General features: G+C 35.1%; 34 protein-coding genes, 1 riboswitch and 1 other annotated feature. Of the genes, 8 read left to right on the plus strand and 26 right to left on the minus strand.

Annotation, left to right across the window (positions count from 1 at the left end; genetic code table 11):
• Positions 1-290: 290 nt before the first annotated feature.
• The 3 genes from BK137_RS20490 to BK137_RS20500 all read right to left on the minus strand — a co-directional run bounded on the left by BK137_RS20490 (position 291) and on the right by BK137_RS20500 (position 2444).
• Complete coding sequence (locus BK137_RS20490; RefSeq protein ID WP_038179779.1) at positions 291-1517, minus strand: hypothetical protein; 1227 nt, start codon at positions 1515-1517, stop codon at positions 291-293.
• A 187-nt stretch (positions 1518-1704) separates the two neighbouring features.
• Entirely contained in the window at positions 1705-1995 is a 291-nt protein-coding gene (locus BK137_RS20495; RefSeq protein ID WP_038179781.1) for a DUF2653 family protein, read from the minus strand.
• Positions 1983-2444, minus strand: a complete 462-nt coding sequence (locus BK137_RS20500; protein ID WP_038179783.1) for a hypothetical protein — start codon at positions 2442-2444, stop codon at positions 1983-1985. The genes BK137_RS20495 and BK137_RS20500 overlap by 13 nt, the downstream gene beginning before the upstream one ends.
• Before the next feature lie 349 nt (positions 2445-2793).
• On the opposite strand from BK137_RS20500, the gene BK137_RS20505 reads away from it, so the two are divergent.
• Positions 2794-3111, plus strand: coding sequence for a YflT domain-containing protein (locus BK137_RS20505; protein WP_038179785.1), 318 nt, complete (start codon positions 2794-2796; stop codon positions 3109-3111).
• A 68-nt stretch (positions 3112-3179) separates the two neighbouring features.
• On the opposite strand, the gene BK137_RS22860 is transcribed toward BK137_RS20505, so the two are convergent.
• Both BK137_RS22860 and BK137_RS20515 read right to left on the minus strand, forming a co-directional pair.
• Positions 3180-4163, minus strand: coding sequence for a methyl-accepting chemotaxis protein (locus tag BK137_RS22860; protein ID WP_038179787.1), 984 nt, complete (start codon positions 4161-4163; stop codon positions 3180-3182).
• An 11-nt stretch (positions 4164-4174) separates the two neighbouring features.
• A complete protein-coding gene (locus tag BK137_RS20515) occupies positions 4175-5311 on the minus strand; it encodes an FIST signal transduction protein (protein ID WP_038179789.1) in 1137 nt (378 codons plus the stop codon).
• 210 nt (positions 5312-5521) lie between these two features.
• Here BK137_RS20515 and BK137_RS20520 point away from each other — a divergent pair, with 210 nt between their 5' ends.
• Positions 5522-6658, plus strand: a complete 1137-nt coding sequence (locus BK137_RS20520; protein ID WP_038179797.1) for an MFS transporter — start codon at positions 5522-5524, stop codon at positions 6656-6658.
• Between the two features lie 125 nt (positions 6659-6783).
• On the opposite strand, the gene BK137_RS20525 is transcribed toward BK137_RS20520, so the two are convergent.
• The 6 genes from BK137_RS20525 to BK137_RS22750 all read right to left on the minus strand — a co-directional run bounded on the left by BK137_RS20525 (position 6784) and on the right by BK137_RS22750 (position 12333).
• Positions 6784-7581 carry a TatD family hydrolase gene (locus BK137_RS20525; RefSeq protein ID WP_327192107.1) on the minus strand — a complete coding sequence of 266 codons (798 nt, stop codon included), beginning with the start codon at positions 7579-7581 and terminating at the stop codon, positions 6784-6786.
• Entirely contained in the window at positions 7578-8324 is a 747-nt protein-coding gene (locus BK137_RS20530) for an ABC transporter ATP-binding protein (RefSeq protein WP_038179799.1), read from the minus strand. The genes BK137_RS20525 and BK137_RS20530 overlap by 4 nt, the downstream gene beginning before the upstream one ends.
• Before the next feature lie 5 nt (positions 8325-8329).
• Positions 8330-9082 carry an ABC transporter permease gene (locus BK137_RS20535; RefSeq protein ID WP_038179801.1) on the minus strand — a complete coding sequence of 251 codons (753 nt, stop codon included), beginning with the start codon at positions 9080-9082 and terminating at the stop codon, positions 8330-8332.
• Complete coding sequence (locus BK137_RS20540; protein WP_038179803.1) at positions 9082-9372, minus strand: thiamine-binding protein; 291 nt, start codon at positions 9370-9372, stop codon at positions 9082-9084. Before BK137_RS20540 ends, BK137_RS20535 begins: the two co-directional genes overlap by 1 nt.
• A gap of 13 nt (positions 9373-9385) precedes the next feature.
• The gene (locus BK137_RS20545) at positions 9386-10378 is read right to left on the minus strand and encodes an ABC transporter substrate-binding protein (RefSeq protein ID WP_038179805.1); all 993 of its coding nucleotides are present in this window, start codon (positions 10376-10378) and stop codon (positions 9386-9388) included.
• Positions 10379-10482: 104 nt separating this feature from the next.
• Positions 10483-10592, minus strand: a riboswitch (TPP riboswitch).
• 277 nt (positions 10593-10869) lie between these two features.
• A complete protein-coding gene (locus BK137_RS22750; RefSeq protein WP_235175675.1) occupies positions 10870-12333 on the minus strand; it encodes a hypothetical protein in 1464 nt (487 codons plus the stop codon).
• Between the two features lie 163 nt (positions 12334-12496).
• Between BK137_RS22750 and BK137_RS22020 the strand changes: the two genes are divergently transcribed.
• The gene (locus BK137_RS22020; RefSeq protein ID WP_143691099.1) at positions 12497-12802 is read left to right on the plus strand and encodes a hypothetical protein; all 306 of its coding nucleotides are present in this window, start codon (positions 12497-12499) and stop codon (positions 12800-12802) included.
• Between the two features lie 178 nt (positions 12803-12980).
• On the opposite strand, the gene BK137_RS20560 is transcribed toward BK137_RS22020, so the two are convergent.
• Entirely contained in the window at positions 12981-17369 is a 4389-nt protein-coding gene (locus tag BK137_RS20560; protein ID WP_143691100.1) for a S8 family peptidase, read from the minus strand.
• 1725 nt (positions 17370-19094) lie between these two features.
• Between BK137_RS20560 and sda the strand changes: the two genes are divergently transcribed.
• Together sda and BK137_RS20570 are read left to right on the plus strand one after the other, a co-directional pair.
• A complete protein-coding gene (gene sda, locus BK137_RS23030) occupies positions 19095-19172 on the plus strand; it encodes a sporulation histidine kinase inhibitor Sda (protein WP_412104674.1) in 78 nt (25 codons plus the stop codon).
• Between the two features lie 1166 nt (positions 19173-20338).
• Positions 20339-21310 (plus strand): proline dehydrogenase family protein, encoded by a 972-nt coding sequence (locus BK137_RS20570; RefSeq protein WP_038179812.1) that lies wholly within the window; start codon positions 20339-20341, stop codon positions 21308-21310.
• Between the two features lie 29 nt (positions 21311-21339).
• Here BK137_RS20570 and BK137_RS20575 read toward each other — a convergent pair whose 3' ends face one another.
• The gene (locus BK137_RS20575; protein ID WP_038179815.1) at positions 21340-22662 is read right to left on the minus strand and encodes an AAA-type ATPase lid domain-containing protein; all 1323 of its coding nucleotides are present in this window, start codon (positions 22660-22662) and stop codon (positions 21340-21342) included.
• 139 nt (positions 22663-22801) lie between these two features.
• On the opposite strand from BK137_RS20575, the gene pruA reads away from it, so the two are divergent.
• A complete protein-coding gene (pruA, locus tag BK137_RS20580; protein ID WP_038179896.1) occupies positions 22802-24349 on the plus strand; it encodes an L-glutamate gamma-semialdehyde dehydrogenase in 1548 nt (515 codons plus the stop codon).
• 337 nt (positions 24350-24686) lie between these two features.
• Here pruA and BK137_RS20585 read toward each other — a convergent pair whose 3' ends face one another.
• Positions 24687-25274, minus strand: coding sequence for a restriction endonuclease (locus tag BK137_RS20585; RefSeq protein WP_038179818.1), 588 nt, complete (start codon positions 25272-25274; stop codon positions 24687-24689).
• 227 nt (positions 25275-25501) lie between these two features.
• Positions 25502-25753 (plus strand) — a binding site (T-box leader).
• Positions 25754-25821: 68 nt separating this feature from the next.
• Here BK137_RS20585 and brnQ point away from each other — a divergent pair.
• The gene (gene brnQ, locus BK137_RS20590; protein WP_038179820.1) at positions 25822-27147 is read left to right on the plus strand and encodes a branched-chain amino acid transport system II carrier protein; all 1326 of its coding nucleotides are present in this window, start codon (positions 25822-25824) and stop codon (positions 27145-27147) included.
• A 259-nt stretch (positions 27148-27406) separates the two neighbouring features.
• Here the strand turns inward: brnQ and BK137_RS20595 are convergent, their stop codons facing one another.
• From BK137_RS20595 to BK137_RS20635, 9 genes are all read right to left on the minus strand, one after another.
• Entirely contained in the window at positions 27407-28381 is a 975-nt protein-coding gene (locus BK137_RS20595) for a nuclease-related domain-containing protein (RefSeq protein WP_081730013.1), read from the minus strand.
• 515 nt (positions 28382-28896) lie between these two features.
• A complete protein-coding gene (locus BK137_RS20600; RefSeq protein WP_038179824.1) occupies positions 28897-29592 on the minus strand; it encodes a YqjF family protein in 696 nt (231 codons plus the stop codon).
• 137 nt (positions 29593-29729) lie between these two features.
• Positions 29730-30542 carry a ComEC/Rec2 family competence protein gene (locus tag BK137_RS20605; RefSeq protein WP_162148705.1) on the minus strand — a complete coding sequence of 271 codons (813 nt, stop codon included), beginning with the start codon at positions 30540-30542 and terminating at the stop codon, positions 29730-29732.
• A gap of 166 nt (positions 30543-30708) precedes the next feature.
• The gene (gene hpaB, locus BK137_RS20610) at positions 30709-32169 is read right to left on the minus strand and encodes a 4-hydroxyphenylacetate 3-monooxygenase, oxygenase component (RefSeq protein WP_038179826.1); all 1461 of its coding nucleotides are present in this window, start codon (positions 32167-32169) and stop codon (positions 30709-30711) included.
• 671 nt (positions 32170-32840) lie between these two features.
• The gene (locus BK137_RS20615) at positions 32841-33128 is read right to left on the minus strand and encodes a hypothetical protein (protein ID WP_038179828.1); all 288 of its coding nucleotides are present in this window, start codon (positions 33126-33128) and stop codon (positions 32841-32843) included.
• Between the two features lie 198 nt (positions 33129-33326).
• Complete coding sequence (locus BK137_RS20620; protein ID WP_051448568.1) at positions 33327-35762, minus strand: hypothetical protein; 2436 nt, start codon at positions 35760-35762, stop codon at positions 33327-33329.
• A 268-nt stretch (positions 35763-36030) separates the two neighbouring features.
• Entirely contained in the window at positions 36031-37833 is a 1803-nt protein-coding gene (locus BK137_RS20625; RefSeq protein ID WP_038179838.1) for an ABC transporter substrate-binding protein, read from the minus strand.
• A 26-nt stretch (positions 37834-37859) separates the two neighbouring features.
• Complete coding sequence (locus BK137_RS20630) at positions 37860-39350, minus strand: ABC transporter permease (RefSeq protein ID WP_038179840.1); 1491 nt, start codon at positions 39348-39350, stop codon at positions 37860-37862.
• A gap of 13 nt (positions 39351-39363) precedes the next feature.
• Complete coding sequence (locus BK137_RS20635) at positions 39364-40602, minus strand: ABC transporter permease (RefSeq protein WP_235175676.1); 1239 nt, start codon at positions 40600-40602, stop codon at positions 39364-39366.
• A gap of 307 nt (positions 40603-40909) precedes the next feature.
• Here BK137_RS20635 and BK137_RS20640 point away from each other — a divergent pair, with 307 nt between their 5' ends.
• A complete protein-coding gene (locus BK137_RS20640) occupies positions 40910-42637 on the plus strand; it encodes an ABC transporter ATP-binding protein (protein ID WP_038179846.1) in 1728 nt (575 codons plus the stop codon).
• Positions 42638-43364: 727 nt separating this feature from the next.
• Here the strand turns inward: BK137_RS20640 and BK137_RS20645 are convergent.
• From BK137_RS20645 to BK137_RS22450, 3 genes are all read right to left on the minus strand, one after another.
• On the minus strand, positions 43365-43565 hold the full coding sequence (locus BK137_RS20645; protein WP_038179848.1) for a hypothetical protein: 201 nt from the start codon (positions 43563-43565) through the stop codon (positions 43365-43367).
• Between the two features lie 79 nt (positions 43566-43644).
• Positions 43645-43875: a hypothetical protein gene (locus BK137_RS20650; protein ID WP_038179850.1), complete on the minus strand. Its 231-nt coding sequence runs from the start codon at positions 43873-43875 to the stop codon at positions 43645-43647.
• A 207-nt stretch (positions 43876-44082) separates the two neighbouring features.
• A partial coding sequence (locus BK137_RS22450; RefSeq protein WP_218642297.1) for a hypothetical protein occupies positions 44083-44895 on the minus strand: 813 nt, incomplete at its 5' end.

Genomic DNA, 44895 nt, shown 5'->3' on the forward strand with positions numbered 1-44895 from the left:
TTTATTGGAATGTTTAAATAATTTGAATATTCAGTTTTATTAGACTTTAATTATTACCTTTATTTGTATTTTTAGGTTATTTTTTATAACATTTTTGCGTATTATGTTAATAAAAAGGATTAGATATAAATATTTCCTTACGTTTATTTTTATCATAATTATTCCAAATAAAACTTTAATTGGTTTTTTTAGCATACTAACATATAGATTGATATTATATTATTTCAATATATTTACCCATAAAAAAGTAAAAACGCAGCCAGCAGTTTACTGACTACGTTTCATATACTTTAATCTTCTACCATTTCATAACCATAATTGGCATCTGCAATATGGAGAGCTGATTCACCCTCTACTCCAATTGAACCGAACAGTTTAATATTATCAATGCCTAAAATAGTAATGTTATATTTTCCTGCAGTGATGGGTCCTGAGAGATCAAAGGTTGATACCGTTTTGGCTTTGTTCCATTTAAATGCAGAGATAGTATATAGAACACCATTTTTTTCTACGTTAATTAAAGGCTTCTTATTATTAACTGCTTGGCTATATGTTACTTCTAGCGTTTTAGTATCAACAATACGAATAGATTTAATAGTTGTCGCGTTTCTAACTAATTCTCCATCTTCGTATAGATTTCCACCATATTTGCCATTTGCGATATCTGTATGATAATAATATTGACCATCAAATTTTGCAATTCCATAGTTTTCTTCTTTTCCATTGTAAAGTCGATCTTCAAATAATGTATATCCCATATTATATTCTGCATCGTTATATAAGATATCGTTATATAGGAAGTATCCTTCGTTTAAATACGATCCATCGTACAGTTTTTTATTATAGGTTGCATAACCGACATTCGGCTTTGCGTTCGTATATAATCTATCTTTATATACCGTTTTACTTTTTCTTAAATACGCTCCGTAGTAAAGTTCGCCATCAAAGATTCTATAGCCACTATTTATTTTTGCACCATAATATAATTTACTTTGATAAATAAGCGCACCTGTATTTAAATCTTCCCCATCGTAAAGTAAGCCATTATAAATTCTAAAACCTTCATTCGGCCAGCCATCTGGGGTATAAAGTTTGTTTTTATATACAACATATCTTCCAGGCTCTTTACCAGATTCGTAATAATAACCTTCTAAAAGACCCGTAAAAAGTTTACCGGATTTATAATATCGTTCATTGCCATCAACCGTGTATTGACCAGTTGCTTTTTTTGCATCTACATAGAGGACTCCCTGATAAAGCTTTTGCTTTTTATAGAGCTTGCTTCCTTTATACAGCTTGCCGTTTTTCACCTTATAGCTTTGAGAAACCTTTTTCTTAGTTTTTGTCGGCTTTTTTGTTGTTGTTTGAAAACCGACCTTTGCTTTTTGTAATTTAGTAGAATTAGCAGCTTGTGCGATGTCTGTTTTCGTTAATGTTATTATCGAAGGGATTAATAGTACGGAACAAAGTATAAGCCGTCTGAGAAGTTTGGTACGGGTTTTGTTAGTCTTCTGCATCGATTTTAAAGCTCCTTCACTTATATGTATTTAGTGTATTTAGTTCTTACACTCCATGTAACATACTTATTTTACCACATTTAAACCTATTTTTTTGTGAAATGCTGGTATTTATGTTTTATTATTAAAATAACACAAAAAAGCATCACTGATTTAATAGATCAGTGATGCTTTGTTTTATGTTTTATTAGTTTACTACCGCAATAATGCCTTCTTCATCATCTAGTACAAGTTCAATTCCTGAAGCGAATGGATCGCGGTTTAGGAATTCGGAAATCCATAGACGAACTGCCGCTATTAGACCTGCTTCGCTAATTGCTTCAACTTGACCTCTAATGAATGATTCTGCTGAAAAGCCTTCATCATCATCGTAAGCCAATTCAACTTCAACATCTTCTGGCATAACGTTTTTGTTGCGAGCTTGGAAAAGACATATTGCATTGATAATATCTTGTTCTGGAATAATTATCTGTTCCATGGGTTTGCTTCCTCTTTACGTTTCTTTGCTTTTAGCATTGTAAATACTTTACGAACTAATGCAATTAACACGATAATTGCAAGGATATTTACTGCGAATCCTAAAATAGAACCAAGTGCTCCCATGTTAGCAAATAGACCGCCGAATAATAGTCCTGCTAGTCCACCAAGCATAAGACCTTTCATAAGGCCGCCCTTCATGAAGCCCCCGCCAGATTTTGTAGCCGATGTTCCGTTAGTTGTTTTTGTATCTTGTTTATCTTTTTGAATATTTGAGTTAGTCGGTTGGTTGTTGTTATTTGTGTTGTAATTCTTGTTCGTATTGAAGCCTTTTTTACCTGATTTATACCCTTTTGCTTCAACTGTTGTTGCTTGGTCGTTGAACACAAAGCTTCCGACACTTGAGAATACAAGAGTGGCTGCAAATAAAGCTGCTACTAATTTTTTCAATGTATGACCCTCCGTCAATTTTGGTAGTTTTCTTTGGTGCTAACCCCACTGAACAGTGTATCACTCACTACTGAATATTTACACTGATATACGAGCGTTAGCCTATCTCATCACGGATAATTATCATGATTTACTTTATATACGTTCATAAGGGCAAAAAGTTTCAATAAAAATAAAGTAATTAATTTCTTTCTCACAAAGTACGTTACTTCCTATATATAGGAAGTCATTTAAAGTATAAGATTTTACTAATTGTATTATTTGAACGCTTGGTCTTTTTTAACTTATTGTTTAGATACTAATCCTACAGGGTAAAGATTATATGTAAAACAAAATCGGAGGGATTTAAATGACATTAAAATTAACAGTAGAAAACGCCGTACAAGCATTGGAAGAAATCAAAAAGTTAGAACTGCAAGGTCACTCACGAGATGATATCTATGTATTCGCACACTTTAAAGAAAGATCTGATGATATCAATAAGGCTCTAGATACTGCTGAAGTTGGAATCAAAGAACAAGGTATCTTAAATAGTATGAAGAATATGTTCACTTCACGTGGTGATGAACTACGCAATAAGATGGAAGCTGCTGGCTTAACAAAAGAAGAAGCTGCTAACGCGGAAGAGGAACTAGATCAAGGTAAATTGATTATTATAGCTAACTAATGAATATGTACTGAACCCCCAATCACGCTAGTAGTGATTGGGGGTTTTTTGAATTTATATTAGTTATATTAAAGTTGGTCGTTTTTCAGTGCTTCAACTAAGTATTTTACTTGAGAAATATAGGATGTCATATCTGTTGAAATGAAAAATTTATCTTGTGAGAATATGTACAGTTCATCTATTCTTTTAGTTGATTGTTCGGATAAATGGACAATCGCTTCAAGTTCTTGACGGAATGTGATTATTTCAGCCATTGTTTGATCTGTTGCGAGCTTAATACCTGACATACTTGTAAATAGCTTTTTTTCTGAAATTGCTATTTTCCCGAAGAATTCACTTGTCAAACGAGTCATTTCTTGCGTATGATCGAATTCTTTTGATTTTTCAACGATATCTGCTGATAGTACCGAGACTTGTCTGACAATTTCATTCACTTTTTTATTCACATTCACTAATGCATTTTTACTTTGTTCTGCTAATTTACGCACTTCTGCAGCTACCACTGCAAAACCTTTCCCATGTTCCCCTGCTCTTGCCGCTTCAATTGAGGCGTTTAATGCCAGTAAATTCGTTTGATCTGCTATCCCCGCTATTATATTGGTAATAGCTATAATGTCATTTGTTTCTTGCTGTACTTCCGCGATTGATTTTTCGAAATTAGTAAATACGTTTTTGACATAATCCATTTGAGAGTCGAGCTTGTCCATATTTTCATTGCCTTCATTTACTAATCCAATATTTTGCTCACCTTGTGCTTCCACTGCAGCTGTAATACTATGTATGTTTTGCGCTTCATCAAGGATTCTTTGGATATTATCACTCGAGGTGATTAAAGATGTTCTGCCCTCTTCCACAGTATTTTTCACCTCTGTAATACGCTCTATAAATACGCTGTCGCCTTTTGCGTTTTTTTCATTGGATGATTTTAATAGTGCGACTAAATCAAGTAAACCATCAATCATTGATTCTTTTTCATCGGGAGTTAATAAGTTGATTTCTTCTATTAAACTGTCAGAATGATTTTCTTTTTGTTTGAAAAAGGTTTTAAGCATGCTCAACGCTCCTATCTTTTCTTCCCTAAACCTAAAAGTACTAGTGTTTGATTAACAAGCGATTTGTTAAATTGTTCTCCATAACTGCAGAATCCACCTAAGTTTGGCAATTTCTCAAGTTCTCGATTTAATTCTTGGAATAGACCATGACTTTGAAATTGTAGTTTTCTTAGAATGCAGTTAAAGGCTAATACGCCCTCTAATTCAGTAAACTCGGACTTGAAAGTATGTAATGTTTGTTGTAAAGTTTCAACTGGGTTTTTTGGTTCTAAAATCTCAACAATCGAATCTTGGAAAACTTGGCAATAAAATTGGATTGCTCCATTCGGTAGTATTTGGAATGGTGATGCGATGAAAATTTCATTGTTAAATCTTCTGCCGAGTGGGTTTGTCATAAAATATTGATCTAGTTCATTTTCTTTTACGCCTAATCGATTTGCATAGATTGTTGTTGCCTTTTTTCCATCGAATTCATAGACAATGCGTTGCTCAGTATCAGCTTTAGTAATTTTCATCGATTTTCCTGTACTAGTGAAAATATTCTCCTTTAGCATGACAAAATCTACAGTCGGTTTCATAAAGATGACTACGCCACCTTTACTTGATACCTCTCCGTTTAAACTAATGAAGGTTTCAATGAATTTTGCATCATCTCCAGCAGTTGCGCCAAATACAGGGAACCCCTCATGTGGGAAGATTGAATTGACGATTGATAGCATCTTTTCTTCTGCAGCAATTAATCCATTCGGAAATACTAATGCTACCCCTTCTTTTTCAAGTGTTTGGCTGTTAAGATTAATACCTATATGTTTTGCTGAGGAAATTAGATCATTACGAGAAAATATAGGGTATTTCGAAATATCGTTCATCAAAACCGTACTTATTTGTCCAATACTTTTTGCAAAGCTCATTGCTACGAGGCCATTTTCTAAGAAGCCAGATGGCCCAATTTCACCTGTCGTCGTTAAGCCGACGACTTCACAATTTGGATATTGTGCATTAAATAGTGCTGTTACTTCTTGAAATGAATGTGTAGTACTTGTGAAAAATAATAGTAATGAAGGTTCGGTATGTAGTTTACTTGTAACTTCTTTAACTGCCTCTACGGTATTTTTTTGCTTCGTAGAATTGGAGCGTATTAATTCCATAGTAACACCTCTAGTTTATCTTGATAGTTAGTTTGAATTACTTTCAATTATTTAAAAAATGGTTCTTTTTTACAATCTATTATAGCATGTACAAGGATAATTTAATTACTTATTTTCCCTTTTATTTTTTCTCTAAATTCAAGAAAATTTGGGTGATTAGCTTTGATAGGCTATAATATATAAATAATTTAATTGTTGGAGAGGTTTTACATGAAAAAATTTATATATGTCATTGTGTTCTTTTCGTTCTTCGATTTGTTTACACAACTACCTGTCATGAGTACATTTGCTGAATCGCTTGGAGCATCGGCCTTTATAACAGGTTTGGCGGTTGGTATGTATTCATTGTCTAATACATTTGGTAACATCATTTCAGGGTTTTTAACGGATCGCAGAGGTCCATATAAAATCTTGATAGCGGGATTATTCACTACTGGTCTAGCTTTGTTGCTTTATACGTTCGCTGATGCACCGATCATGCTCTTAGTTGTTCGCTTTATCCACGGCTTAGTTGCGGGTTTAATCGTCCCAGCAGCATTTACTTTTTTAGCAAATGAAACTGAACAAGAAAAACGTGGTAAGAGTAGTGCTATATCAGGAGCATTTGTAGGTATTGCTGCCATTACTGGCCCTGCATTTAGTGGTATTTTAGCTAGTCGGACAAGCGTGCCATTTGTTTTTAACATTACTGCTGCATGCATGCTAGTGCTCGCTTTTCTATCCATCTTTATCTTAAAATCAACTCAAGTAAAAAAAGATTCATCGACTAGTACCCACGTTCCTATTCGGGCGTTCTTCAAAAATGCAGGCACACTTAAAGCCTTTATAGGCGCATTTTTCCTTATGTTTTCTCAAGGAGCTATCGCTTATTTATTACCTTTAAAGGTACAAGAATTAGGTTTTGATTCACGTTTGAGCGGAACTTTAATGAGTACATTTGGCATTGTTGCTGTTCTTGTATTCTTACTACCGACTAATAGAATTTTCGATAGAGTCAAGCCGATCAAAACATTAGCACTTGGTATTAGCTTGATGGGATTAAGCCAACTATTAATTAGCCAGGCAGATTCAAATACATTACTTTATATTGCAATGGCTTGTTATGGCTTTGGGTTTGCCTTCTTATTCCCTTCATTAAATTCGTTACTGATTGATTCGACAACAGTTGAAGTTCGAGGCAAGGCTTATGGTTACTTCTATGCGTTCTTCTCATTAGGAGTAGTTGCGGGATCTTCCCTTTTAGGTTGGTTGTCACTTGGAATCACAGGCGGCTTTATTTTTACAGGAATCCTATTACTGTGCTTTGCTGGTGTTACATTATTAGATCGGAAAACTGCTTTAGCTTGAGATTCAGCCAGAGATTTAAATATCTCTGGCTTTTTTTGTGGAAATTATTGCTGAATTTCTTATTAATCTCAATATCAAAAAACTCCCCTTTGCCCAAAGACAAAGAGGAGTTTATTTTGATTAAGTCAAACTTTTAGAAATGGACTTGAATACTTCAACCGGTAAAATTTCTGTGTATTTTCATATAGCTTAGTAGAAACTTCTTCAAATGGCAGCTGTTTAATCGAAGCAAGCTTCTCAATAGATGCTCTTATCATGATTGGGTGTGTCATCTTACCAGAGAAAGTCCCTTCAAACGGCCAGGGTCCATCTGTTTCTACCATCATTTGCTCTAATGGATAATGCTTTACGAGCTGCTGAATTTCCTTTTCATACAATACATCAGGTGTTATGGAGATAAAATATCCATTTTTAATCATCCGTTTGACTACTTGTGTATCCCCTTTAAACCAATGAAAATGTGCAGCAGTTACATTATATTTTTCTAATAAACCATAAACTATGTGCGCATCTTCATATACAGCATGCAAAATAATCGGCTTATCCATTTCTGCTGCAAGTGCTATGAACTTTTCTAGTAAGTCGATATATGGTTGATATAGGAGTTCTTTTTCTTGCTTTAAATAATAAGGAAGCCCTACTTCACCAATTGCAACCATTTCATCGTGATGCGCTCTTATCCATTCAAATAATTGAGCTTGCTCACTTTCTCCCAACATTACTTGTTCAGGGTGAAAGCCAAATGCAGGTAGAATGCGCTTATCATTTTGAGCTAATTTTAAATTGACCTTACTTGATGATAAGTCAGTAGATACTGCTATTAGGTGTGTCACATTAAATTGAGCCATTTCTTTTAAAATTATCTTTCGTTGTTCTTCATTGTATTGATCAAAATGGATATGAGCATCGATTATCAGCTTCACTCACCTACCTCAATTTCATCCTTCAACATATTAAAAAGTTTCTGTTTGAGTTGGAAGAATTCATTTGTATTTAAGAGACTTTCCTCTCTCGGTCTTGCAAAGGGAACTTTTATCTCTTCTTTTATAGTGGCTGGGCGCTTCGTTAGTATATAAATTCTATCTGCTAAAAAGATTGCCTCTTCAATGCTATGCGTGACGAATAGCACTGACTTTCGATTTTCTTCCCATACTGATAGAAGCCATTTTTGCATTTCAATTCTAGTAAATTCATCTAACGCTGAAAATGGCTCATCTAGGCATAATAAATTTTGTTTACTGAGTAACGCTCTTATAAAAGCTACGCGTTGCTTCATACCACCTGATAATTCAATTGGGAAGGATTTCTTAAATTCTCGTAACCCTACTTTTTCTAGCCATTCACTAGCTTCTTCATAATTTGGTTTACCTGATAATTCTTGCATCAGTACGACATTTTCAATGACGGTTCTCCATGGGAAAAGAGATGGTTGCTGAGGCATATAGCCGATTAAGCCTTTTTGTCCATGAATGATTTTGTCATTCAAAGAAATAGTTCCTTCATCTGGCGTAGCCATTCCACCTATTAAATTGAAAATGGTGCTCTTCCCACTCCCTGAAGGCCCCAGTAATGCAACAAATTCTCCTTCTTCTACATGTATAGAAATATCATGCAAAACCTGTGTTGTACCAAAAGACTTTTCGATATGATCCATTTTAAGTAACATTGTATTCACCTCTCCAGTTTGCCTTTAATTACTAATCTTTCAACCACACGTAGCAAACCAAATACGATGACACTTAATAGCATGATGGTGAAAATAGCTACAAACACACGATCTGTACGGAACGAGGATTGAGATAATGTCATGTATACGCCAATCCCTTTTTTTGCACCTAGCCATTCCGAAATGACTGCCCCCATGACACTATAAGTCGCAGAGATTTTCAATCCCGAAAATAAGGATGGAAGTGAATGTGGCAATTCTAGTTTCCAAAATAATTGGCTTTTCGATGCTCCCGCCATTTCCATATAGTACTTGAGCTCAGGAGCGGTATTTTTAAAGCCATCTAATGCAGCTACAACGATTGGGAAAAAGCAGACTAAACCTATAATGATTAGTTTTGGTAATAATCCAAAGCCAAACCAAATAATTAACAGCGGTGCTAAAACAATGATTGGAATATTTTGAGATAGAATTAGTAACGGATAAACAAGTTTCTGAACTTTCGGCATCATATGTAGGGAGACCGCTATGATAAACCCAACTAAGCTTCCAATTGTAAGTCCTAATATTGCTAACTGAGTTGTTGATAAAATATCGGTTGAAAAAGTAGGAATTGCTTTAATCGCTTCTGAAAAAATAGCTGTAGGTGCAGGTAATAACCAACCCGGTACTTCTTTTAATTGAACAATCAATTCCCAACTACATAAAATGAAAAGGAGCAAAAAAATCGCTCCTCCTTTTTCACGTATCCATTTCATTATCTGTATTTCTCCGTTAATGTACCTAGTTCGATACCAGATGGTTGGTAAAGCATTTTCACTTGAGTGATGACGTTAACGCTACCTAGTTCAATCATCTTTTCATTCATCACACGAATGATGTCTAGCAGTTCAGAAAGTTCACCTTCCATTGTTGTTTCAAGCGGATGCACTTCATAGTTCACACCAGCATCGTCGATAATTTTGATAGCTGCATCTACAAAAGGAATAACATCCTCGTATGTTTTTGTTTTTGGAATGATTTGTACACTGATTAATGAGTTAGCCATTTATTTCTCCTCCTTATTGTGGTAAAAATTCGTTTGTGAACGCATTTTCAGGTTCGAATTTACCTTCTAATACGTTATTTTCACTCATCCAATTTGCATAGTTTTCCCAAACTTCAAGTTTCTGCTCTCCCCATTGTTTTGCATCATCTTGATATTTGTCAGCTAGCCATTGTTGGCTTTTCTTAACTAACTCTGCATCTAATTCTGGGGCAGCTTTTAGTAAAATATCTGCAGCAGTTTCTGGATCTTTTATAGCGAATTCATATCCTTGTGAAGTTGCTTTAGTAAATGCCTTCACTGTATCTGGATTACTTTGGATCATTTTTTCGTTAGTTGTAAGAACTGGAGTATAGTAATCTAGTTTGTCACTATAGTCTGTTAAATAGAGCATATTTATTTTTTCTCCACGCAGTTCCGCTTCGACACCTGTCCATGCATAGTAAATCCATGCAAAATCTACATCTTTTTTGACCATTGTAAAGAAGTCTGCATCTCCAGCGTTGATAATGTCTAGCTTCTTACTATCTGCATTCTCGATTTTCATAAGAGAATCAAGTACAGCTTTTTCGATTGGAGAACCCCAACCACCATAAGTCTTACCTTCGAAATCTTTTGGTGATCTAATATTTTTATCTATTGGGGAAGCAAAGCCCGATGTATTGTGTTGAATAATAGCTGCAATTGAGACTAGTGGAACTCCTTGGACTCTTGCTTGCGTAATCGATTCTTGCGCTGTAATACCGAATTCGGCTTTTCCTGAAGCGACTAGTTGATCTGCTCCTGTTTCACCTGGTTGAATGATTTCTACATCCAAGCCTTGATCTTTAAAAAAACCTTTTTCTTTTGCTACATACAAACCAGAATGATTTGTATTTGGTGTCCAATCTAAAACGACAGTTACTTTTGTTAATTCGTTTTTTGAGTCGTTGTCACTTCCTTTTGACTCATTTGATTGGCAACCTACTAAAGCGAATAATGCTACAAGGAGCAGCATACATTTTTTCATTTCCCTTGCCTCCATCTATATTATTTTGACAAGTTCCATGCAAAAAGAAAAACGCCCGGAACTATTCCGGACGTTAACATACACTCTAAAATTCAATGATACTCGAGATTTTAGCTGATGTTCCCTCCGCTGGTGTTAACCAGATCAGGTTCTAAGGGTCAGCATCTATCGGATACATTCTCAGCTGGCAACACCAGCCCCCCCACATTCTTGCACATATGAACTTTTCTCATCTATTATATCAAAAAAACAAAAGATTCCAATATTTATTTGGAAACGATTGTTTTTGGGTTTTGGAATTTGGTGGTTTCTCTTGGGATTGTTGTGTGTAGTTGGTGGTTTGTTGCTCTGTCTTGGGCGTTTATTGCGCTAACTCTGATGTTTGTTGCACTAACTCTGGTGTTTGTTGCGCTAACTCCAGTGTTTGTTATTTAGCAGAATATTCACGTCCTAAGTACTCTCTAATTGCTAACTACAATTTTATTAATAGATTATTTCGTTGGCAAATCTGCACCGAAAATCGAAACAGTTTGGCGATCTGGAACGAATCCATGTCCATTCCATTTTAATATTGTTTCTACATAACCCAAACCATCTGCATGGTATCTACCTGCGATTTTTTGGTACGCCAAAAATTCATAGTTGCCGTCCCTTGCGTAATCTATAGGATAGAATCCGCTAATTGGATCGACCCACCCTTGTATCGGTTCTTTAAGTGTACCGTCTGTATTATAAATTTCAGATAAGTATACTTTTCCTTTATATGTTAGATCTAAGATATATTTTTTCGCTGGATAGGAGCTAGTTACACTTGCTTTGTAATTATCGAGATAATTAACTTCATATTTTGAAAGTTCATTGTATGCTTCTGAGTCAAATACTTGGCGCATTTCCCCATTCACATATGTAAATATATATGCGAATATAATGCCGCCACTACCCCCTGAATCAATGACAACTAAAATGTCATCTACATGATTTCCTGTGTAATCCCCAAGCGATATAGTGGGGTTATAACCTGCATTTTCTTTTAACGGGATTTGTTCATAAAAATTCGTTCTTTCATTAAAAACAACTAAAGTAATGTTCTTTAAATACGGACTTCCTTCGGTTTTCTCACCAGTTAGAAGAATTGTATCAATTAAGCCATCTCCTGTGACATCACCTCTTTTTTTAACGATGACGGTTTGAGCGACCACTTGATGTTGCTTCAACTGATTTAAAATTTGTCTTCTTTTTTCTAGTAGGGTTTCTTTAGATGGATATGGTGAATTAAATGACAACGTTTTATCAATTGATGTAAGTGCCTGATCTAAATCTCCCGACTTCATCTGAGCATCTGATAAATAGTACCAATAAAAGGGATAATCATTATTCTTTAATAGATTCTTATAGTATGCTTCTACTTTTTTGAAATAATATGGGTAAACATCTTTTGCCTTTACAAATCCCTTACCATTAAAACGATAGACAGCTATTTTATAGGCCTCACCCGTATCATGAACCCAGAGAGCTAGCTCATATTTACCATCCGAACCTTCCGTACTTGGCATATCCTCTACTTGCAATTTACTATAGACCATATTATTAGTTGGTATATGGACAATACCTTTATTTGTCCATTGCAGTAGGTCTAACTTCGACCAAATACTACCTATTTGCCAACCCACAATTAAAGTATTAATACTATTATTTACTAATGGCACTGCTATTAAATTCGTTATTCCATATCCGCTTCCTTTAATGTCTGCTATCGGAACCCATTCATTATGTTGTTTCTTTAATATCTTAATATAATTTCGACCTTGATAATTGTAGGCTCCGATTAATTCTTCAATATGATCTCCATCTATATCTGCTAGCAGTATCGCCGGCTTTTTTTCAGGTTGATGCAATTCTAAAATGGTTGCCGTTGAAGGTAAAAACCTCATCAGTATATCTGCATATTCTTTCAATATCTCCCCACCTTTCAATCAATTATATGCATGCTTCTTTTAGATAATTTGCATCTTTATTGCACTTCTAAAGCGTTTTCACCTCTGAGGCATAATAATATCCCCTGACTCAATTGAATCAGGGGATGCTTTATAGTCGTATTAATATATGTGAAATCTATGTGTGCATGACTATCCTCGTTCTATTTTTATTACCAGCGGTTTCCGCGTTGAATTGGATGCCATGGATGCCACGGGTTCCATGGATTCCATTGTTGCCACGGAAACCAAGGTTGCCATGGATTCCATTGTTGCCAATGATGTCCCGGATGCCAGTTTTGACCGTGGTGCCAGTCGTTTCCTTGGTGCCACATGTTACCTTGGTTCCATTGCTGCCCACGCCAAAAATTTGAACTTTCGTTTTGCCACTGTCCTCCTTGAAAAGGTTGAACCATTCAATTTCACTCCTTTTTCTTTTCATTCTTTGTAAGATATGTATAAGGACACAAAATGGTCCGAAATAGTGATTAAAAAAAAGAGTTTCCTCTTTATTTTTGACTTTTTTAAAATTTTCAAAAAGATGTTATCACTCCAGCAAGATCAATTTTCAGAAAGATGCTAAAAACCCCCTTCTCAAAAGAGATAGGGGGTTCAATACTCAATAGCGTTTATTTCTCAACATTGATATACAGTTTACCCTTCGCTTCTTGACGTGTTTCATTTTTGAAATTGTCAACAGCTTTTACTTCGATTACTGCTCCTTTAGCTACTGTTCCTGATGGTACTGTCCAATAGCCTACGTAATGACCGTCTGCTTGTTCTGACATAGGAAGCTCAGTCGCATTTTGAATTTGTCCATTAACATTTGTTAGCGGCATATGGATGACGAAAGTAGCTTTTAATCCTGCTGCACTATCAAATTCAATTTTAACACTTTTCCCTGTTTCCAAATTAAGGTCTTCTACTGGTGTTAAATTTTCAATGACTGGTGCATCGTAATTTGCTGTGATGCTAATTTTCTTTGTTACTTTATTGTTCGCTTTATCGCTAGCTACTACTTTAATTTCATTTACACCATTGTCGAGAAGAATACGTTTTGAATATTTTCCGTTGACCACAGGTGCGTCTTTTCCATTTACACGGACCCAATCTAGATTCGCATCATCGACAGTACCTTCAACTGTTACTGACTCACGATTTGTTTTATCCCCGTCAAGCGGACTTTCGATTTTCAGTTCAGGTTTCATCGTGTCTAATACAACAGTGACAGCTTCCGATTCCCCTATTACTCGCTCATCAAGAGTTGCTACTGCTACGAATTCATTTGAACCCTCTGATAATTTAGCATCGATTGAGAATTTACCATCTGCTCCAACGACTGCCGTTCCAACCTCTTGATCATTTTGTTTTAATTTAATCGTTGTTGTCGGTGAAGCTGTTCCTTCGATTTTTGTTGATGCTTCATTTGTCACTGATTTTGTTGCTGGTGAAGTTATAACTGGCCCCTGTACTTCATAACTTACACGAGCACGAATCATGTAGTTACCTTCTTCAGCAGGTGATGGTGACCAAGCATCGGAAACACCTTGGTAGCTACGTCCCGCATTTTCTCCGCTTTCATCTGTTGCAAGTCCAGGTGTATTCGGACTAGCAAACGTTTGACGATATACCATGTAGAAATCGCCTTTTACAATAATATTGTGATCACTTAAATCAACAACTGTCCAATCACCATTACGTAGAGCTGTTGCATCAATCGGCCCCGCAATTTTCTTACCAGGTGATCCATCAGCTCCAGTCGCGTCCCACACTTCAACTGCGAATGCAGTACCACCTGGAACTGGCCATTCAGTGTCCCAGAATCGGAATACGCCATCAGTTACAATGCCGTTTTCCTTTCCTTCAGGAAGAGACATTTTCACCGCCCAAGCGTTTCCAGCTGCATTAAATGCACGTGCATTTTCAGGAGTACCATCATCATAGCCAATTTCGCCACCCGGATAAGTGTAGAAAGGTTTTAACTCAATATCTTGAGTCGTAGCTTGTTGGCCAATTTTAATAGTTGTTTCTTGGCTATAGAAGCCACGAGCAACAACTTTTAATGTGTAGTCTCCTTCATATGCAGTCAATGAATAGTTACCTTTTGCGTCTGTAGTAACTGGCGTAATATTGGCATCTTCAACTAGTAAGATAGTTGCTCCTGCTACGCCTTCACCTGTTGATTTGTCAGTGATTTTACCACTCACTGTATTTTGTGCAACTTCATTCAATGTGAAGTTTGCAGTTGCCATGCCATCTGCTTCGATCGAAACAGATTGCTGTTTAGATGTGAACCCATAAGCTTCTGCTTTCGCAGTGAATGTTCCGGCACCATGTGTTAATGAATATGAACCATCAGCAGGATTTGAATACACTGAACGGCCAGATTCAAGAATACTTACTTGAGCACCTAAAGGTAAAAGCGTTGGATTCACAATAGCTTCTTCTACCGATGGTTTTTCTTTTGTAGGCAATACCGGACGAATAGTCTTAGGATCAACCCACTCTTTCATAGCTTCTTTATCTTTATCTTTTCCTACATTTCCTTTGTTACTGCTATTTTTATCGCTAGCGTTATTAGATTTATTGCCATTTACATTTTTGTTTTTGTCCTTATCTTTAGACACTTTACCTGTTTGTGAGACATCCACTAACCCGATATCATCAATATACCAACCTTCTTTATTAACACTTCCATCAGAGAAAGCATTAAAACCAATGTAGATGCGTTGACCTGCATAAGCTGATAAGTCAACTTCTGCATTTTTCCAACCGTTTGAAGCACCTTGAACCATCATTACTTGTGTCCACTCTTCTCTATCTGTTGAGACAAAGACATGTCCATAATCCCAAGCTCTTCCCGATGTAGATTCCTCGAAGTTATGCCATTGTTTGAACTGTAAATAAGAATGGCCTTGTGGTAAATCAACTGGAGGCATCACGAGTGTTGCGTTCATTTGGCTGTCATAGTTACCAGCTAAATTTGTAGCATACACTTTTTCACCAGATGCAGCTTTTCCTGGACCAGACGTTGGTGTTCCCCACTCCCAGCTGTTTTTATTGCCAAACGAAGTCCAGCCAGTAGGTTGTTTTTCTAGGTTTTCAAAGTACCCTACTGTGATACCAGGTTTTACTTGTACTACATATTCTTCACTATTCACTTCGTTATTACCGAAGTCATTGACTGTCCACTTGTACTTGAATGAATCTACTTTAATCGCTTCACCAGGAATCGTTACACCGAACTCCCCTGATTTATAATCGCCTGATTTATGAGTTGCAGTAATTGCTTTCCAAGCACCATTAACGTCTTTGTAATTTAAGATAACAGATGAAACACTAATGTTATCTGTTACTGAAGCTGTCAAATCTAAATCCATCCCTGCAAATGCTTCTACAGGACTTTTATGTTTTAGTACTGGCGCTTCATTGTCATCACCTTGTTTTGTCACTTGACCTTTTAACGTACCTAGACCAGTAATTATTGAAGAAACTGCTGCCTGAGCATCTACTAATCCATAACCATAGCCATGATTTGGTGTTTGTGGATATTCAGAGTCAGTTAATGGAATTGCTGTATCAAGTAGAATTTGTTCCATTTCATCAACTGTTAAGTTCGCATTTACTTGACGAAGAAGAGCTAATACCCCTGATACCGCTGGGCCAGCCATCGATGTTCCATTCCAGCCACCTTCATAGCCACTACCTGGAACAGTTGATCGAATGTTCACACCAGGTGCTGAAATGTCTGGCTTGATTTGATCATATGGCGATGGTCCACGAAGTGAGAAACTTCCTACTTTGTTATTAATATCAGTTGCCCCAGTTGCAAATGCCTCTGGGTAATTAGCTGGTGCAGCAACAGAACCCGGTCCACCTGGATTCGTTCTCGTTGTGTTACCTGCCGAGAATTCAGGGAAAATTTCTGCAGCACGCCAATTGAGCACTACATCTCGGTACCATTCATCAAGACCTGGACCACCACCCCAAGAGTTATTCACAATATCAGGAGCCATATCAACACGTGCATTTCCATTAGCATCAGTTGGCGCTAGAATCCATTGTGCCGCTGCCAATAGATCCGCATCTGTACCACCTTCTGATGTAAATGCTTTGACCGCAATGTATTTCGCACCAGGTGCAACCCCAACTTGGTTAGATCCATTTGGTTCACTACCAACCATTGTTCCTGTTACGTGTGTACCATGTCCAATATCATCATACGGAGTGGTGCGTCCAACAGTTGCATCAAACCAGTTGAAGTCATGTGAAACTTGTCCATTAGATGCATTAAAACCACGATATTTTTGCTTTAATGCCGGGTGATCCCATTGCACACCAGTATCAATACTTGCTACCACTGTTCCTGTTCCATCAATTCCTTTTGCCCAAACTTGAGGTGCTTTAACACGTTCAACGTTCCACTCAACATTTGCAGTTTTTGATTTAGGTGCAGGAGTCTCTTTTGTCTTTGTTGTAAATAATTGACGTTTTTCATTTGGTAATACTTTTTCTACTTCTGCAAATGTCGCCACTTTTTCAGCAATCTCTTTTGTTGCCGTAACAGCCATCCCATTAACGATATAGTAAGATGTGATATCTTTTGCATTCCCTTTTTTCTCTTCTTGTTCAAGGAATTCTTTGACTGTTTCTTGTGATTCAAGTGAAGTTGCCTTTAAATCAGATACAACTGCAGATCGTTGAGCGAGCTTAGCTTGATGGGCCGTCATTTTATCTGCCTTTGCGTTTTTCTTCGCTTCATTAGCTACTTTATTTGCAGTAGATTTTTCCTTGAATTTGATAAGGAATGTTACCTTGTCATCATCTTTAAAATTATTGAGTAATCGATCGCTTAACTTGTCTTTCACGAGAGTTGTGTTAGAACTTGAATCTCTGAAAGATTGATGAAGCTTATCAGTCGTTTTTGCACTAGCAACATTTGGAGCGACTAAAGAAAATGCCATGAGTACAGATGCAGCGATGCTAAATGCTTTGACAGAACTACTTTTTTTCCTCATTTTCATTCCTCCCCTAATTTTATAAAGATATTTGTTTTTTGTTAGAAGCTGATAGCCTTTTTAAGTCACCAAAAAAAGACCAAAGAAAAACACCTTTGCCTCCTTTCCCAAACAGACATTTAGGTAAACAGAATCAATGGTGCTAAATATCAATCTCTAGTTGTAACTACAACTATATAAGATTACAATTCAAATTTTTGTCATTTTTTATCGATTTTTTTCTCCATTTTTATAAATAATAGTAATTTACTATTAGATTACAGGTCTTAAGTCCTCGAAAAATCATTTCAATGCTTTGTAGCTATTTATAAAAAGTGCGTAGAAATGTTGATGTAACAATATTTCTACGCATTTAATATATTTATGTTAAATTTATTAGATTTTCAGATTAATTGTAAAATGCCTAAATACACCTATAAAATAAAAAAGAGGGCAATATGTCTGTTAAATTTCAAAATCAATGAATAGTACTAAATAATTATCTCTATTTTTAATTTCGTTGTCTTTTCACTGTATATTAATTCCACATAAACTCTTGATAATAAAGAGTTATCACTACATTTTCATCCAAATCCATAAGGTCTTTATTTGCTTATTTTCATATTCATTAAAATTTGAAACATCAATTTATGCATTGCATTTTCAAAGGACTAATATCCTAACCACAATAAAATGAAAGGATAGCCTTAAAAACAAGCAATCCTATTTTTTTATCTAGGAATGCTAAAAAAAGATATAAGAACTCATTCAAAATTTATGTACAGATAATTTATAGATGAGGTAAGAGTCGATATTTATTTAATGGATAAACTCTACATTTGAAAAGACTCTTTATTTATTAAATGGATCATTTATTAATGATTTTCATGATATTTTTAAAAAAGAATGGGGATAATGCAATAAAAAACCCCCTAATTTTTAGATTAGGAGATTGTTTTAATACTGATTTCTTTACAATAACTTTAATTTGTTGAAACCTTAATTAAGCATGTCTATTACTCTGTAATTTTATTCAAGTAAACATTTTTCAATTGGTTTAATACTGGTAAAAAATAACCTCTTTCAACGTTTTAAAAAATAAATTAAAATCGACAGAATTTTACGAAAATTAATGTTATTTATGTTATTTGAACCTTAATAGGAATGGATATGTAGGTTTAATGCCTAAAAACAATGACTGTTGAGGAAAACATAAAAACCTTTATGCTAAAACCTTAAATTTTGTAATATTATGACTATTAATTATAATGAACATCTAAATTAATTATTAGCAGAATATTCACATCTTACTATTAGTGAATTCTAGCGCTCAGCTAATTTGAGAACGTTTAATAACTCTATTTTCATGATTAAAAATTCCATTTAAGTTGTCAATTCAACTCGAAATACCAACGAAAAGCTGACAATTCAGAAAAATGTTTCGACAAATTTTAATTGTCTAGACAACTGTGGATAACTTTATGCACACTATACACACCGGCACTTCTATATTCCCCCAATATATCCATAAGTTAATCACAAATTATCCACCAAAACCTGTGGATAAAGGGGTGGTTGTTTTGAGCAAAGCAATTTGCTACATTATTTATAGCAAAGTTAACTATCAATATATTCCATCTTATTTTGATTTAGAACTAGACTCACAAAAATATGGAGGTGAACTAATTCGTGAGTAAATTATCAGACGATTTACTGATTAAAGCTTATGTTACGGCAACTACTAGCATGTTAAACCCAGAATTTATTTACTTATTAAAAATTGAAATTATGCGTCGCTCTCTAATTAAAAAAGTCCCGTGTTAAACTAATACAGCATTATAAAAATGTTGCGTTAGCTTTACTTATTCTTAATAGTCATTTCAATATAAGTAGCTATTTATTTCTTCGTTTGAACACCAAGTTAAATTAGAGATCCTTTTAAAGATCGTCATATATTTCAACTTTTAGATATACTTATAAAGTGACCTATTACCCTGTGTCCCATTATTGATAGTTTATCTGCTAATTATTCGGAAACTCATTAAAGATGGCACTATTTCCTTTGAAGATTCAAAAAAATAGTGTTATTAGTTGAAAATAGTGTTTCCAAGTAATAAACTTCATACAAAAGCGAAAATACGTAGAATGTATGGACTTGATAAAGATATCTGGACAATATTAGATTCAGCTACTATGTATACAAAATTGACAGAGTAACCTTGTCCTATTACCCTGTCAATTCTTCAAGAGCATTGTCTACTCATTTTAATACCTCAACATGAAACTGAATGACGAAAAACGTATGTATGTGCAGTTAGATTCAATCTACTCTTCTCTAATAATTTCAGATATAAACTAGCAAGATCTTCTTATAATTCCCCTTCCATAAATTATCCTTAAATAGTTTATACAAAAGTACTATTTCTTCTGTAACTCTTCTAATTTTTCTATTAATAAATTTTGACCTATTTATTTAAAAACATCCTTAATTCAACAGTCATATCAAATAAATCGTTATAGTCACGCTTATTTTTCTACTAATCCCCTACAAGTCATATCTATTGCAATTGGTTTCACGACCATACATAATTCAATACAATTTAACGGCTCACATTATTATATTAGTATCACATTATAAACTTATGTTTTCTGTAATGAATGAACTACTTTCTTTGATTTACTGAAAAATTTTCAAATTGTAGCAAATGTTTATTAATTTTATTGATTGCTAAGGTAGGTTTCAGATTCAAAAACTAACTAATATAAAAAAATGTATTAGTCTGTTTTGAAAAATCTTGTTTTTTACAAATTTATAATAGGGACTTACTTTATATATCTAATACTCTTATTTTATAACTATTTTTGATGAAATTTTTTATCTGAATTATCTCTTTTGTCAAAATTTATTTTAAAAGAAAACTCTTGCAATTTGAAATTTTATGATATAATCGCTTGGAATTTAGTTCACAAATGATGGGGAGAGATTTTTTATGATATTAAGAGACTTTTTTATGTATTTATCCGAAAATCGCACACTAAATGCAGCTGCTCAAAGATACGGTTTAAAGATGGGGGCACAAAGTGTAGTAGCCGGTACTAATATTAAAGAAACGATTGATAGTATTAAAGAATTAAATAATCATGGTATTGCATGTACAGTTGATAACTTGGGTGAATTTGTTTTTGAAAAATCAGAAGCTATCGCTGCTAAAAATCAAATTTTAGAATTAATTCAAGCAATTCATGATCATGGGGTAGATGCTCATATCTCTTTAAAACCTTCACAGTTAGGTTTAGACATTGATATTGACTTCTGTTATGAAAATTTAAAAGAAATTGTTGCTCTAGCTGATCAATACGGTATTTTCGTAAACTTTGATATGGAGAATTATGATCGCTTACATCCTTCTTTTGAGTTGATGGAGCAGCTAAATAATGAACATCAAAATATCGGTACCGTTATTCAAGCATACTTCCATGAATCTGATGAAAATATCGAAAAATATAAAAACTATCGTTTACGTATCGTAAAAGGTGCTTATAAAGAACCTGCAAATATTGCTTATCAAGATAAAGCTGAAATCGATGCAAAGTATATTAAATTGATTGAGTATCACTTACTGAATGGTAAATTCACTTCAATCGCAACACATGATCACCGTGTCATTAACCATGTAAAACAATTTGTTAAAACAAATAATATTCCAAATGATAAATTTGAGTTCCAAATGCTTTATGGTTTCCGTAAAGATATGCAACTTCAATTAGCAAAAGAAGGCTATAACTTCTGTACTTATGTTCCATTTGGTCGTGATTGGTATGGATACTTTATGCGCCGTTTAGCAGAGCGTCCTCAAAACTTAACACTTGTTACAAAACAAGTTTTCAATAAAAAAACAAATACTGCGATTGGCTTAGCTGCATCAGCATTCATCGTTGGTCGTCTATCAAAACGCAAATAAAAAAATCCCGCTCAAAAGGCGGGATTTTTTTATTTTTTCTCATCAGCATCTTTCATTCGCTTCATGCGATATTGTAAACTTTGTCTTTTCAAACCCAGCTCTTTTGCAGTTTTTGAGACATTACCACCAAAAAATTCAAGTGCCTTCACCACATAATAGTCCTCTACTTCACGGATATATTGGTCGAGTGGGCGGAGATCCTTAACTGTTTGAACGATAAACAATTCACTTTGCACATTATTTTCCTGACGATGAATATCTTGAACCTTCCATCGGAAATATGCTGGTAACATCTCATAAGTAATACTTTCCTCAGTAGTAATAAGAGATGCTATTTCGTCTAATAACACTTCTAGTTCCTTCAAGTTTCCTGGCCAGTCATATGACAAAAAGATTTCTTCCACTTCATCCGTTAGTCCCTGCACAAAAGAGCCAAAGTCTTGTCGATGTCTCGAAAAGTAATCATTCACAAATGGCATAATATCTTCTTTCCGTTCTCTGATTGAGGGAACACGGATTGTAAGTGATGAGAAGAAAAAGTATAAACTTTTCGATAGCTTACCATCACTAATAAGTTCAATAGGGTCTCCACCAATACTAGCTATAAAGACGTGATTCTTTGTTTCATGGATTTTCAATAATTCTACGATTCTTTCCTGTGCTGACATTGATAAATACTCAATCCGTTCACCGAAAAAAGTAATGTTATTATTTTCAGTTATATATTTTTCTAGTTGTGCAATTACTGCTTCTTCGTCTCTTCTGCAAATGAGTGTAATAAACTGCTCATTTGGCATTGAAAGTGAATGGTGTATTCCTTCAGCAATCATATCCTTACCCGTTCCTGATTCCCCTATGAGCATTACCGAAATACGGCTAGTCGCAGCTACTTTTGCTGTTGAAATTACGTTTTTCATTGATGCTGAAACAGCTGTAATTGTTTCAAATGTTAAAGGTTGACCATAACGTCGAAGTGGCTGATACATCATGAATTCTTGTGTAGAAATATCTCTAGCAAATTCTACTGCTCCAAGAATTCTCCCCTCTTTTTCAATTGGCAATATATTATTGATCGTCGTAATTTCCTGCCCTTTTCGATTCCAGAAAGTTTTTTTATGATTCCTAATCGGTTGACCTTTATGTAACACTTGTAGCAATAGACTCTCTTCAGCTTCAAAATTAATAATTTCCCTTGCAGAGCGTTTTTTAACCTCCACATCTGTTATACCCTCAAGCTCTTTCATTTTTTTATTATAAATTACCGGCATTCCATTGGCATCGATTGCACTAATACCGATATCACTCATTTCTGTAATAAATTCATACACTTGAAGCAGACCATTTAATTCCAATTTTATAGACCCCTTTAAGTTTTTTATAATTTTTCGAATATTTTTATTGTAATATGCCAAATGATATTGCATTATTATATATATACTTTTCAGAAAAGTGCAAACTCATTTTGCACCTTACAACTTAGGGGGAGAAAAAATAATGATTCCATACAAACATGAACCATTTACAGATTTCACTTCGAAAGAGCATGCAGATGCATATCAAATTGCATTACAACAAGTAAATGAACAACTAGGACAAGAATATCCTTTAATCATAAACGGTGAAAAAGTAACAACTGAGCAAAAAATCTCATCTTACAATCCTGCTAAGAAATCAGAATTAGTTGGTGTTGTATCAAAAGCTGACCAAGAATTAGCTGAAAAAGCAATGCAAGCTGCACATACTGCCTTTGGGGAATGGCAATATACTCCAGCTGAAGTAAGAGCTGATATTTTATTTAAAGCAGCTGCAATCATCCGCCGTCGTAAACACGAATTCTCTGCTTGGTTAACATTCGAGGCTGGTAAACCATGGAATGAGGCTGATGCTGATACTGCTGAAGCAATCGATTTCCTTGAGTATTATGGTCGCCAAATGTTAGCGATTAAAGATGGTCAACCAGTTGAAAGTCGCGTTGGAGAATTTAACCGCTATGACTACATTCCTTTAGGTGTTGGTGTCATCATCTCTCCTTGGAACTTCCCATTTGCAATCATGGCTGGTACTACGGTAGCAGCAGTTGTTACTGGTAACACTGTACTTTTAAAACCTGCTTCAACAACACCGGTTGTTGCTTACAAATTCATTGAAGTATTAGAAGAAGCTGGACTTCCAGCAGGTGTTGTTAACTACATCCCAGGTTCAGGTGCTGAAGTTGGCGATTATTTAGTAGATCACAAGCTTACTCGTTTCATCAGTTTCACTGGTTCTCGTGATGTTGGTCTTCGTATCAATCAACGTGCTTCTGTAGTAAATGAAGGGCAAATTTGGATTAAACGTGTTATAGCTGAAATGGGCGGTAAAGATACGATTGTAGTAGATAAAGAGGCTGATTTAGAATTAGCTGCTCAATCTATCGTTAAATCTGCATTCGGCTTTAGTGGTCAAAAATGTTCAGCATGTTCACGTGTAGTAATTGTGGATGAAGTTTATGATGAAGTAGTAGCACGTGTTGAGGAATTAACAAAAGCATTACAAGTCGGTAATCCTGTAGATCCTACTAACTATACTGGACCAGTTATTGATGAAGCTGCATTCAATAAAATTACTAGCTACATCGAAATTGGTAAAGAAGAAGGTCGCTTAATCGCTGGAGGTACTGCAGACCAATCAGAAGGCTATTTCGTTCAACCAACAGTATTTGCTGATGTATCTCCTGAAGCACGTATTATGAAAGAAGAAATCTTCGGACCAGTTGTAGCTATTTCTAAAGCTTCTAATTTCGAAGAAGCAATCGCAATTGCTAATGACACTGAATATGGTTTAACTGGAGCTGTCATTTCAAAAAATCGTGCTAACATCGAATACGCACGTCAACGCTTCCATGTTGGTAACTTGTACTTCAACCGTGGCTGTACTGGTGCTATCGTAGGATACCAACCATTCGGCGGTTTCAATATGTCAGGTACAGATTCAAAAGCTGGCGGTCCTGATTATTTACAACTTCATATGCAAGCAAAAACAACTTCAGAAACACTATAATTTTTTCTAAAATATAATAGAAGAAACTCTAGTTTTTTACGCTCGACGTGTGATAATTCATGCGTCGAGTTTTTGTTTTACATAAAATTATTAATGATTAGGATTGCCCGAAATTTTTGTGAAGCGGAAAAATTATTATGATATTTCCGTTGTAATTTGTATTTAAAAATAAAAATAACTTGAGTAATAGTAACATTTGTACCATCGTTCAAGTTATTTTAGAATTATCCATTATTTAGTGTTCAGGATACTAATGTAATCAATGAGATTTCAACATATTATTATTTTCATAAAAAAATCCAATTTATTACAAACATATTTTATTGCGTAGATTGGATTAATCAGTCTTGAGCTCCAGTTTCACATTCCTATTTTTCATATCTAAACTCATCTTGATTAGTTCATCTCTTTCAATCATCCGGACATGATTCTTTTTTGCGAGTATTAAGGCTTGTTTTGTATATGTACTATTCGTAATTACCCAAGCTACTGTTGCATTGTACATCTTAATAGCTGGGATTATCTCCTGTACTGCTTTAACACCGACTGTTTGCTTATATCGCTTTGCTTGTACAACAATAACTTGCTGTTCTTTTTTTAATATTAGATCTGCTCCATAGTCTCCAGTTGCAGATGTATAGGACACTTTGTAGCCTTGGCTCTTAAATATTGTACCAACATATTCCTCAAATTGCCTTCCAGTCATCTTATCGATTTCTTGTATCCCAGATTCCTTCATCTTCTTGTTAAACCTAATAGACCTCCAAATCGAGAATATTATAATAACAATAATACATAATCCAACTGCAACAAAAACACCCGTCAAAGTGTTAGTAGTAAACCAGCCGATTATCGCCGCTATAAGTACTAAGAGTCCCATTAATTCATCAATCATTTTTTGTTCCTTTTTCGTACGATTCCGCATTAAAACCCCTCCCATTAAATCTATTAACAACCCACTCTAATATACCTATTATACCTTAAAATGTAATTTTATTATATTTAATAGTTACTATTTAACTACTAATTATTCTACAAACCTATAAATTAGATACATCCGTGTGTAATAGTACCTTAGCAATTCTCTGAACTATCTAATTCTTCGTTTTATATTGACAATTAAATTTTAAGCTGATAAGCTATAAAACATATCCAAATTCGATGAAGAGAATAAGTACGAATGGACACTTAATCTATAGAGAGTCGACGCTTGCTGAAAGTCGATGTTTAAGTCCTTTTCTGAAATCATCTCCGAGAAGCAAAATTGAACCTGATGTAAATTTTGCCGGCAAATCCTCCGTTACCTTGGGATCACGTATGATAGTACGGTGGCTGAGTGCTGGATTTTTTGTGAACACAAAATTCCGGAATTAGGGTGGTATCGCGAGTAATCTCGTCCCTTTTTATAGGGGCGAGTTTTTTTGTGCCTATTTTCACTGAATATGGATTACTATTTTGAAGGAGTGAATGAAATGAAAAAATCAACAACTTTATTTATTGGATTAATGTTATTCTCAATGTTCTTCGGAGCCGGTAATCTAATTTTCCCACCGTTTTTAGGCGCTAATGCAGGAACAAACTTTCCACTCGCAATTACTGGTTTTATCGTAACTGCTGTCGGTCTTCCTCTACTTGTATTAACAGCTCTATCTTTTGTTGAAGGAGGAGTACGTTCACTAGCAAGTCGCGTTCATCCTATTTTCGGAATCGTATTTACTATCATCGTATATTTATCAATCGGACCATTTCTTGCTATCCCACGTAATGCAACACTTGCATACGAAATGGGGTTAAAACCTTTTATATCTGATTCTCCTTTTGCGCTAATCGGCTTTACGGCTTTATTTTTCCTTTTAGTATATTTAGTCAGCTTAAACCAAAGTAAAATGATGGATCTGATGGGTAAGATTATTACACCACTTCTATTACTTAGTATGATAATTTTAGTTGTAGTAGGTTTTGTGCGTTTACAAAATGGCGCATTAGCCCCTACAACAACAGAATATGCCCAAACTCCTTTCCTAAAAGGTTTTTTAGAAGGATATAACACAATGGACGCACTCGCTGCACTTGCATTCGGTATTGTTATTTTGACTACATTAAAGCAACAAGGAGCCACTGAAGGTAAAATGCTTCGTAGAGAGATGCTGAAAGCGGGTCTTTTAGCCGGATCTTTACTTGCTGTTGTATATTGCTCACTAGGCTATATTGGTGTGAAAATGGCAGGAACAAGTACATTTGAAAACGGTAGCGACATTCTATCTTCTGCTTCCTATTTATTGTTCGGACAATGGGGCAACTTATTATTAGGTATTATTTTCGTTCTAGCTTGCTTTACTACATGTGTTGGATTGGTGTCTGCTTGTTCAAACTATTTCAATTCATTAGTTCCTAAATTTAGTTATAAGAAAATCTCTTTATTCTTTTCATTGATTGGTTTCGGGTTAGCTAATTTCGGACTTAGTACAATTTTATTGGTAAGCGTTCCTTTTTTAGTTGCTGCTTACTCATTAACAATTGTCTTGATCGTGATTTCTCTTTTCCATCCGTTATTCAAAGGTTCTTCGTATGTTTATATTTCAGCAATGGCACTTACTGGAATCGTTGCACTATATGACGGACTAAAAGCATTTGGCTTCACGTTTGGTGTAGTAGATAAATATATGAGCTATCTTCCATTTGCAGATCTTGGATTGGGATGGATTATTCCTGCTATTGTCGGGACTGCTATTGGATTTTGTCTATTCCTGTTTAAGGGCAAATCTCCGGTGAATGTTTCAAGGCCTGTTGGAAAGTGATTCTTTATAGTAGCGACTACCCGCAGTTCGTTGGGTAGTCTTTTTATTTGTAGAATTAATGGATTTGGGATGCAGAAAGTAGGTTGAGTATTGATTGTTGCGCTATCTTTGTTGTTTGTTGCGCTAAGTGCGCTGTTTGTTGCACTATCACAGTTTTTTGTTGCGCTAACTAGGCTGTTTGTTATTTAGCAGAATATTCACGGCTTTATGTTCAGTGTTTTTCTTGATTTTGTGCATGAAAAACCAGCTTTTGCTGGTTTTATTTTTTGAATAACGGTTGATTGTAATCATAGTGATTGACACGCGATTTTGTACTCCCTATTGAAGTTAAATTCATCTTTTTGAAGAGTCTTGATATTGTAAATTTATCTTCTATTTGTAGAAATTCTCTGCACTCTTTGTTTGTGATGGTAGGTTTAAACAGTTGAAACCAATCGAGCATAGTTTGCTCGAGGATGACTTGCTTCGGTGCTTTACAATTAGAGCAACACTGGCCTCTTCTAGATGAATACTCTAACAGTGCACCACATGGGCAGATCATGCCTGTGTTTAAACTTTCAGGTTGTAGGTTGTATTTGTGACATAGGGGAAAGGGATTGTAGGGCTTGATATGTGTCTTTAGTTGATTGCAAAGCAATCGGAATTCTTCAACGTTGAGTTTGTGTGGGAGAGAGTTAAGCTGTTCTAGAAAGATGGAGATTTCTTTGTTGAACAGTAATTGCACTTTTTTGGGGCGTTTTTTTATAAATGTGTTGGTATTTGGCATGACAATTTTATAGTAAATCGGGATTTCATATTTGTTATTTTGAAGCCAATATTTCAGGCTACATACTGCACGAATAATTTGACTTTGTGGACATTCGTATATTCGTTTTTCACCATTTACTATTTGGACTAACTGAAAAGGATTTTCGTGGAATCGTAATACACCTCGCATGTTTTTCACTTCTAATATGCAAATGTAGCTTGGAGTGATAATGAGCGAGTCTATTTGTACAAAGCGAAATTTTGAAACTTGTAATTCAACATTAGGAAAGTAGACATATGGCAGTTTAAAGTGAGTTTCTTGAACGAAATGGTCAACGCGCAATTCACCTTTATAGCCTGCTAAAATACGCTCGGTGTCTTGCCGTATACTGTTGATGACTTGATGATGCGTGTTCGGGACTCGATAAAGGAGCCGATTGAGTGCTTGAATTTGTAGCGGAACAGGTCTTGTAATAATGATGAAGATTCACTCCCTCTCAACTATAGTTAGATAGAATCTATCATAATATGGAAAATATTTCAATGGAGAGTTGGGGATTGTTGCGCTAATTCTGCTGTTTGTTGTGTTAAGTGCGTTGTTTGTTGTGCTAACTCATCTGTTTGTTGCGCTATCTCACCTCTTTGTTATTTAGCAGAATATTCACGTCCTACTTTGCCTCTTTTCTCCGTTTTGAGGTAGCTTATTAATGAGAAATTCTCTAGTTTCATCATGTTTTGGATAGTTGCCGATAATAGCTGTTATTTGAGGATTGGATCGCAGCCGATTTTGATCGCTGCTCGAATTTCTGGGATTGTTGTGCTAATTCGCCCCTTTGTTGCACTAACTCATCTATTTATTGCACTATCTTCATTGTTTGTTGCACTATTTCGGCCGTTTGTTGCACTATCTCAGTTGTTTGTTGCGCTAACTCTGCTGTTTGTTATTTAGCAGAATATTCACGGCTTTAGAGGCTTTAATTTCCCCCTAAAGACATAATGATTTTACGTTTCTTTAACTGGAGGGTAAAGGTAGGCCTTTTTCATTTTGGAGTAGTGAGCGATTGGATAATTCTCTTTGTCATCATATTTTATATAGGAAGCGATTGAATTTTCATGGATGGTATATGCGGCTTTTTGCAAAGTCCATGGAGTGTGGTCATTATCTATTCTGAGTAACTGGTCGTCTATTTTTGTCCAGCTGTGATAACGTTCGCTAAGCCAACATTCGAGTTGACTTCGTTCGATGGGCCCAGAAATTGGTTCATATGAAGCTATTAGTGTTTCGTAATTCGTTTCTATATGTTTACTTCTACTATATAAAGTAATTGCATTTTCGTTCTTTTTCAAAGTAATATTTGCTTGTCTAAAAGGCATAAAGTTTTTATAATTCACTAGCTTTGCGATTAGTTGATTATTGGCATCTATGCTTAAGAAATATACGCCAGCCTTTTCTTTATAAGTGACATATGTGCGGACATTTAATTCTAAAAAAGAACTGATACCAGGTATTGATGGTATAAACCTTGGGCGATTCTCTTTTACTTGAAAAAACACTAAACTGATCCATGCTTTATTGTTAAAGAGCTCGAGTTCTAGTTCTGATGGGATGTATTGACGTAAATCTTCAGCTGGAACTGGCCAATGTAGAAATAATATATCGTGCCATTCTTGGGTTATGATCCATGATCTTTTGTTCATTTCATAACTCCTTTCAATAACTTCACAATGCTTATTATTCCCTTTGATGAATACATTCAAACGAGTAAAAAAAACCTAAACTCTGGAGAGCTGAGGTTTTTTTATGTGAAGCACATAGTTTAAGTTTTAAGTCCTTGTTATTGTTGCATACTAATCGAAGTACCATCACTTTTAACATATACGGTTCCGTTTCTTGTGACAAAAACTTTCGTTCCTAATTTCTCCAAGGCGCTAACTGTTTTAGCTCTTTTCCTTCCACTGGTGATGACAGCGAATTTTGGATTCACCATGCTATAAAATTCCAATGTATTATCTTCAAATTTCCCATGATGTGGGACTTTTAAAAATGTATGCTCAACTACGCTATGTTTCATTATTTCATCCATGCGTTCTTCTTCTGCATCTGCTGTTAATAAAAAGCTGTTGCTTCCATGCTGTACGCTTACTATAAGTGAATAATCATTTTCTATTTTGTATTTACTTTTTTGAGGTGGGTATACTGTGAATTCAGCGGTACCGGCTGTAAAGGAATACGTAGAGGTTAAAGCTTTAGGAGTGATGTGATTTGCTGTAATGGCATGTTTGTACTCTAGATACTGTATACTGCTACGCTTATAATTAGGCGTAATAATTTCTTGGACGTCTACACTATTGATGATTGTATCTGCCCCACCAACATGATCTTTATCAAAATGAGTCAAAATGAGGTAGTCAATTTTTTCTATATTATGCTTTTCTAAATACGCGACAATTTTTTTACCATGCTTGTCTTCTCCAGTATCAATCAATATCGTTTTGCCACCGGACATTAAAAGCATGCTGTCCGCTTTCCCAATTTGAAAAATCGTCATATCTAATAATGTTGTCTCACTACTTGCAGCAGTTTTCGTGTGGAAAGAGGAGCAACTTATTAAAGTCAGAATGATCAGCACTGCTATGTACTGAAACATCAATCTTTTGCTTTTGGACAAATACTGATTCATATCACCACTCCCCTTTTTTCTTCGAATTAATGTACGTGTAGTATCCTCTAAATGAGTTGAATTATGACGTGAAAAAATCCCCTTATCTAATGATGAGGAGATTTTCGTTATTACTATTGGGACTATTCGTACATTAAAGATTATTTAGCTGATTGGTATTAGAATTCAATACTTCCTGTACTCTTTGTACATATGGATTCTTATCATACGTAAAATATAACTGACTAGAGAGCCTAACGGGATCACCAAAGAACAGTCTTTCATATAGTGTTTGTCGTGTGCCGAAAGAGCTCATAGTCATATCCCAAGCTAGACGGAATATTTTAACGCGATTTTCTGCAGTGTCAGCCTTCGATTGCAAATATTGATCTAAATCTTTTCTTATACTTGATTGGAATGAATTTTCAGTTGGGATTGACATTAACCCGCTTGCTCCCAAGATTTGAATGATTTCAGCAAATCTCGGATAGACCTTAGGAAATACATTTATAGATATTTGTAACGTTGTACGATCTGGTCTCATAACGCCCGATTCATCCAACTTGGCTTCTGCTTCTGACTTCATGACCAGTGCTTTCATTGTTTCCAATGCAACAATAATTTCAGAAGCCTTTTCTTGAACATGTAGGTATTCACCGATATTAATGGTATCGATAATTGATTGTACTACTCCCAAAACAAATTCAGTTTTTATAATCTGTCTACATGCTACTTGATGCAATGCGAAAGGTTGGAAAGCACTAGCCATCATAAAGTTATTAGAAACATCCAAATTGTTATAATAAAAAACGCGCTCCCAAGGAACTAATACATTATCAAATACCACAATCGTATCCATTTCATCATAACGAGAACTTAATGGATAATTAAATGTTGAATCTCCCCCAACAAAAGACTCTCTGCATAGAAATTTCAATCCTTTAGTGTTACTTGGTATCGAAAAGGCAAACCCCTTTTCCTCCTCCAATATTCCAGCAGCCGACATCACTAATAATTCTTCAGTAATGCCACCCTGTGTTGCTAGCAACCGTGCACCTTTTACAATAATACCTTCATCGTTACTATCTATTACTCTTGCAGCAATAGGCTCTGTTGTAGCCTCCAAATAATATTGCCCTCTATTTACCTGAGGGTCCACAAATGTATGTGTTATCGATATATCATTTTCTCGTGCATACTCATAGAACCCTCTTAAATTTTCAGGAAAGCAGTTTTCTTTCCCTTCTAAAAATTGAGCAGATGATGCAAACGCCATTAACGTTGTATTCATATAATCTGGACTTCTGCCCATCATTCCATTATTTGATTTTGCCCATTGTTGAATCATTTCTCGTCTTTTAGCTAAATCCGCTTTCGTTTTAGGTTGTAGATAAGACAGACCTACTGGGTTTCCAGTAGATGGTGATGGATATGTGAGGATACTTTTTAATAAATTATCATGTTGCATCTCATATAATGACGCCTGACTTTTCATGATTCCCTTGAAAGCAGGGTGCTCGGAAATATTACCTGTCACTTGCTTACCATCAACCCAAACATTTGTTTTCAGCTTGTTAATTCGGTCAATATATTGTTTGCCGGTTATTGCTGTCATACGCACACTCCTAAATTATACTCGCTAATGGTGAAATAGCTGTATGGTTATATACATTCAACTATTTCTTTAGTCATATTTTATGAATATGACCTAACTATTGTTACTGTCCGGTTAAGGAACTCCTAATTTCAATAACTTAATAAGGAAAAAACTATTCAAAGAAAAATTATCCTCAACAAAAAAGTCCCCTAAACCGAAGTTATGGGGACCATTTGGATGTTGTGTCCAAATTAGTTATATTGTTGTCCAACACGTTCTACTTTATATCCATCTAAACCTTTTACTTCATAATCACCTAGGTATATCATTTTATCATCTGTATATACCGCTACTTCTTCCTCAAGTTTGTTTTAACTCTTGTTTTTTTATCATTATAAATTATCACGAACAAAAAACTATCAGATTTATAAATACCTATATATATCCCGAATACTGTATAAACAACTTTTATATACCACTTACCATATTCGATAAACATTCATTTAAAAAGCAAAAAACCCCCTAATAGAGTATGTGGAGGTTTACTTTTTAATGATTCTATTTTTTTTACATTCTTTTTCACTAATTACATAGCCTTATTATTCTTGCAGTCAGTTTATGTATTAGTAATCGTATAATTTTAATAATGGAAACTTATCATTTCCACACAAGTAGATTGAATGTTTGTCCTACTTTTCGCTTTTTCTTCGTCTTGTAATAAAATGATGGTGGGTTTTAAACCCTTTCCATTCTTTCATATGCATATGTAAGTCTTTTCGTTGAAGTCTCGTTTCAGTTGTTTCCATATCAAAAGTAGAATTGGTCTTCATAGTGTCATCAACAATAAATATTACCGGGAATTGAAATAATTTTCGAACTAAATATATCATTCTCTGCTCATTTCGATCTGCCTCAATTATATGGACTGTTATTTCACTAAAATCGATTATTTCTTCCCCTTGATAATAGTACTTCACTTCTCCCATCTCCTTTTTAGAAATTTTATCCCCTCTCTTAATTTATCATAAATAGTAAAAAATAACTATTCAATATATATATATTTTTAGTTTCGCTATATAAAGTAGGCATAATGTTATTGTTCCGTTATGATTTTAATTGCCTGAAAATAAAACCCTCCAAACCTTAGTTTGAAGGGCTTGCTTGTAGTTGATTGATTATTTTACTTCATTGTATTTTACATTGAATTCTTTTTCTAAATCTGATTGATTAGCGTAGCCTGCTCCGGCTGGGCGCTTTTCTAGTACGAATTTTGCAACTGCAGTTCTATTCGTAACACTCAGTCTTGATAATTTCACATTTAAAGAATCCATTTCGTATAAAGCAGCAAGCATACCATCTATATCTGTTACACTATTGGCTCTTTCAAAAGCAGTTGCTAGATCTAAAACATTTAAAGTAGCCGTAGCAGGTACAATGAGACTATCCGAAGAAATCGCTTCGATATTCACCACATCTGCAAGATTTGATTTAAGCGTAAATGTGATGCTTCCGTTGTTCCCCATTGTTAATAATTGACTGTTATCTGCACTTCCAGGCGTAATAACTTTATTTATACCGTTTGATAGGATCACCGTAGCAAATGTTGACTTAAATTCAAACGTAACTGTACTGCCGACTTTAGGTGCATATGGTAGGCCGTTTTGATCTACAGTTTGATAATTTAGTGTCACTGGCATTTCCGCTGAAATTGAAGTTACATCCTCACCATTTGCATTGACGAATTTCATACTAGCTATGCTTACAATTGCTTCGTTAAAGTAAGTAAGTGGTGCTGTTTGTTGTAAATCACCATCATCTAGTTGGCCAGTTCCCGCATTTGAAGCATTATCGATAAATACTGTTGGAATAATATAAGAATCTACTTTTCTATTAATTACTGTAAATGCTACAGTACCTTTTTTATCCGTTACTAATGTGTAATTACCGTATCTATCTGGCGTTATTAGTTTATTGTCTTGGAAAATATAAGCTGTTTCTGCGTCGCCTTTTAATGCTACTTTAACAGGAATTTTAGCGGGTGCTTTATTGCCTGCTAAGTCCGTTATCGTTGCTACATATTGGCGGCCACCAAAGTTTGCCGCATATGTATTACCAACTACAACATTTTTGACTGTCGAAACGTTTGAAGCATTCTCTGTTCCAAGCGCTTCAACATTTAAGATCATCGAATGCTTAATGTCAAACTTAACTGTTGATCCTTTTGCTTGTAGTTCTGCCGCATCTAATCTTTCTAACGAATCATTACCATTCGCAAATACTATCGGTGTTACAGATGTACTAGCACCTGTAATTGTAAAAGTTCCTTCACCTTTAGCATTAACATACACTTTTGCTCCCGCTTGAGTCGTTGCAGTTTGATAAGGTGTTGTCTTATTACTCTCTACAATCTGTGCTTTGCGATTAATCTTATCTGATGTTACATTCAAGTTTTCGGCAAATGTAACATTGACGTATTTACCTTTTGTATCACTTGATACATCTACTGGATTGACGTTCACTTTATATACTTTTTTAGAATTATTGGCTACTGTAGATTCCTTTGTCACATCCGTAATTCTTAAACGTTCAGAGTCACCCCAATAGACTTTTGTTTCGGATGATTTCACGCCAGAGTTTACCGATGAATATGCATATACAGAATCTTGAGTAAAGACATGCTGTATGTAACTATATTTGGCTACACCATTTTCGTCTGTCAGAACTTCGACAGTTGTTTTTTTACTTGTATCCGCTGCATTTCCAATAGTAAAAGTTACTGGAATATAAGATTTTGACTGACCATTCTCTACGTCTACTTGTGCCTCAACTGTTACTTGAGCACCTAAAATTCCTTGAAGGGAAGCATTTTTTAGTGAAACCTTTGTTGGCATTACTGCAGAGACTCCTACAAATTCTGGTTGTTTAACGCCATCAAGTGCTACTGTATACTTTCTGCCAGCTTGTTGTGCGGATGTTGTTAATACAACCACTTTGTCATCAGTTGCTTTAATCGCAGCGTTTGTCACGATTAAACCTTCAATGACAAAACGTCCAGCAGTAATTTCGCTAACCTTTTGTGCATTTTCAAATGTGACTTCAATCGTTGTGTTATTAATCACTTTCACTGCATTAACTGTAGTTGAAACGACAAATCCGTTTTTATATAGTTTTTTAGTACCTTGATAAAGAACTACACCATTTGCCACAGTACCTTTTACATACAGTTTTCCAGAAGCGCTTTCAATGCCTGTGAATTCTTTACCATTTTGATATAATTTCTTTCCGAATAATCCATTCCCTTTTTTCCCTGCATTGTAATATACGTTTTTATAGAGACCTGTTCCTTTTATCCCTGCTTTGTAATACGTTTTTTTATAAAGTCCCGTAAATTTTTTACCGTCTTTGTATAATACACCTTTGAAAGATTTATAACCTTTAACAGCTTTACCTGTGTTCACTGAAACTAATTTACCTTTTGTAATTGTGACAGTCGCAGATTTAGCGAACGCTGTATTGGTATCTTCCGTTACTGCAAATGATCCTGTTAATATCGCGGCTCCGATAGCGAAAGAAGCTACAGGCTTAACGAACTTTAATCTAAATTTCCCCATTTCTAAAATCCTCCTTAATAGATATCACACACTACTTTCCATTAGGAATAGTATATCAAAATACCCAATAATAGTATAATAAAGGTATTTTTAAAAATTCATGGGTTTTAAATTCAGGATTGATGTTAGATTGTATAAAAATCATATAAATGTGATGCCAATTTTATCTTTCAAGCATTTTACTAATATTTATATCAATATACTATTGAAGACAAATTTAAAATCCCCTAACCAAAAAGATTAGGGGATGATTTGTTAAGTGAAATTGTTACTTCTCACTTTGGTATTCTTTTAATAATTCTTTTGCTTTGTTGTTATCTGCCTCTAGTTTTAAACCAGTTTCTACAAGAGGGCTCAACGTTGAAACAGCGTTCATTTTGTTGCCTTGGTAGAAGTTTTTAATTTCTTCTTGATTAATCGAATACAAGATTGATTGGCGTAATGCTACACTCTTAGACACATCACGGTCTTTCATATTAAAAGCAAGATATGCGACACCATTACTCTTGTTTTGTTGCAATGTAAGTTTGTCGTCTTTCTTCACGATATCGTATTTACTTTCTGGAACGCCATTTAAAATATGAATTTCACCGTTACGTAATGCAGACAATGCGCTTTCTGGATCTTGAATAAATTTCACTGTTATTGTTGAAATTTTAGGTTCATATTCTGTGCCTTTCATGTAAGCAGGGTTTTTCACAAATTTCGCTTCGTAATCATTTTTAGAAACTAAGATGTAAGGTCCGCTTGCATAAAGAGCATTATTGTAGTCTTTTCCTTCAGTGATTGTTTTTTGATCACCATACGCGATATCTTTGTTAACATCATATTTTGCTACATCATACGTGTTAATACTTTCAACTTGTTTCTTAGAAACGATACCAGCAGATTGATGTGCTAAGTAATTTAGTACTTGTGGGAATGGCTTTTCAGTCGTTACTTTAACAATTTGATATGCGCCAGAGCCGTTATTTGCTTTTGTTTTATCTCTTACTAATGTTGAAATCTTTTTATCTAAACCTTTTTCTAATTGTTCACGAACAGTCGATTGACCATCTGTTGTTTTTACATCTAATTCTTTTAAGTCGCTTACGATAGAAATGTCTTTCATGCTTTCATGAAGACTATACGTACGGTGGTCAGGTACTGAGTTTTTATCTTTAGCACGATCAAGTGAGAATTTTACATCCTCTGCTCCAACGCGCTCACCTGAGTCAACTGCTTTTTTGTCTTTAACTGATGCGAATTGAATGTCATCACGTAATAAGAAGTAATAATCTTTACTGCCATCTGCAATCGCGTGATTTAATGACAATGAGCCATCTGATACAACTTCATCATCATCCGTTAAATTCACCAAGCGTACATACATATTTGTATTTAATGTATTGATAGAACCGTCATTTCCTTTAATCGGATCTAACGAAGTTAATGCACTGATTCCTTGTTGAGCAAGTAAAGGTTGTGATGCGTTTTTAGCCTTATCTTTGAATGATATTGCTTCCCAAACTGCTGCTCTAGATTTTGGTAAGCGTAAAGTTTTTTCATCAATTACTTGGTTGTTAACGCCTTGTGCTTTATATGAAGTATAAAGTGGGGCAATATAAGCTTTATCGAACACTACTAACTGTTCTAATTCTTTATATGTTTGTGTGTATTCTTCTTTTAATTGCGTACTTGCTTTCTCTACTAATTTATCTGCTTCTTCATCGGCAAATAAAGTATTGTCACCGTCAGAGGTAAATAATGAACGAACAGCGTAATCAGGGTTACCTGTTACAGTTGTCCAGCCAGTTAACGCTAAATCGTAGTTGCCGGCATCTTTTTGCGCAGTGAAACTACCGTAATCAGGTTGAATGTTTAACTTCACATTAAATCCATTCTTTGTAAGTTGGTCACGCAAAATATTTAAATCATCTTCACCTGTGCTCATGCCTAAAATTTCAATAGACGTATTTTTTGTCTCTGAAGATGGTTTTGATTCATCTTTTTTAACATCGGATTTTGTATTAACACATCCTGCTAAAACGAGTACTACTGCCGCTAAAAAAAGTACTAATTTCTTTTTCATTTAAATTCCTCCATACATAATATTTATCAATCCAATTTTGGATCTAAAGCATCTCTTAACCCGTCCCCTAAGAAGTTAAAGGAAAGTACTAATAAAATAATGGCTATCCCTGGGAAAATCGCTAAATAGGGGTTGGTTTCAAGATACATGCTTCCTACTTTTAAAATATTGCCCCACTCTGGAATATGTGGTTCCACGCCTAAACCTAAAAAGCTTAGACTGCTTGTAGCAATCACTGCTCCCCCTATAGTTAGGGTTGCTTTGACAATCATCGGTGCAAATGAATTGGGTACTACTTGTTTAAAGATGATTTTCCAATCTTCTTCCCCTAATGCCTTTGCAGCCTCTACAAACTCTAAATTGGATACCATCATGACATTTGCACGCATTGTTCTTGCATAGGTAGGAATGGATCCTACACTTAAGGCGATGATTAAATTGACTGTATTTGCACCAAATGCGGCAATAATAGCAATCGCTAGTAAGATACCAGGAACCGCATACAGAACGTCTAAAATACGCATGATGACGTTATCAATTGACTTGTTGTAATAGCCAGCAACTGCACCTAGGAATCCACCAATAACTAATGGAATAATTGTTGATACTACACCAACAATTAATGAAATACGTGCGCCATAAATAATTCGGGAAAATACATCTCGCCCGAAGTTATCCGTGCCAAATGGATTAGCTAAACTTGGCTCTAATAACATGGATTCATAATTGTTTTCTACAGCAAATTCATAAACAAATGTACCGTAGCTAGCAATTGAAATAGCAAATGTGAAAATTACAAATAGTAAGCCTAGCATCGCTGTAAAATTCTTTGTGATTTTAGACCAGATCTTATTCCACTTATCAATCGTGGACATATCTCGATTTGTACTTTTTAATAACACGCTATACCCTAAAATAAACCCAAATATATTTCCAGAAAACCCTGTAATGATTAAAGCAATACCTAACCATTTAAATGCAGGTTTAATATGACGGTCCGTATCCAGCTTGCCGAAGATCACTACAGCTACGACATCAAAGATGATTAATAAAATAAATACAGCCATTGAAAGTAAAAACATATCTGAGACATATGGTTTAAATAGATTTAATAATGACACAGAAACAATTAACAATTGAGTCAACAACATATAGTAAGAAAGCGTATATTCAATAGAAGCTTTGCGACGTAACATTCGGAAGGCAAAGGTTGTCGTAAAAACGTTTCCCACTAAAATAGTTAGTAAGTTTACTGCACTCATTAACCTTGTTCTTTTTTGAATATCCCCCGTATTTTGTAAATCTCTTTTCATACAAACTAGAATAATAGTTTGCCAACATGCTATTACTAAATAAGCAATTGTCAAAGAGCCCCAAACTTTGTTCCATGTTCCCTCTGTAACATCAAAGGCATTCACTAGAAAAACAAGTACTAGTGCAATTGAAATAACTAAAACAAAGAGTGCATGTTTATACTCTTGCGATCGTTTTAAAGCAAAATCCTGTTGTATTGTCATTTCATACACCTCGTTAAGTATTTTTCATTTGCGATCGAATTCTTGGATTTAAGAAAGCATATAGAATATCAACTGCTAAATTTACAATCGAAATCGTGATAGCAATGTAGACAACTCCCCCTAATATAGAAGGAATATCTGGAACGAATTGTTTATCTACGATATAACTGCCTAAACCACTAATATTAAATACTTTCTCTGTTACTGCTGCTCCGCCTAGCATGCCACCAAATTGCAGTCCGATAATTGTAATAATAGGAATGATTGCATTACGTAAAGCATGGTTGATAAATACTCGACTTGGCTTTAAACCCTTCGCCTTCGCAGTCACAATATACTCTTCGTTCACTACTTCTAAAATGGAGGATCTAGTCATTCGCGCAATAGACGCTGTTAACCCTGTCCCTAATACAATTACAGGCATTATGATTGATAACCAATCACCTGGAGAATACGTAGCTGGTAGTATGTGCCACTTTATTGAAAAGTTCAAAATGAACACAAGTCCTTGCCAAAAGTTAGGAATAGATAACCCGATTAAGGCGATAAACATAAAGCTATAATCCCAAAATGAATTGGGCTTCGCTGCCGATATCATCCCAACTGGAATCGCTATTACTATAGCCATTAATAATGACCAAAACGCGATCGTTAGTGTGACAGGGAATTTGTTTGCAATGCTTGCCATTACATCTTCATTGCCTGTATAGGAATAGCCTAAATCTAACGTCAGAATCCCTTTTGTCGCATCCCATAACTGCACCCAGTACGATTGATCTAACCCATATCTATGATCAAACTCTGCTCGCTGCTCAGCTGTTGCTGATTCTCCTAAAATATTTGCTGCTGGATCAGCAGGAGAAAAATGCAAAATAGAGAATACAAAGATGGTAACCGATATAATTACAAAAATAGTCATCACTAATCGTTCGAAAATATAGCGAACGAGCGGCCTAGCATAAATCATTAAGAACAAATACATAAGAATACCTGGTATAAAACTCACAATAACAAAGTTTCTATTTTGTAAGCATTTTGCAAAGAAATGCTGATAATTTGTATTGCTTTGATCAGTTGTTTCTAATTCAGCTTGCGCCATTTTCAACACACTTTCATTTGCAAGCTTTGTCGCTTCCTCCTGCATTTCTTGTTGATGGATGGGTTCATCGAAATATAGCTTTTTACTTCGATATTGTTCCTCATATCGATGAATCAGTTCACTATATGTAGAAGATTTTTTTATCTTTTCCATATGCTCAAATAGCATTTGCTGATATTGCGTGCTCTTATATTTTGTTTTATAAATGCACCACATGACGATATGAACTGGTAAACCTAACAAAAATATTATGTACTTATAAAAAAGGAGAGAGCTTAGATTGCTATAAACATTCTCTAAACTGCCTTTTATCCGTTCATTTTTTATTTTCAGAAAAATCACTCCTTTAATCTTGATTATTCCTAGTAATTTAGTATACTATTAGAAACAAAGTATAAATTTTATCGTATTAGAAGTCAACATAATTATTTTAAATTTTCAGTAAATGAGGAATTATTATATGGATAGTATTTTAAAGGTTGATAACTTACATATTTCATTTGTCTCAAATCACGAAGTTTTTGAAGCGGTTAAAGGGGTTTCTTTTGAATTACATAAAGGAGAGACTTTAGGAATTGTCGGTGAATCTGGTTCTGGAAAAAGTGTTACTGCACGATCCATTATGCGTTTACTTCCATCTCCACCTGCGTTAATGACTGACGGCTCTATTGAATTCTCAGGAGAAACGATTTCTAATTTTACTGATCACGAAATGGAAGCAGTTCGCGGAAAAGAGATTAGTATGATCTTCCAAGATCCAATGACATCTCTGAATCCAACGATTAAAGTTGGCAAGCAAATAGATGAAATCCTCACAAAACATCAGCAACTTACTTCTAAAGAAGCGAAAAACAGATCAATTGAAATGCTGCAACTTGTAGGAATAAAAAATGCTGAAGAACGTTACAATCAATATCCACATGAATTTTCTGGGGGAATGCGTCAACGTGCCATGATCGCTATGGCTCTCGCTTGCCAACCAAAACTACTCATTGCTGATGAGCCAACTACTGCGCTAGATGTAACTATACAAGCTCAAATACTGCGCTTAATGAAAAAAATGCAACAGCAATTTGGTACTTCAATTATTTTAATCACACATGATTTAGGTGTTGTTGCCGGTATGTGTGACCGTGTCGTCGTTATGAAAGAAGGCCAAATTGTTGAATCAAATACGACTGAGGAGCTTTTCGCTTCTCCTCAACATCCATATACAAAGAAGTTATTGAATGCACTTCCCCGTATGGATGAAAAGAAAAAACCTAAAGAGAAGCTACATTTACCAGCAGATATTAACCCTGATAAACCACTGATTGAAGTACAAGATTTGAATCAGGTATTTCCACTTGGAAGTGGTCGTACTTTAAAAGCTGTAGATTCCATTAGCTTTTCAATCCAACCTGGAGAAACATTAGGTCTTGTTGGTGAATCTGGTTCCGGAAAATCGACTACTGGGCGATTGCTTTTACAGCTACAAAAAGCTACACATGGAGAAATATTATACAAAGGTATGGCTATTAATCGATTAAATAAGAAGGAAATGAAACAGCTGCGCAAAGAGATTCAGATTATTTTCCAAGACCCTTATGCCTCTTTGAATCCGCGCATGAAGGTGTTGGATATTATAGGTCAGTCTTTGGATATTCATCAATTATGTAAAACAAAAGCTGAAAGACTTGCACGTGTAGAGGAATTGTTAGAACTAGTTGGCTTACAAAAAGAACATGGGATGCGCTATCCACATGAATTCTCGGGCGGGCAACGTCAAAGAATTGGTATTGCGCGAGCTTTAGCTGTTAATCCAAAATTTATCGTTTGTGATGAGCCACTATCTGCACTCGATGTTTCCATTCAGGCTCAGGTTGTCGATTTACTTAAGGATTTGCAAGCGAAGCTTGGCTTAACGTATCTGTTTATCGCACATGATTTGTCGATGGTAAAGCATATTAGTGACCGCGTTGCCGTGATGAATGCAGGGAAAATTATTGAACTCGCAGACAGTGAAGAGCTTTATAGCAACCCGATTCATCCGTATACGAAATCATTATTAGCTGCTGTACCCGTTCCTGACCCTTCTATTGAATCAAAGAAATTAAAAAAAGAAGCAGTAGAAGTACAAAATTATGATTTCAGCCAAAGTACTTTGCAGGAGGTTAATCCTGGTCATTGGGTACTTTCAAGTAACTAACACTTTATAAAAATACGTGGCCATATAAATGTATGGCTACGTTTTTTATTGTGCTTTCTTGCTAAAGGGAAAATATTTAAAAATGAATCATCTTACTATTAGAGTTTAAATACTCTTGGAATAATAAATTTATAAAGTACATTATTTGTTGTATAGAAATAGATAAGACCGTTGATTTCCGCTACGGTGGACGCTTTCCGCGGTCGGGCGCCAAGTCGCTTCGTCGCTACGCTCCTGCAGGGTCTTGGACTGTCCCGCTTTTCCCGCAGGAGTCGCCACCTTCGCTCCAATCAACTACACATGTAATATAAATAAATCTTTAATGTTATAGAAAATAATAACAAATATTAAAAGAGATTAAATTGAAATGATTGCTTTGTATCCGCTAGTACTTTAAGAACATCTTACGGGGAAAATTGAGGATACTCTGGATAACCTTAAAGGTCTAAAAAAGTGTCCATGCAGGAGATGCTTACTTTTGTTGCTATGAATTTAAAGAAATTCGCCAATCGGACTTGGCAAAGTCTAAAAACGGTATAAAAGTTAATACTCTAACAGTATTTTATCTATAATAGAGAATTTTAAATAACCAAAATATATAAAATAAAAAAAGACATTTAGGATGTGAGCATTTTGAATGCCTTTTGTCGACAACCTGAAATCCCTAACCTCTAAACAGATTAGGGATTTCAGTGTACCTATTGTTTAATCTATCATGGTTTCACAATTAATTTGGAAACTGGTTTTGATTTTTGCTTTTTACTTCCTCACTATTCGTATCACTATACTTTGCCGTACCTAATCCGCCAGTTTTTGCAAGCACTGCTTTTATTTCATTGTAAGACAAACCGAACTCTGCATTTTTTCTTTTTACTTCATCAATATCTGTTCCAGCAGACGTAAAATTGCCCCCGTTGTTATTATCCATAAAGACACCTCCATTTTGGTATGCCTTTATGTTCCCTCAAGGACAGATTATTATGAGTGAAATGTATGGATCGCTGAAGTCAGTTTACCGTTTTTTTACTCTTGTCGATTCTGTGATATTCGGAAATTTGAATTACCCGAACATTACTTGTATGTAACTCATGATAGATACCTCTACTATCCGTAAACGTTACATACTGTTCTCTCTCACTTTGAATTAGTGCTTCCGCTTTTTCTTGAGATTCCACATGGATAAACCTTCTAATGTAATGCTCTTCATCAAAGAAGTACGTTATTTTGAATTCTTTCATAATTGTTCTTCTCCTCAAGTGTTTTTCCTTATTATTAAATTTTTATTTTTTACTTCTTCTCTAGGTTATCCAGAATGAAACACTTAACTCCATTTTCTGTTGTTTTATTGGCTATTTTTCTATTTTAACAACATCTATCAGTCTTTTTGATTGGAAAAACAGTTAAAAAGTTAAGGTTAGCAAATACTAATTTTCTTTTCGAATGGTTCAATCTATTTTTGCATATCCTTCATCTATTTTTTTCTTTATTATATCTAAACGTTTTTGTAATTCTTTTTTTACTACTACATCTTTTATCTTATCTATGAAGAACTCTGCATCCTTAACTTCTGTTGAACATTGATCTAATACATCTTTATCGGCATTTTCCCAATTAATATTTTCTAATGTTGTAATTATTTTTCCTGCGTTTACTTGTGCTTTATTCTCAGTTGCTCTTAATTCCTCTATTTTTTTTTCTAATTCATCAAGTCGTTTTTTTTCATTAGATAGTTTCGCTTGCGCTTCTTGTGATAACTTTCCATATGCTTCTAACGCAGCTTTCACTTCAGCTTCATTTTCAATCCCAACATTTTCTACAGTTAATGCTAGTGCTTTTGCATGTGCTTCATGAAAAACTTTTACAGCTGCTGTCACTTCAGATTCTGCTTTATAGCGATTTATTTCGTTTTTTTGCGCTGCTAAATTTGCAAGATTTGCAAAATCAGCTTCTGTCGCACCTTTTGCTATTGCTGCTTTTACTGCTGTGTCTGCTGCATTATATTGTGTTTCTGCTTTTTCTAACTTTGTTGCATCATCAATTGAGTTGTTTGTCAAGAATGTGAGAGCTCCTAATTTTGTTGTTGCATCTTTAATCGCTGCTTTTTTCACTTCTTCGTAGCGATTAATTTCTTTTCCTTGCGCTTCTAAATTTGAATAGTTCGAACCGAAATCTGATACTGTTGCACCTTTCGCTCTTGCGGCATCTACTGCTGTTTTTGCTGCATCATATTGTAATTTAGCCGTTGTTAAATTGCTTGC

The organism is Viridibacillus arenosi, from assembly GCF_001955655.1.
GTDB classification, from domain to species: domain Bacteria; phylum Bacillota; class Bacilli; order Bacillales_A; family Planococcaceae; genus Viridibacillus; species Viridibacillus arenosi.

Excerpts from the sequence above, each read along its gene's own strand:
- BK137_RS20620 (WP_051448568.1), bottom strand. The coding sequence starts at position 35,762 with ATGGGGAAATTTAGATTAAAGTTCGTTAAGCCTGTAGCTTCTTTCGCT.
- BK137_RS20600 (WP_038179824.1), bottom strand. The coding sequence starts at position 29,592 with ATGAACAAAAGATCATGGATCATAACCCAAGAATGGCACGATATATTA.
- BK137_RS20570 (WP_038179812.1), top strand. The coding sequence starts at position 20,339 with ATGATATTAAGAGACTTTTTTATGTATTTATCCGAAAATCGCACACTA.
- BK137_RS20545 (WP_038179805.1), bottom strand. The coding sequence starts at position 10,378 with ATGAAAAAATGTATGCTGCTCCTTGTAGCATTATTCGCTTTAGTAGGT.
- brnQ (WP_038179820.1), top strand. The coding sequence starts at position 25,822 with ATGAAAAAATCAACAACTTTATTTATTGGATTAATGTTATTCTCAATG.
- BK137_RS20490 (WP_038179779.1), bottom strand. The coding sequence starts at position 1,517 with ATGCAGAAGACTAACAAAACCCGTACCAAACTTCTCAGACGGCTTATA.
- BK137_RS20640 (WP_038179846.1), top strand. The coding sequence starts at position 40,910 with ATGGATAGTATTTTAAAGGTTGATAACTTACATATTTCATTTGTCTCA.
- BK137_RS20505 (WP_038179785.1), top strand. The coding sequence starts at position 2,794 with ATGACATTAAAATTAACAGTAGAAAACGCCGTACAAGCATTGGAAGAA.
- BK137_RS20530 (WP_038179799.1), bottom strand. The coding sequence starts at position 8,324 with ATGTTACTTAAAATGGATCATATCGAAAAGTCTTTTGGTACAACACAG.
- BK137_RS20520 (WP_038179797.1), top strand. The coding sequence starts at position 5,522 with ATGAAAAAATTTATATATGTCATTGTGTTCTTTTCGTTCTTCGATTTG.
- BK137_RS20630 (WP_038179840.1), bottom strand. The coding sequence starts at position 39,350 with ATGACAATACAACAGGATTTTGCTTTAAAACGATCGCAAGAGTATAAA.
- sda (WP_412104674.1), top strand. The coding sequence starts at position 19,095 with ATGTTAAACCCAGAATTTATTTACTTATTAAAAATTGAAATTATGCGT.
- BK137_RS20650 (WP_038179850.1), bottom strand. The coding sequence starts at position 43,875 with ATGAAAGAATTCAAAATAACGTACTTCTTTGATGAAGAGCATTACATT.
- BK137_RS20495 (WP_038179781.1), bottom strand. The coding sequence starts at position 1,995 with ATGGAACAGATAATTATTCCAGAACAAGATATTATCAATGCAATATGT.
- hpaB (WP_038179826.1), bottom strand. The coding sequence starts at position 32,169 with ATGACAGCAATAACCGGCAAACAATATATTGACCGAATTAACAAGCTG.
- BK137_RS20605 (WP_162148705.1), bottom strand. The coding sequence starts at position 30,542 with ATGTTTCAGTACATAGCAGTGCTGATCATTCTGACTTTAATAAGTTGC.
- BK137_RS20625 (WP_038179838.1), bottom strand. The coding sequence starts at position 37,833 with ATGAAAAAGAAATTAGTACTTTTTTTAGCGGCAGTAGTACTCGTTTTA.
- BK137_RS20645 (WP_038179848.1), bottom strand. The coding sequence starts at position 43,565 with ATGGATAATAACAACGGGGGCAATTTTACGTCTGCTGGAACAGATATT.
- BK137_RS20515 (WP_038179789.1), bottom strand. The coding sequence starts at position 5,311 with ATGGAATTAATACGCTCCAATTCTACGAAGCAAAAAAATACCGTAGAG.
- BK137_RS20540 (WP_038179803.1), bottom strand. The coding sequence starts at position 9,372 with ATGGCTAACTCATTAATCAGTGTACAAATCATTCCAAAAACAAAAACA.
- BK137_RS20585 (WP_038179818.1), bottom strand. The coding sequence starts at position 25,274 with ATGCGGAATCGTACGAAAAAGGAACAAAAAATGATTGATGAATTAATG.
- BK137_RS20560 (WP_143691100.1), bottom strand. The coding sequence starts at position 17,369 with ATGAGGAAAAAAAGTAGTTCTGTCAAAGCATTTAGCATCGCTGCATCT.
- BK137_RS20535 (WP_038179801.1), bottom strand. The coding sequence starts at position 9,082 with ATGAAATGGATACGTGAAAAAGGAGGAGCGATTTTTTTGCTCCTTTTC.
- BK137_RS20635 (WP_235175676.1), bottom strand. The coding sequence starts at position 40,602 with ATGGAAAAGATAAAAAAATCTTCTACATATAGTGAACTGATTCATCGA.
- BK137_RS22860 (WP_038179787.1), bottom strand. The coding sequence starts at position 4,163 with ATGCTTAAAACCTTTTTCAAACAAAAAGAAAATCATTCTGACAGTTTA.